At 49.6% G+C, this 57,671-nt stretch carries 48 protein-coding genes, 2 tRNA genes and 2 pseudogenes (2 of these 52 cut by a window edge); 24 read left to right on the top strand and 28 right to left on the bottom strand.

Features of this window, described 5'->3' with window-relative positions; all coding sequences use genetic code 11:
• Together OGY01_RS23040 and fos are read left to right on the top strand one after the other, a co-directional pair.
• Positions 1-1,746: the 3' portion of a diguanylate cyclase gene (locus OGY01_RS23040; protein WP_286493791.1), read on the top strand. The gene continues 39 nt to the left of window position 1, outside the view; the window shows 1,746 of its 1,785 coding nt (coding positions 40-1,785); its start codon lies beyond the left edge, outside the window; its stop codon occupies positions 1,744-1,746.
• 31 nt (positions 1,747-1,777) lie between these two features.
• On the top strand, positions 1,778-2,176 hold the full coding sequence (gene fos, locus OGY01_RS23035; protein ID WP_045442412.1) for a fosfomycin resistance glutathione transferase: 399 nt from the start codon (positions 1,778-1,780) through the stop codon (positions 2,174-2,176).
• Positions 2,177-2,198: 22 nt separating this feature from the next.
• On the opposite strand, the gene OGY01_RS23030 is transcribed toward fos, so the two are convergent.
• Both OGY01_RS23030 and OGY01_RS23025 read right to left on the bottom strand, forming a co-directional pair.
• A complete protein-coding gene (locus OGY01_RS23030) occupies positions 2,199-3,239 on the bottom strand; it encodes a hypothetical protein (RefSeq protein ID WP_286493790.1) in 1,041 nt (346 codons plus the stop codon).
• Between the two features lie 68 nt (positions 3,240-3,307).
• Positions 3,308-3,499, bottom strand: coding sequence for a hypothetical protein (locus OGY01_RS23025; protein WP_045442408.1), 192 nt, complete (start codon positions 3,497-3,499; stop codon positions 3,308-3,310).
• A gap of 223 nt (positions 3,500-3,722) precedes the next feature.
• Here OGY01_RS23025 and OGY01_RS23020 point away from each other — a divergent pair, with 223 nt between their 5' ends.
• Positions 3,723-4,106 (top strand): cupin domain-containing protein, encoded by a 384-nt coding sequence (locus OGY01_RS23020; RefSeq protein WP_048221534.1) that lies wholly within the window; start codon positions 3,723-3,725, stop codon positions 4,104-4,106.
• A gap of 221 nt (positions 4,107-4,327) precedes the next feature.
• Here the strand turns inward: OGY01_RS23020 and OGY01_RS23015 are convergent, their stop codons facing one another.
• Positions 4,328-4,633 carry a hypothetical protein gene (locus OGY01_RS23015; protein ID WP_045442396.1) on the bottom strand — a complete coding sequence of 102 codons (306 nt, stop codon included), beginning with the start codon at positions 4,631-4,633 and terminating at the stop codon, positions 4,328-4,330.
• A 204-nt stretch (positions 4,634-4,837) separates the two neighbouring features.
• On the bottom strand, positions 4,838-5,290 hold the full coding sequence (locus OGY01_RS23010; RefSeq protein ID WP_045442394.1) for an SgcJ/EcaC family oxidoreductase: 453 nt from the start codon (positions 5,288-5,290) through the stop codon (positions 4,838-4,840).
• Between the two features lie 546 nt (positions 5,291-5,836).
• Here OGY01_RS23010 and OGY01_RS23005 point away from each other — a divergent pair.
• The 3 genes and pseudogenes from OGY01_RS23005 (at position 5,837) to OGY01_RS22995 (ending at position 8,679) form a co-directional block, all read left to right on the top strand.
• On the top strand, positions 5,837-6,094 hold the full coding sequence (locus OGY01_RS23005) for a YjhX family toxin (protein WP_045442392.1): 258 nt from the start codon (positions 5,837-5,839) through the stop codon (positions 6,092-6,094).
• A 7-nt stretch (positions 6,095-6,101) separates the two neighbouring features.
• Positions 6,102-7,741 (top strand): annotated as a pseudogene (locus OGY01_RS23000) (class I SAM-dependent methyltransferase).
• A 362-nt stretch (positions 7,742-8,103) separates the two neighbouring features.
• Entirely contained in the window at positions 8,104-8,679 is a 576-nt protein-coding gene (locus tag OGY01_RS22995) for a hypothetical protein (RefSeq protein WP_286493789.1), read from the top strand.
• A 186-nt stretch (positions 8,680-8,865) separates the two neighbouring features.
• On the opposite strand, the gene OGY01_RS22990 is transcribed toward OGY01_RS22995, so the two are convergent.
• Positions 8,866-9,165 (bottom strand): hypothetical protein, encoded by a 300-nt coding sequence (locus tag OGY01_RS22990; protein ID WP_286493788.1) that lies wholly within the window; start codon positions 9,163-9,165, stop codon positions 8,866-8,868.
• Positions 9,166-9,329: 164 nt separating this feature from the next.
• On the opposite strand from OGY01_RS22990, the gene OGY01_RS22985 reads away from it, so the two are divergent.
• The 7 genes from OGY01_RS22985 (at position 9,330) to OGY01_RS22955 (ending at position 12,777) form a co-directional block, all read left to right on the top strand.
• Positions 9,330-9,674, top strand: coding sequence for a DUF1294 domain-containing protein (locus tag OGY01_RS22985; RefSeq protein ID WP_200042172.1), 345 nt, complete (start codon positions 9,330-9,332; stop codon positions 9,672-9,674).
• Between the two features lie 901 nt (positions 9,675-10,575).
• Entirely contained in the window at positions 10,576-10,983 is a 408-nt protein-coding gene (gene ndhC / locus OGY01_RS22980) for an NADH-quinone oxidoreductase subunit A (protein ID WP_286493786.1), read from the top strand.
• 132 nt (positions 10,984-11,115) lie between these two features.
• Positions 11,116-11,316, top strand: a complete 201-nt coding sequence (locus tag OGY01_RS22975; RefSeq protein ID WP_048221540.1) for a hypothetical protein — start codon at positions 11,116-11,118, stop codon at positions 11,314-11,316.
• A gap of 148 nt (positions 11,317-11,464) precedes the next feature.
• Entirely contained in the window at positions 11,465-11,782 is a 318-nt protein-coding gene (gene sugE, locus OGY01_RS22970; RefSeq protein ID WP_045442376.1) for a quaternary ammonium compound efflux SMR transporter SugE, read from the top strand.
• Between the two features lie 139 nt (positions 11,783-11,921).
• A complete protein-coding gene (locus tag OGY01_RS22965; RefSeq protein WP_200011751.1) occupies positions 11,922-12,434 on the top strand; it encodes a GNAT family N-acetyltransferase in 513 nt (170 codons plus the stop codon).
• A 177-nt stretch (positions 12,435-12,611) separates the two neighbouring features.
• Positions 12,612-12,688 (top strand) — tRNA-Val (locus tag OGY01_RS22960).
• A 12-nt stretch (positions 12,689-12,700) separates the two neighbouring features.
• Positions 12,701-12,777 (top strand) — tRNA-Val (locus OGY01_RS22955).
• A gap of 166 nt (positions 12,778-12,943) precedes the next feature.
• On the opposite strand, the gene arsC is transcribed toward OGY01_RS22955, so the two are convergent.
• The 8 genes and pseudogenes from arsC to dgcJ all read right to left on the bottom strand — a co-directional run bounded on the left by arsC (position 12,944) and on the right by dgcJ (position 30,198).
• A complete protein-coding gene (gene arsC, locus OGY01_RS22950) occupies positions 12,944-13,375 on the bottom strand; it encodes a glutaredoxin-dependent arsenate reductase (RefSeq protein ID WP_045442371.1) in 432 nt (143 codons plus the stop codon).
• A gap of 12 nt (positions 13,376-13,387) precedes the next feature.
• Positions 13,388-14,677, bottom strand: coding sequence for an arsenic transporter (locus tag OGY01_RS22945; RefSeq protein ID WP_048221544.1), 1,290 nt, complete (start codon positions 14,675-14,677; stop codon positions 13,388-13,390).
• 46 nt (positions 14,678-14,723) lie between these two features.
• The gene (gene arsA / locus OGY01_RS22940; RefSeq protein WP_286493785.1) at positions 14,724-16,475 is read right to left on the bottom strand and encodes an arsenical pump-driving ATPase; all 1,752 of its coding nucleotides are present in this window, start codon (positions 16,473-16,475) and stop codon (positions 14,724-14,726) included.
• A 17-nt stretch (positions 16,476-16,492) separates the two neighbouring features.
• A complete protein-coding gene (gene arsD / locus OGY01_RS22935; RefSeq protein WP_045442366.1) occupies positions 16,493-16,855 on the bottom strand; it encodes an arsenite efflux transporter metallochaperone ArsD in 363 nt (120 codons plus the stop codon).
• A 47-nt stretch (positions 16,856-16,902) separates the two neighbouring features.
• Complete coding sequence (gene arsR, locus OGY01_RS22930; protein WP_045449582.1) at positions 16,903-17,256, bottom strand: As(III)-sensing metalloregulatory transcriptional repressor ArsR; 354 nt, start codon at positions 17,254-17,256, stop codon at positions 16,903-16,905.
• Positions 17,257-17,417: 161 nt separating this feature from the next.
• Positions 17,418-27,158, bottom strand: a complete 9,741-nt coding sequence (locus tag OGY01_RS22925) for a retention module-containing protein (protein ID WP_286493783.1) — start codon at positions 27,156-27,158, stop codon at positions 17,418-17,420.
• A 421-nt stretch (positions 27,159-27,579) separates the two neighbouring features.
• The gene (locus OGY01_RS22920; RefSeq protein ID WP_048221547.1) at positions 27,580-28,602 is read right to left on the bottom strand and encodes a hypothetical protein; all 1,023 of its coding nucleotides are present in this window, start codon (positions 28,600-28,602) and stop codon (positions 27,580-27,582) included.
• 136 nt (positions 28,603-28,738) lie between these two features.
• Positions 28,739-30,198: pseudogene (dgcJ, locus tag OGY01_RS22915) on the bottom strand (diguanylate cyclase DgcJ).
• Between the two features lie 326 nt (positions 30,199-30,524).
• On the opposite strand from dgcJ, the gene pdeG reads away from it, so the two are divergent.
• From pdeG to OGY01_RS22900, 3 genes are all read left to right on the top strand, one after another.
• Positions 30,525-32,048: a cyclic di-3',5'-guanosine monophosphate phosphodiesterase PdeG gene (gene pdeG / locus OGY01_RS22910; RefSeq protein ID WP_045442358.1), complete on the top strand. Its 1,524-nt coding sequence runs from the start codon at positions 30,525-30,527 to the stop codon at positions 32,046-32,048.
• A 98-nt stretch (positions 32,049-32,146) separates the two neighbouring features.
• On the top strand, positions 32,147-33,754 hold the full coding sequence (locus OGY01_RS22905) for an FAD-NAD(P)-binding protein (protein WP_286493810.1): 1,608 nt from the start codon (positions 32,147-32,149) through the stop codon (positions 33,752-33,754).
• Positions 33,755-33,854: 100 nt separating this feature from the next.
• Positions 33,855-34,595: a substrate-binding domain-containing protein gene (locus tag OGY01_RS22900; RefSeq protein WP_286493782.1), complete on the top strand. Its 741-nt coding sequence runs from the start codon at positions 33,855-33,857 to the stop codon at positions 34,593-34,595.
• Here the strand turns inward: OGY01_RS22900 and OGY01_RS22895 are convergent.
• The 4 genes from OGY01_RS22895 to puuE form a co-directional block, all read right to left on the bottom strand.
• Positions 34,564-35,316 carry an ABC transporter ATP-binding protein gene (locus OGY01_RS22895; protein ID WP_286493781.1) on the bottom strand — a complete coding sequence of 251 codons (753 nt, stop codon included), beginning with the start codon at positions 35,314-35,316 and terminating at the stop codon, positions 34,564-34,566. The two genes, OGY01_RS22900 and OGY01_RS22895, sit on opposite strands and share 32 nt — an antisense overlap.
• Positions 35,313-36,317: a FecCD family ABC transporter permease gene (locus OGY01_RS22890; protein ID WP_200011723.1), complete on the bottom strand. Its 1,005-nt coding sequence runs from the start codon at positions 36,315-36,317 to the stop codon at positions 35,313-35,315. Before OGY01_RS22890 ends, OGY01_RS22895 begins: the two co-directional genes overlap by 4 nt.
• On the bottom strand, positions 36,304-37,359 hold the full coding sequence (locus OGY01_RS22885; RefSeq protein WP_286493779.1) for an ABC transporter substrate-binding protein: 1,056 nt from the start codon (positions 37,357-37,359) through the stop codon (positions 36,304-36,306). Before OGY01_RS22885 ends, OGY01_RS22890 begins: the two co-directional genes overlap by 14 nt.
• A gap of 217 nt (positions 37,360-37,576) precedes the next feature.
• Positions 37,577-38,842: a 4-aminobutyrate transaminase gene (puuE, locus tag OGY01_RS22880; protein WP_045442343.1), complete on the bottom strand. Its 1,266-nt coding sequence runs from the start codon at positions 38,840-38,842 to the stop codon at positions 37,577-37,579.
• A gap of 106 nt (positions 38,843-38,948) precedes the next feature.
• Here puuE and pdxR point away from each other — a divergent pair, with 106 nt between their 5' ends.
• A complete protein-coding gene (gene pdxR / locus OGY01_RS22875) occupies positions 38,949-40,421 on the top strand; it encodes a MocR-like pyridoxine biosynthesis transcription factor PdxR (protein ID WP_286493777.1) in 1,473 nt (490 codons plus the stop codon).
• Positions 40,422-40,474: 53 nt separating this feature from the next.
• Here pdxR and OGY01_RS22870 read toward each other — a convergent pair whose 3' ends face one another.
• The 4 genes from OGY01_RS22870 to OGY01_RS22855 all read right to left on the bottom strand — a co-directional run bounded on the left by OGY01_RS22870 (position 40,475) and on the right by OGY01_RS22855 (position 45,551).
• On the bottom strand, positions 40,475-41,662 hold the full coding sequence (locus tag OGY01_RS22870) for a c-type cytochrome (protein WP_286493775.1): 1,188 nt from the start codon (positions 41,660-41,662) through the stop codon (positions 40,475-40,477).
• 3 nt (positions 41,663-41,665) lie between these two features.
• Complete coding sequence (locus tag OGY01_RS22865; protein WP_286493773.1) at positions 41,666-43,558, bottom strand: flavin monoamine oxidase family protein; 1,893 nt, start codon at positions 43,556-43,558, stop codon at positions 41,666-41,668.
• 80 nt (positions 43,559-43,638) lie between these two features.
• On the bottom strand, positions 43,639-44,112 hold the full coding sequence (locus OGY01_RS22860) for an ester cyclase (RefSeq protein WP_353622519.1): 474 nt from the start codon (positions 44,110-44,112) through the stop codon (positions 43,639-43,641).
• Between the two features lie 11 nt (positions 44,113-44,123).
• Positions 44,124-45,551, bottom strand: a complete 1,428-nt coding sequence (locus OGY01_RS22855; protein WP_286493770.1) for an aminobutyraldehyde dehydrogenase — start codon at positions 45,549-45,551, stop codon at positions 44,124-44,126.
• Positions 45,552-45,843: 292 nt separating this feature from the next.
• Here OGY01_RS22855 and OGY01_RS22850 point away from each other — a divergent pair, with 292 nt between their 5' ends.
• Together OGY01_RS22850 and OGY01_RS22845 are read left to right on the top strand one after the other, a co-directional pair.
• Positions 45,844-46,569, top strand: a complete 726-nt coding sequence (locus tag OGY01_RS22850) for a FadR/GntR family transcriptional regulator (protein ID WP_353622518.1) — start codon at positions 45,844-45,846, stop codon at positions 46,567-46,569.
• Between the two features lie 24 nt (positions 46,570-46,593).
• Positions 46,594-47,292, top strand: coding sequence for a cache domain-containing protein (locus OGY01_RS22845; RefSeq protein WP_286493766.1), 699 nt, complete (start codon positions 46,594-46,596; stop codon positions 47,290-47,292).
• A gap of 20 nt (positions 47,293-47,312) precedes the next feature.
• Here OGY01_RS22845 and OGY01_RS22840 read toward each other — a convergent pair whose 3' ends face one another.
• A complete protein-coding gene (locus tag OGY01_RS22840) occupies positions 47,313-48,794 on the bottom strand; it encodes an APC family permease (protein ID WP_286493764.1) in 1,482 nt (493 codons plus the stop codon).
• Between the two features lie 247 nt (positions 48,795-49,041).
• Here OGY01_RS22840 and OGY01_RS22835 point away from each other — a divergent pair, with 247 nt between their 5' ends.
• Entirely contained in the window at positions 49,042-49,182 is a 141-nt protein-coding gene (locus OGY01_RS22835) for a hypothetical protein (protein ID WP_003832695.1), read from the top strand.
• 180 nt (positions 49,183-49,362) lie between these two features.
• Here OGY01_RS22835 and OGY01_RS22830 read toward each other — a convergent pair whose 3' ends face one another.
• The gene (locus OGY01_RS22830; RefSeq protein ID WP_286493763.1) at positions 49,363-49,542 is read right to left on the bottom strand and encodes a hypothetical protein; all 180 of its coding nucleotides are present in this window, start codon (positions 49,540-49,542) and stop codon (positions 49,363-49,365) included.
• A gap of 248 nt (positions 49,543-49,790) precedes the next feature.
• Between OGY01_RS22830 and OGY01_RS22825 the strand changes: the two genes are divergently transcribed.
• The 4 genes from OGY01_RS22825 to OGY01_RS22810 are packed head-to-tail and all read left to right on the top strand — an operon-like array spanning position 49,791 to position 52,896.
• Positions 49,791-50,624, top strand: coding sequence for an ABC transporter substrate-binding protein (locus OGY01_RS22825; RefSeq protein ID WP_286493761.1), 834 nt, complete (start codon positions 49,791-49,793; stop codon positions 50,622-50,624).
• Between the two features lies 1 nt (position 50,625).
• A complete protein-coding gene (locus OGY01_RS22820; RefSeq protein ID WP_286493759.1) occupies positions 50,626-51,444 on the top strand; it encodes an amino acid ABC transporter ATP-binding protein in 819 nt (272 codons plus the stop codon).
• Complete coding sequence (locus tag OGY01_RS22815) at positions 51,444-52,229, top strand: amino acid ABC transporter permease (protein WP_045442293.1); 786 nt, start codon at positions 51,444-51,446, stop codon at positions 52,227-52,229. Before OGY01_RS22820 ends, OGY01_RS22815 begins: the two co-directional genes overlap by 1 nt.
• A complete protein-coding gene (locus OGY01_RS22810) occupies positions 52,219-52,896 on the top strand; it encodes an amino acid ABC transporter permease (RefSeq protein WP_045442290.1) in 678 nt (225 codons plus the stop codon). Before OGY01_RS22815 ends, OGY01_RS22810 begins: the two co-directional genes overlap by 11 nt.
• Before the next feature lie 9 nt (positions 52,897-52,905).
• Here OGY01_RS22810 and ydhT read toward each other — a convergent pair whose 3' ends face one another.
• The 5 genes from ydhT to OGY01_RS22785 form a co-directional block, all read right to left on the bottom strand.
• Positions 52,906-53,718, bottom strand: coding sequence for a protein YdhT (gene ydhT / locus OGY01_RS22805; protein ID WP_045442287.1), 813 nt, complete (start codon positions 53,716-53,718; stop codon positions 52,906-52,908).
• A gap of 3 nt (positions 53,719-53,721) precedes the next feature.
• Positions 53,722-54,507, bottom strand: a complete 786-nt coding sequence (gene phsC, locus OGY01_RS22800; RefSeq protein ID WP_045442284.1) for a thiosulfate reductase cytochrome B subunit — start codon at positions 54,505-54,507, stop codon at positions 53,722-53,724.
• Complete coding sequence (locus OGY01_RS22795) at positions 54,504-55,172, bottom strand: 4Fe-4S dicluster domain-containing protein (protein ID WP_045442282.1); 669 nt, start codon at positions 55,170-55,172, stop codon at positions 54,504-54,506. Before OGY01_RS22795 ends, phsC begins: the two co-directional genes overlap by 4 nt.
• Positions 55,173-55,236: 64 nt before the next feature.
• Positions 55,237-55,914 carry a YdhW family putative oxidoreductase system protein gene (locus OGY01_RS22790; protein WP_200011706.1) on the bottom strand — a complete coding sequence of 226 codons (678 nt, stop codon included), beginning with the start codon at positions 55,912-55,914 and terminating at the stop codon, positions 55,237-55,239.
• A gap of 10 nt (positions 55,915-55,924) precedes the next feature.
• Positions 55,925-57,671: the 3' portion of an aldehyde ferredoxin oxidoreductase gene (locus OGY01_RS22785; RefSeq protein WP_286493808.1), read on the bottom strand. Its footprint extends 356 nt past the window's final position; 1,747 of the gene's 2,103 nt are visible here — the last part of the coding sequence; the start codon falls outside the window, past its right edge; the stop codon is at positions 55,925-55,927.

The raw sequence follows: 57,671 nt of genomic DNA, 5'->3' as shown, positions 1-57,671 counted from the left end.
ACGGTATGTCTGACCATTGTCTCCGGCGTCGTCATGCTGATGGCGTCCAACGCAGATAATACCGAACGCCAGGCGGTAGAGCAGCGGTATGTATTCGACAAACTGACCGGGGAGGTGGAAACCGACGCCTGGTCGCTGTCTGATTTGGCCCGTTTGTACGCTGTCACTAAAAACCCTGACACCCTGGACACCTATCGCCAGAAGGAAACGTCGCTAAAAGAGATTGAGCACCGGCTGGCGAACCTGAAAGACGCCGGGGCAACGGGCGAAGAATTGGCGCTATTGCATGAAGGTCTACAAATCGTTGATACATTGCAGGAAGAGCAAGCGATGGCGTTTTCCAGCGTGGCGCGCGGAGAAGATCAGCAAGCCATCGCCCTGCTCTTCAGTAAAGCCTATGAACAGGAACTGGAGCGAGCGCAGGATCGGATAGACCATTTTCGGCAGATACTCGACAATCGTGTTCGCGACACGATTCAGGAAGCTACTCAGGCATCCCGCACCCTGCGCACGCTGTCAGAAGTGATGGTTGGACTGACGGCGCTGTTATTTTTGTTTGTCCTCGGATTTATTCTAAAACGCCGCGTGCTACGCCCCGTCGTGCGCCTCAGTGACGTTGTTCACCGGCTGGCTTCACAGGATTACGCCGTTGAAACGCCCAATTTCAACCAGATTGATGAGATCGGAGATATGGCGCAGGCAATCCGAATTTTTCGCGAGAACGGTCTGGTGCGACAGCGACTGGAGAAAGAGCGTGATGCAGACTGGGCGATACGCGAATTATTGGCACGTATGACGCAGCGTTTACAAGGTTGCGAGAATTTTGCGGATGTGATCAACGTAGCGGAGCTTTTTGCACCAAACATTGCGCCCGGGATTGCTGGTCGACTCTACATCCTTGATCGGGATCCCTGGCAGATGCGCTGTGTCGCTGAATGGCTTTCACCTGAGGGCAAAGCGGATGCTTTCCACCCGGATGAATGCTGGGCAGTTCGTCGTGGGCAGAGCCATCCACCGGTACACGGTGAGCCGGATATCGCCTGCTACCATCTGCCGGAATCGTGCCAAAATCACTCGCTGTGTGTGCCGCTGATTGCCCAGGGCGAAGCGATTGGTCTGCTCTCATTCCAGAATCTAAGCGAGGAAAGCGCACCTTCCCGAGCCTATCTGGAACTGATGGCGGAGGCACTCGGCCTGGCCTTAGCCAACCAGCGTCTACGCGACGCATTGCTGGAAAAGGCGCTCTATGATCCCCTGACCGGTCTGCGCAACCGTCATCATCTGGAAGATACCCTGCGAACCCAGATGAGCCAGGCAATACGCAATCAGGAGCCACTCAGTTGCCTGATGATCGATATCGATCACTTCAAAAACATAAATGACCGTTTTGGTCACGAAGCGGGTGACGGCGTCATCAAAAGCGTCGCTGCCATTATTCAGCGCGTTGTACACGACAATGGAATGGCCTTTCGCTACGGCGGCGAAGAGTTCCTGGTCCTGCTGACCAGCATGGGTGAAGAGGCCGCGAACCAACTCGCGACGGATATTTACAACGGCGTACGCGAACTGTCACTGCGTTTTGGCGTGTCGGATATTGGCCATGTTGATGTCTCTATCGGCGTTGCCAGTTACCCGCAACACGCGCAAAGCGACAACCTGCTACGTGCCGCAGACGTGGCGCTCTATCGCGCAAAAGAGTTGGGTCGTTCGCGTATTGTGAGCTTTGGTATGCTGGAAGCAGGCTGAAATATTCTCCATCCTGAAATGAGGGTTTAACATGCTGACAGGGCTTAACCATCTCACTCTTGCTGTTAGTGATGTAGCAAGAAGTTTTGATTTTTACGTGAACGAGCTTGGTTTTGTCCCTCAGGCCAGGTGGAGTCGCGGGGCCTATCTTTCACTGGGAGAGCTATGGTTATGCCTTTCCGCCGATGTCGTTAAACCTCAGTTGGACTATACCCACTACGCATTCAGCATCCAATCCGATAAATTTGCCCCTTTCGTTGAGAAACTGCGGTCATCCGGCATTGTCGAATGGAAGTCGAACAAGAGCGAAGGCCAATCCATTTACTTTCTGGATCCGGATGGACACAAGCTGGAAGTACATATTGGTAGTTTAGAGAGTCGGCTCAACGAGTGCAAAGCACATCCTTATGAAAAAATGGAGTTTTTCTGATGCAACTCGTGCGCCAATCCATCTATGCGTTTGTCCGTTTAAATATCTTTTCCCGGAAGGCTTCCAGGTGATATTTTTGCAAAAAGCCATCAACCTCCTGAGCCCATCGTATCCCCTCACCAAGAACGGCGCGGCTATGCGTTGATGTATAAAAATAACGTGTATCGTAGAGATTTATCAGCGTCTGATTTATCGCTGCAATTCGATGCTCAGGATTATTGAGCTGTTGCTTTTCCAGCGCCCGCATAATTCGTTGCTGGTGAACAGGATCTGAGGGGAACTCTCTTTCATTTAGTTCACTCAACACTAAGAAAGACGGCGCAATTTCCTCTTTAACTGCAGCCTGCAAACGGTAATGACCATCAAGGATCACAAACGCTCCCAGCCCGCCGATATACCAGACCAGCACTGGAGGCAATGTTCCCTCGCGAGATTTTTTACGCCACCATTTAACCCTGCCGGCATCCGGGCTTACGGGATAACGCCCAAGTAGCAGATGGTTTCCCCACCACCAGTCGACCAGTCTGACTTTATCCGGCTGGACAAGATCGGGAAAATCTTCACCGTAAAGCGTCCAGCGACAGCCAAAATTACCGCTACTTTCAGGAGAGTCAAAACGCCAGTTTTTAACAGGAAGAGACTGTTGTAATGAGTATGGCGATGAACGTCGGGTCAACGCCATTGGACTGAGTAACCAACGGAGAGGTGACAGTAGTGGCGCTGGCGCATTCATTAATTGACGAGAAAAATAACGACACCATTCACTCGTCCATGCCCTTTTCCCTTTGCTTTTGATCCGTTCAATATCTTCAGACGTTACGCAAGGTAATAACGCCTGCGGGCCTGAATGTTCCGAATTAAACACCACCCAGACACCAGAATGATCTTCCAGCATTGAAGCCCAGAATAATGTCTCTCCAGAGATCTGCAACGCCATCCGACCGTAGCGGCCACTTAGCATATCCATCACCGGCCCGGCTTTATGACTCTTCTTGAGGGTAAACTCCAGGCCAAGCCAGTTATTATCGCGATCACAAAGATCCTGCCACCAATACTCCGTCATGGTCTTCTTCCCTGATAATTATGCGAATTATTTTAAGGCGTTCACCCTGCCGACGAGTTACCGGCGGCTCACCGGGCTGTCGTGCTTTGTATCGCTATCTTCCCGGATCTCAACAGCGCCATCTCTTGCTTGCAGAGCAGTACTACTGCCTGGCGACCTTTTACACGATGGGATGTGAGCGCTCTTTTCACTGTACGGCGAGACGCGCCAGATTCCAGCATCTGATAACACATCAGAGAGAGCGCATGTTTGTTTTTCATCGAGTTAACCTTGTTTAGTGAATCCGTGCAGTAGCACCACCAGGGCAATATTTTACTACTATCTGCGCTGGCATTACTAACACCACGGTCAAAACCAGCCCCCGACAGGAATCATTTACCATCCCGTCACCACGTTGTCCCCTCGAGAAATAGAACAAAAAACAACCAAAGCAGATATAATTTAAGTGCGACCATGCGCGTATTCAATCTAAGGAGGTGCGCAATGGACAAAGCAGAAGTGAAGTCATTCGGTATTCCAGACGAAATTCGCGAATTTCCACATGGACGACTGGAGCTTCTCAATATAGGAGGAGCGATCGTCGGTCGTGCAGTACTGGAACCAGGCTGGCGTTGGGCAACATCCGTTCAACCCATCGCAGGTACGAAGAGTTGTGAAGCCCCTCACTTTCAGTATCACGTTGCCGGGGTGCTACGGGTGAAGATGGATGATGGTAGTGAATTCGATTGTCTGCCCGGTAACTTGTCACGCATCCCCCCGGGTCACGATGCCTGGGTGGTTGGGGATGAATCTGTAGTCATCGTTGATTTCCAGGGAATGGTGGACTGGGCCAGGCATAAAGACATCGCCTGTAACGACTCGCCATAATGTAAAAGACACGGAGGAATTTTGTATCACCAGCGGGTGTTGAATGATGCAGCCTGTACTCAGCAATAGCCAGGCACGTTGTTTAACCCCCGGATGGTCCTTTCTGAGCCAGTGAAAGCCGCGGTGTTATAGAGTTGATTATTTTCACCGCAGCACGGTTATTACCGCCATCCGCCATACTCGCAAAATACCGCACATGTTGTTGATACGGGTTGCGAATTTTAGCGATTCATTTTTAGCCAGTACGACTCCTGGCATTTACTGCGAAAAGTTTTCTCCCGCGGTCTGATATCCCGACCCGCCGCATCAACAATCCCCCATTTGATACAGCATTCCGGGCATATGTCTGATAGCGGTTGAACCAACTCATTTTCGCAAATACAACTGATAACGACCCCTGAATCATGATGCCAGGTCATATGGGAGATCTCTACTTCCGCCAAATCATCTCGATTCCAGAGCTCTTCAATGCAAATGACATTTTTCCCATTTTTAATTGCATTTACATAGTCGGCCAGGTTGTCCATCGCTTAATTTTCCAATAGATTGATGAGCGAATGTAAGGTAATCGCTGATTAGTTTTTCTCGCAACTCTGAAACCGTAACAAATTTCTGCACGATCCCCAATAACTCTCATCACTCAATCCCTATAGCTCCCGGAAACCAGGTGCATCACCTGGATATCAGTTTCACTGCAGGGAACGGTCAATTCCCGTCCCCTGCTCCGTCTTTTACCCCTCAGGCATAGCCGAAGAATGGTGCGTAGAAATTTTCCACTCTTTACCATCCCAGGCATAGGTGAAAGTGTAACGCGCTGAAACTGTGGACTTATCCGCGAAGGTAAATGTATAAGTTCCGGTGTCTATCGCCTTATTACAGCCAAGACGAATAGTACGAGTGTCGATTTTCCCGGTCGGTTTCTTCGCAAGAAAATGTTCAAAATAATCAATGCGTTCAGCATCCGTTAAACGGGCTTTATTGGATACTGTAGGTAGCAATACCGCATCACTAAGATAGTTTTCAGAAACTGTCTTCGCGTCGCCCGTTTTCAGCGACTCGTTCCACTTATCAAACAGGGCTTCGATTTGAGCTTCATTCACCTTCACACAGTCGGGAGCTGGTGCAGCAAAAACGGGAGCTGTCAGAATAGTAAGTGAAACAGCAAGACCTGGTAATTTATTCATACTAATCATTCCATTAGCGGTTATACGACAATGAAAACGTCATTGATAACCAGGTTGAAAATCAAACTGCATGCCATTCCAGTGGAAATCATCAGCAGACACTGAGAGAGATAGATAACGTTCCCATGAAGGGGAAAGGTATTTAATACAATGAAATATTTAGAGATTTCTGGTTAACATCGCTTGTATAGCGTGGTTTAACTACCTTCATTATTATAGTTCAGCAATTGCACGCTTTCTGAGCGCCCGCGCGTTTGAACATATTCAGCAGGTTCATACACTCCACTGGCTTGAATGAACTACAGGCTCCCTTCGGGATCACACTTTTCAGACCTGGTTATTCACTTACAAAAACCAGGTGTTATCATTCACGCCGTAAATATCTATCAACTCAATCCGAGGCTTTGATGCTGGAGAATGTAATCATCCGATAATCAGCTTCCCGACCTTTTCAGGCCGGACTGATTATCAATGCGCCGAAATTGTATGCGGACACCGCTGTGTGTTTGCACGTTTTGCACATGATGATTAAACAGGTTTTCCAGTATGAATTTATCCCGTCAGGAACAACGTACCTTACACGTTCTCGCCAAAGGTGGGCGTATTGCGCACGTCCGTGATTCGTCAGGCCGCGTTACCTCTGTTGAATGCTACAGTCGCGAAGGACTTTTGCTCGCAGACTGTACGCTCGCCGTCTTCAAAAAACTCAAAACAAAAAAACTGATTAAATCCGTCAATGGTCAGCCCTACCGCATTAATACCACCGGGCTGAACAATGTTCGCGCCCAGTCCGATAACCGTTAAGGAGAGGATGATGGATATCGATAGCATTATTTTTACCGCGGGTCACATACAGCTGTCACCGGATGAAGACAAAATCCCCTGGGACGAACCCGCTTTTAGCCAGCGTATGCTGGAAAATCATTTGTCGCAGGAACATGACTGGGCAAGCCGCAGACTGACCGTAATTGAACAACAGATAGCGTGGATTGCCCGCCAGTTACCTGATGGGGCACGCATTCTTGATCTCGGCTGCGGCCCTGGTTTTTATACCCGCCTGTTAGCGGAGCGCGGTTTTAGCTGCACAGGAGTGGACTTTTCACCGGCATCCATCCAATGGGCATGCCAGCAGGCGCAAATCTCCGGTCTGAATATTGAATACATCCAACAGGATATCCGAACATACAGCCCGGATGATCCGTTCGATTTCATCATGATGACCTTTGGGGAACTGAACGTATTCAGCGCATCAGACACTTGCTCCCTCATCAGCAACTGTGGGCGATGGCTGGTACCAGGCGGCAGGATGCTCATTGAGGTTCATACCTACGATGAGGTTAAACGTCAGGGTATGGCGCCTGCGAACTGGCAGCGTTGTCCACAGGGATTGTTCCTTGCTGTTCCTCATCTGTTGTTGACCGAAAACAGTTGGGATGAAGAGGCACAAATCAGTTCAACACGGTTCTGGGCAATAGAGGCGAATGGTCGAGCTACCCGGTTCGGCAGTCAAATGAAGGCCTGGCATGGTGATGAATATACCAGCCTGCTCGCTAACGCGGGCCTTAGCATAAAACAGTGCCCGGACAGTGCAGAGTGGCCGGTCAGCGAGACGTTTGCTGGCAAGCTATTTGCTCTGCTGGCTGAAAAAGCTAACCCCTGTGAACAAAACCCGCTGAATACGCCATCGATAAAAGGAATTAATTAATGGATATTCCACGTATTTTTACCATTAGCGAAAGTAAACACCGCATTCATAACCCGTTCACACCAGAAAAGTATGCCACGCTGGGCCACATGTTACGTATGAAGCCGGGTACGAGTATTCTCGATCTCGGCAGCGGTTCTGGTGAGATGCTCTGCACCTGGGCGCGCGATTATGGTATTACCGGCGTCGGCATTGACATGAGTCCCCTCTTCACCGCGCAGGCAAAACGACGTGCAGATGAACTCGGTGTCAGCGAACGAGTCCATTTTATTCATAACGACGCGGCCGGTTACGTTGTTGATACAAAATGTGATATAGCGGCCTGCATCGGTGCCACCTGGATTGCAGGTGGCGTCGTCGGGACGATTAAATTGCTGGCAAAGAGCCTCAGGCCTGGAGGAATTATTCTCATCGGGGAACCGTACTGGCGTCATGTCCCAGCCACGGAGGAGATCGCCGAAGCCTGTGGCGTCTCGTCCATGGCTGATTTTCTCCCTCTTCCCGAACTGGTATCGTCTTTTGATGAACAAGGCTATGACGTAGTAGAAATGGTGCTGGCGGACCAGGAGGGTTGGGACAGGTATGAAGCCGCGAAGTGGATGACCATGCGCCGGTGGCTGGAAGAAAACCCAGACGATGACTTTGCGAAAGACGTTCGGGCAGAACTGACGGTAGCCCCCATACGCCATGTTAGATGGACGAGAGAGTATTTGGGTTGGGGCGTTTTTGCATTAATGCCACGTTAATTTGAAGGAGGACACTGGTATAGCTGAAAAGCTATACCAGTTGACGCAGGCAAGTGAATCGCCCTGGTTTAGCAGACACCTCAAAGTCATTTAAGATGGCGTTGGTATGCTAACCCACAGTCAACACTAACATCTGCTATTTGCTCACTGCGGACCTTCAGCTCAGGTAACTTGTTCGCTTCGTACCAATAGCAGACTTTTAGTAGTTCTAGAAATCTCTCATGCCGAGGCCTAATTTTGGGCGACTACTACACTTGAACATACAGACATTAGGGTGACAATAAAGTACGCTCATTTTGTACCGGATCATCTCAACGAAAGCATACTTTTACCCCTCTTAACAACATGGATTAAATGATGTTATGGAAAATAAATACAAACATGACCTACACGAAATTCTTTGTTTGAAAACGGTTGGTGAAGCTTTCGAAGCTTATCGCGTCGATGATTACGACAAAATGATCATTGAGTGGGCAGAAAGAGAACTACTCTCCGGCAATAGTTCTGAATCATTGTTAATTTTAGCCTCCCTCAATTTAGATAAACATCCTGATTCAGATGAAATTGAGCGCTACCTTCATGCATATATGCTTGAAAAAAACATAGTTATACCCAGCATCAGCGCGAGTGCAATTACGTGGCTAAGGATCAAAGCCTGGTTTCTAATGAATGCCGGTACTTCCAAAGAAGTAGAGTTACGGCTGCATCAAATCCCAGCGTTTCACTTATCTCCGAGCTCCCGTATCTTTAGCAACATCTGCTGGAAGTTTTACAGCATATACGACGAACTCTATGATGATTGGGGACCTGAATATCCTTCTAAGGCCTCAGCGATGAGCGAAGCAGACATTCTTGAATTTGTAAAATGCCGCGTGAAGCCCTTCTATCGCATTCTCTGCAGTTCCGATTGGGCCTGGGTTCTGGCCCGCGTAGCATAAGCAATCTCATGGCAGCAAAATGTCAGGAGCGGACGTCGATAAAATCTATCGGGCATTACGCGGAGATAATCCAACAATGGCTGGGATGGAAGCTTATTTCACGCCCGCAGTATAAATTATTCGAGCTGACTTAATGAGTCTGCTAAAAAGCAGAAGATTGGCTCGTGAGAAGAGAATCAAGAGAAGCTACTCGTCCCGCCACACTGACTGAAACTCAATGGGAACTTGCTCTTTATCGAAGCCTATAAACCAGTAAATATCACCGCCAGGACCTACCATCGGCACTTCTCCCCATCCCTGATGAAACAGTGCCCGGTGCCAGTCTGGCCTAATGAGACCACGCCGCTTGAGCCGCTCCCCATTGCATGTTGCAGCCCGAATGGAAGGGAAATGAATAAAAAAGCTAAATGGCAGTCCCTCATTTTTCGCACGTCGCAGTTGAATGGATAGCCAGCGCTGATTGCGCTGACGAAGCTTTCTTTTCAAAATGTATCCTTGCGCAAGAGGTTACCTATAGTGTCAGAGCATTAGTGTAAAAATGTATCGCCACGTTTACCAGCGCCTCGTGGGAAACAGCAGGAACTATCGGTATGGCGATGATTGCGTATAATGCGCTGCGATAAACTCTGAAAATTGCCGTGGCTAATGATATGACTCTCAATCGCTGTTGTTATTTCCTACTGATCGTCGCGGCGATCGGAAGCTTTTTTACGTCGTCTCCTTTAGTCATGTGGTTCCTGCTCGCCAACATACTGACGCTGGTAATTTACGGCGTGGACAAAATAGCAGCACGTAATGCCTGGCGCAGAGTGCCAGAATCCACTTTGCTGGTGTTTGGCGTTGTAGGTGGGTGGGCTGGCGCGATTATTGGGCAGCAACTCTTCCGCCATAAAACACAAAAACAGCCATTCAAAACATACTTCATCATCAGCGTGATATTGAGTGTCTCAGCAATGGCGGCGGTTTATCAGTTCTATCCGTTTTCACTTTCCTGAGCGTCAGCTATGAGCGCACTATCCGGTCAATTTCCATCACGGACTTTGTCGTTCTGATCATTCACATCTTATAGTTACAGGATGATGTCCGGGAGGGTGGCTATTTTTAGAATCAGATCTATTATCCACCCTGCCCTTAAATTAATTGGATTATAGATTAAGTGTTATACAGTGAAATTCCGTACCTTGCCCATAATGTGACTTTTTGTTAAAGTCAAAAAATCAACGTCAAATACTTTGCGTATTACATGGACGTTATTTATACAAATAATAAGATGATGGAGCTAAAATGAAGTATGTATTTGCCCTTATGTTAACTGTGGGATTATCCAGTTGTACCGCAAGTGATTGGGTTGATGCTGCAGGTGGCATAATGCAAGCTAAAGACCAACACGAAAAAGACACCAGAAGCAATCGCATAAAAGCCGCTAACAAGGCCGCTGGTTACTAATATTTAAACCAATAAAATAAATAATTACCGGCCTAATGGTCACGGTATTTAAGAAATAGCTATACTCGTCATACGTCAAGTTGCAGGTGTGTTGGCTTCCTGCAACTTGAATTATTTAATGTATATATCCATGTTTACCTACCATTTTGCGGTGAATAATGCGGTATTTATTGCGATAAATACTGGGCAGCAAAAAAAAGTGGTGCTATAGTGATTTGAAATTTGACATTATATCTACCTGAGGACGACCTCAGGTACGATCCATCAACCGGGACGGCCCATTCTTCTGTAGGAAGATTTTATGGACCGTTCATGTCTCTGCAGTTCAGTAACTCCATTACTTATATTACACGCCTCAAATGCTTTTGGTTCCTGCTCCCTGCCAGAATACCAGCCATATCAGGCCTGCCCGTCGGGATACCATTCAAATGACCCACTGAGGAGATCTGAATGAGCCCGGATATCACTAATCTCTCCCATCACTGGTCACTGGCGATATTTATAATCGGAGCGATCGGCCTTGGTGCATTACTACTTCTGCTAGCCCGTTTTATGGGCGGACGATCCAGCGGACATAGTAAACATGAACCTTTCGAATCCGGGGTATTGCCAGTAGGCAGTGCCCGTTTGAAACTGTCTGTAAAATTTTATTTGGTCGCACTCCTTTTTATTATTTTTGAAGCTGAAGCGTTGTTCCTGTTTGCTTATGCCATAGCGGTGAGGGAAGCAGGCTGGAGCGGTTTTATTGCGGCAAGCATATTTGTGTTGATCCTCCTCGTCGGGCTCATTTACGAATCACGGATGGGTGTTCTGAATGGCGGTCAGGGGCAGAAAAATAAGCGTCAGAAAGAGGTGTAAGCACTAAAAACCACTATATGCAAATTGAGAATGCAGGGCCGGTAACACGGTACCGGATATTTAGCGCCGGGACGACCGGTCGTGTTCAGTTAAATAAAGGGACGCCCCTTCACAGAACTATAAGGTGTTATTATGCGTAAACTCGTGTGGTTATTAACTTTGGCTGGTTTTCTTTCTGGATTTGTCATCAGCCAACTGCTTGCACAGATATCCGTCTTCCCCACTAGTGTGATGCCGTGGGTAAACGTAACGCTTTCCCTGGGAATGGGTTGTCTGGGATATCTCGCGGGCCATTTCTTCAGGTGGATCGTTTTAAAAACCGATATGAATTAACACATCCTGAAGGTATGTGCATCACGGAGCGGGAACGCAACTCACTTCGTGTATTGATAAATAGCGATGCCGGGCATTCCGGACTCTATGCAGGACGACCTGCCGCTTATTAATCTCAATGGGACGACCCGTATGTAAGGATATTACAATGGCCTGGTTATCTCTGTTTCTGGCAGGTATTTTTGAAGTGGTATGGGCATCAGCAATGAAAGAATCGCACGGGTTTACACGTCTCATACCCAGTGTTGTTACCCTGTTGTTTATGCTCCTCAGTTTTGGTCTCCTGGCCTATTCCATGAAATCCTTGCCTCTGGGAACGGCTTACACTATTTGGGTCGGCATCGGTGCAGTAGGTGCGTTTTTCGTCGGAATTACCCTATTTGGGGAAGCTGTTAACTTTACTCGTCTGCTCGCTGTCGGGCTCATCATTTCCGGTGTAGTGCTCCTCAAACTCGCCACCAAATAAACCCTGCGCCTGCCGGTCAGACAACAACGCCTTCAGGCAAAGTGATCAAGGCGAATACCGCATACCGGCAGGCCGGGAAGAGATATTTCTCTCACAATCAGATATCTTTAAACCTTTCCACTGAGACAGGTTCCGTTCCATGACATTACAAATACGCCAGGCCACGCTGGCCGATTCGGTGTTGCTCAATGAGATGGGGTTTCGCATCTATCGTGCTCACTTTCAGCATATGTGGGTGTCTGAAGCGGAGATGAACGATTTTTTAGAAAGTGAATACTCTCTGTCCACGCTTGAAAAGAGCCTGAGAGACCGTAGTGTCAGTTGGTATGTGGCCGAAACCGACCGCCCAATTGGTTTTGCGAAATTGACATGGCAAAGCACAATACCTGAGACGGAGCTTTCAGGCGTGCTGCTTAACAAGCTCTACCTTTGTCCTGCTGAGACAAGTAAACGCTACGGTCAGTTAATGTTCGAAAGAATTAAAGAGCTTGCCCGGAGTAATGGAAAAGATTTTTTATGGCTGGAAGTTCTTGAACAGAACGAACGCGCTCGCAAATTCTACGACAAACAGGGCATGCAGTTTATTAAAGCGATCGTTTTCGAAACAGCTTCGCAGCGGAGCATTCTTAAGATCATGGGAATATCTCTGTAGACTTGTGCCCTATTACCGGTTGGGATGAACGAAAAACACGCTGCAAAATCAACAAAATATAATCAACTTGCTTAATTACTCTGCAATCGCGTGAAAACATGAAGAAAAATAGCATTTCCCTCTTGCCTCATTCGGCCTCTGCCGCTAATATTCGTCCCCGTTGTCACCTACAACATTGCGTTCATAGCTCAGTTGGTTAGAGCACCACCTTGACATGGTGGGGGTCGTTGGTTCGAGTCCAATTGAACGCACCATTCCAAATTTGTGCGTCCGTAGCTCAGTTGGTTAGAGCACCACCTTGACATGGTGGGGGTCGATGGTTCGAGTCCATTCGGACGCACCACTCAGTTATATCCCTGAATTTCCTAATATTCCCAAACCAGAACACATATAAACTTGGTTATACGTTGTCCTGTTTTAAGCACAGGGAAATGTCCCCTACCCTGTATTGCCGGAAAAGATGAAAATGATGAAAGGGCTACAGGATCAGCCCTTCCATTGATTGAATTTTACTTGCTGTCGATGCGTCTTCCGCTGGCGTCAGTAACCTTCTCACCATCTTCCTTGGTAAAAGCCCCCTTCTGTGGCTGTGGAAGAATATCCAGCACGACCTCCGACGGTCGGCACAGACGCGTTCCCAGCGGTGTCACCACAATTGGACGGTTAATCAGGATCGGATACTGCAACATAAACTCGATGAGCTGTTCATCAGTAAAACGATCTTCAGCAAGCCCCAACACTTCATACGGTTCAACGTTTCTACGCAGCAGTGCCCGTACCGCAATCCCCATCTCTGCAATGAGTTTGACCAGTTCGTCACGCGATGGCGGTGTTTCAAGGTAATGGATAACGGTCGGCTCAGTACCGCTGTTACGGATCATCTCCAGGGTGTTGCGCGACGTACCGCATGCCGGATTGTGATAGATAGTAATATTGCTCATTTCAGTATCTCATTACAAAGTAAAAGAGAGGCGTAACGCCAGTGCAGCCAGCGTTACAAACAGCACAGGCAACGTCATGATAATCCCGGTGCGGAAGTAATATCCCCACGTGATTGTCATATTCTTCTGTGAGAGAACATGCAGCCAGAGCAGCGTTGCCAGGCTACCGATCGGTGTAATTTTCGGCCCCAGATCGCAACCAATAACGTTGGCATAAATCATCGCTTCTTTAATCACCCCTGTTGCGGTACTGCCATCAATAGACAGCGCGCCAACCAGCACAGTAGGCATATTGTTCATAATGGAAGACAGAAACGCTGTCAGGAAACCTGTACCCAAGGTAGCTGCCCAGAGCCCTCTGTCCGCCAGCACGTTCAGTAGCCCGGAGAGAGACTCCGTCAGCCCGGCATTACGCAAACCATAGACCACCAGATACATTCCCAGCGAGAAAATGACAATCTGCCAGGGTGCGCCGCGTAACACTTTACCCGTGTTAATGGCATGGCCCCGTTTAGCAACAGCAAACAAGATGGCTGCCCCAACTGCCGCGATTGCGCTAACCGGAATACCAAGCGGCTCAAGAATGAAAAAGCCAATCAGAAGAAGGATCAAAACTATCCAGCCCGTCCTGAATGTTGCCGGGTCCTTAATCGCCTTTGCAGGGACCTCCAGCCGGGCCAGATCGTAAGTGGGTGGAATATCCTTGCGGAAGAACAGATGCAGCATCAGCAGCGTGGCAACAATAGCAGCGATATCCACTGGCACCATGACCGACGCATATTCCGAGAATCCAAGCCCGAAGAAATCTGCCGAAACGATATTTACCAGGTTCGACACAATAAGCGGCAGACTGGCCGTATCAGCAATAAATCCGGCAGCCATAACGAATGCCAGTGTAGTGCTTTTACTAAACCCCAGAGCCAGCAGCATGGCGATAACAATAGGCGTTAAAATAAGCGCCGCGCCATCATTGGCAAACAGCGCTGCGACCGCCGCACCAAGCAGAACGATATACGTAAATAGCAAACGACCACGACCATGGCCCCAACGAGAAACGTGCAGTGCAGCCCATTCGAAAAAACCGGACTCATCGAGCAGCAGGCTGATAATAATAACAGCAATAAATGTCGCTGTTGCGTTCCAGACGATATTCCACACCACCGGAATATCACCGATTTGTACAACGCCAGAAATCAGTGCGAGTACAGCGCCGAATGTGGCGCTCCAGCCGATCCCTAATCCCTTCGGCTGCCAGATAACCAAAACAATGGTCAGGACAAAAATAGCGCCTGCCAGTAACATAAATCCTCCAGACAGGGCGACAGAGTTGCCCTGTAAATACTTTCAATTAATCCACCAGACCTCTGAGTTTTTCGATGCCGCCAGGTTCTGATGCAAGTAATGGAACCAGTGCTATACGCGTAGCATGTTGTTGCTTGACGGCCTCAATCTGCGGTATCTCCTGCCGGGCACGTTGACACAGCAGTGGCGAGCGCGTGTCTGCAATAGAGAGGCTGTTGTTGATAATCCATCCCCAGGGCTGAATCCCCGCCCGTACAAGATCGGCCTGCAAATTTGCAGCCTCCAGCACCGGAGTCGTTTCAGGCAACGTGACCAGTAGCACTTTGGTTCGCTCCGGGTCCTGAAGCTGCATCATTGGCGTTGTAAAGTGTCCTTTATTCCCCATTTTCCGGGCAATCTCGCGGTGATAAGCCCCTGTAGCGTCCAGAAGTAAAAGCGTATGTCCTGTAGGAGCCGTATCCATGACAACAAACCGCTTTGCTGCTTCGCGGATCACACGGGAAAATGCCTGGAATACCGCAATCTCTTCAGTGCAGGGAGAACGTAAATCTTCTTCCAGCAGTCGCTTCCCGGCGTCATCCAGACTCCTGCCCTTTGTCTCAAGAACATGCTGGCGATAGCGTTCGGTTTCATCGTGCGGGTTGATCCTGCTGACCTGCAGATTATTGATGCTGCCGTTGAGGGTTGTGCTGAGATGTGCGGCAGGATCTGATGTCGTGAGATGCACATCAAATCCCATGTCCGCAAGCCTGACGGCTATAGCAGCCGCCAGCGTTGTTTTACCGACGCCACCTTTCCCCATAAGCATAACCAGACCGTGCTCACTGCGGGCGATATCATTGACCATCTCAGAGAGAGACAAATTCTCAGGCTGGTACTGATTAACCTGTTCAGGTATCGATGCAGCCTCAGCACGCATAGTGAAAAGATTTTTCAGCGCGGATACGCCAACCATGTTCACCGGTTGAAGAAATAAGGTGTCTGTCGGCAGGCCAGATAAACCGGCGGGAAGATTTGCCAGAGTCTGCTGCTCCCGTTGCCATATAGCTGCGGCTAATGTGTCGCCTGCCGCTTCGGTTTCTGGCAATACGCCATTAATGACCAGATACTGGTTATTAAGACCAATCGCGGCGAGTTCCTCATGAGTACGTGAAACTTCACGTAATGTTGAACTTTGCAATCGTGCGACCAGTACCAGCCGGGTACGCTCGGGATCGGACAACGCCTCAACAGCATGAGCATATTGTTCGCGCTGTTTTTCCAGCCCGGCCATTGGCCCCAGGCAGGAAGCACCATCCGGATTACTTTCAATAAAGCTGCTCCAGGCGCCGGGAAGTTGCAGCAGGCGGATAGTATGGCCTGTCGGCGCGGTATCAAAAATAATGTGATCAAAGCGAGTCAGCAGATCCGCATCAGTCAGCAAGCCGGTGAACTCATCAAATGCCGCGATCTCCGTCGTGCATGCCCCCGAGAGCTGCTCACTGATGCTGTTAACAACATCATCAGGCAGAAGCCCTTTAATAGGATCGACGATCCTGGCCCGGTATTGCTGAGCGGCGGCCTGCGGATCGATCTCCAGAGCAGCCAATCCCGGCACAGACTTCACGGGAAGAATGGTGTTGCCGATAGTCTGATCGAATACCTGACCAACATTCGAGGCGGGGTCCGTGCTAACCAGCAAAACTCGCTTGCCCTGCTCAGCCAGACGGATAGCCGTCGCGCAGGAAATGGAGGTTTTACCCACTCCGCCCTTACCAGTAAAAAACAGATAAGGCGGGATATTCTGTAAGAAACGCATACATCCTCCTGACATACTCAACAACAGGAACTCTTACCACCACAGCAGCTTGTCGGTGCTAATCCCACCTTCTCCAGTGGAATGCCAAACCAGCGAGCCAGTTCAGCACGTTTTGGATAACGTCCTGCCATCACCGTTTCTCCATCCAGTAATAGCAATGGAAGTCCTTCAGCACCTGAAACCTCAAGGAATGTTTTTGCTTTCGCGTTCTGTACAAAACTCATGGGTTGTTGCGCGAGGTTGTAGCGCTCAACCTGAATCCCGCGTTGTTTCAGCCATTGCACATCGGCAGAGAAATCGACCAAAACCTGATCGACATCGCTTCCACAAACGCCGGTACTGCAACACATAGCCGGATCAAACACCGTTAACGTTTTCATCTTCAACACCTCACATTCGAAAAAACATATATGTTTAGGCAAATTTTTTAGATACAAACAGCTTTGCCGTTACCAGAGCAATTTGCCGATGCCAGCTTACGGGCGATAGCTTGTACGTCGTCCTGTTGGCTTAACCAGGCCTGCTCGATAACCTGCGCCGCCCACGAAGGAATATGCGGAGATAAGCGGTAATGAACCCACTTCCCCTGCTTGCGATCCAACAGTAATCCACTTTCTCGCAACATCGCCAGATGACGTGAAATCTTAGGCTGCGACTGATCCAATGCCGTACAGAGATCGCACACGCACAACTCCCCCATCTCCCGGAGTAATAGCACGATACCGAGACGGGTCTCGTCAGAAAGGTTTTTGAACAACTGTAGGGATGAAATTTGCGACATAATAACCTCCTGCCATGGGGTAAGTTTCTCTCTGCGTAGATGAAAAGTCAAAAACATATTCTTTTTATCGAATATGTTTTCAATATTCAAAGAGGCCCCTCTCTGAAAATTCATCTTGAAATGAAGCCCCCACCGCTTGTACCAGCAGCGGTGGGGATCCATTAGTGCGAGTAATTTTCAGGTTTGGCTATAAGATGATCCAGCGAATACGTAGAGGTAACATGCGAGTCACTTAACGGAATCTGTGAGGTATCACCGGCATGTCCTGGATTTGCAGGTGCTGCAGCAATTGTCCCATGATGAGTTTCGCCAACTTTCATCAACAGGGTAATGTCGGCGATTTCATGTAACTCATGCGCCAGATCGCTAAGATCCACTTTCCCATGCTCGCCGCTTTCTTTACCGGTAAAGATGCTATGACCTTTTTCATCGGGTTGACCTGCTTCACCATGATGAAAATTGAAAGCAAACGAATCATGATTATCATCAAACAGCTTGCCTAATCCACTGTCGTGCCGTGCTGCATGATGGTTTTTATCCGCAATATGAAACTCCTGCTTTCCATGATGAATGGGGGCGTCGACTATCACATCAACATGCTGTGATTGCCGTGTCACATTGCCATAGTCATCATGCGCCATCACCGAAACAATCACGTCGTTGTGTCCGCTAAGAAGACTGTCGGTCTGAACCGGAATGTCATAGCTCAGATGCCCATGAGTTTCATGCAATCTTGCATCGTATTGTTTACCGTTAATCGTCGCGCTAACGTGATCGCCTTTGTGTACATCCCCGTCTATAAAACCCGTAATGTGATTGACCGGGTTGCGCACTTCATGCCAATCGATACGGTTATCACCCGTCACTTTATTCACAATGATCGTGGCATCAGCATGAGTATCCAACACCACGTTCTGATGCCAGGCCGGTGTAACTTTGTTTCCCGCATCATCTGTTGCCCGCACACTCACCGTGAAATCATTGTCTCCTTCATGCAACCACCCTTTCTTCACTTCAACGTCATAGCCCAGGTGATTGCCGACGGTGACCACTTTAGTTTGAACAACGTGACCATTAACCAACAGCGTGACAATATCGCCATCCTTTGCATCACCATCAACCACGCCGCTGACAGAAATATGACCAGATTCTGCCGCATTGATGATGTTATCCGACGCGACGGGATCCATGCTGATGGAAGCATCAGCATGCGTATCCAGTATGACAGTCTGAGTTGTGGTCGAGGTTGCCGAATTACCAGCAGCATCCTTACCGCTAACGGTAACCGTAACGCTATTTTCACCTTCGTTGAGGACATTACTATCAACGGGGATGTCATAGGTCAGTGAACTATGATGCTTGTCAGTATGTTCAACGATAATGCCAGTATAAGTATGACCATTAACGGCGAGCGTTACCGTATCACCAGCATGAACATCACCCTGCACACTCCCCGTAATTGCCGTCTTCCCTGACATCAGTTCAGACAAATTAACTTTGCCATCGCCCGCAATCGTATTAACGTGAATACTGTTTTCCGCATGTTGGTCAATGATCAGTTTATTGGCTTCGCACAAGGTTACCGTATTTCCAACAGCATCAACTCCTGTGACCGTATAGGTAATTTCCGGGTTCTGAAGCAGTTCAGAGGTATTAACCAGTACTTTAAAGGTTAATTCACCGCTCGGACCATGTTCAATTATTGCGTTCAGATCATTGCCGTTAACATGCACAATCACGTTATTACCCGCATGCACATCGCCAGTAACTGTGCCGCTGATCTCCGTCGTCGGTTTTTGGCTGTCATCCAGATTAAGCACATTGTCATCTGAGACTTTGTTGATATGCAGCTCCACATCAGCATGATCATCGATAGCCACCGCTCTGACGGCACGCTGGCTAAAGGAATTTCCTGCATCGTCTGTGCCGGAAACAGTCACTGTAATCGTTGGCGTGTCGGTTGGATGGGCTTTTAATTCAGCCGTCAGCTCTGCTTTTAAATCTGCCGTATCGACTTTCATCGTGTAGCCAGGCTGTCCGTTCATGCCAGGCAGTTCGATGACTTTGCCAACAGTCAGATGACCATTGAGCATGATTTTCACGTCATCACCGATCCGGGCGTCACCACCAACCACACCACTAATTTCAGTCTGCTGGGAACTGAGATCTTTCGCGCTGAGGATATTGTCACCTGAAACGGTATTAATGGTGATAGTTGCCGAGGCAGTCGTATCCACACCTATAGTGCGGTCCGCGAATGCATCAATCGAGTTTTGCGCTGTATCATTCCCGGTCACTTTCGCATCAATACGGTGTTCGGCCAGCAGATCGACAGTCCTGATATCTGCTTTGTAAGTCATATCCGGCGCAATTTTGGCATGATACTTGTGGTTATTAACCGTCAGCGTGACATATTCGCCAGGATTCACATCGCCTGACACGGTACCGGTTATTTGTGTGACAGGACTCTTTGTTTCTGACAGGTTAAGGACGTTGTCATCCGTAACACTATTGATCGTTACCGTCGCCTTAACGTCGGTATCAACGGCAATCGTTTTACCATCCGTTACCGTCATTACGTTGCCATGATCGTCGTTGCCGGTCACGCTGGCGGCAATAACAGGGTCGTGACGTAAGTCGTCAATGCTTATCTCTTTGCTGAATCTCAGTACATGACTGGCATCTTCAAACACCTGCGTCGTAATTTGGTGGCCGTTAACGGTCAATGTTACGTTGCTTCCCGTATGTACATTGTCACCGGTTACGGTACCGCTAACGGTCGTCGTGCCAGACCGGGATTCCACACTATTAATAACATTGTCACCGGCTATATCATCGAGCTTAATTGTGGCGCTGACATCAGTATCAATAATCAGTGGTTTAGACACAGTAACAATCTGGCTGCCATGATCATTATGGGCCGTGACTGTCGCTGTAATATCCGGATGATTAATGAGATTTTGCGTATCAACGCTAATCTCATAACCGTACTCGCCCGGCAAGTTAGGACGTTCAGTAACATAGCCGGTATAGCTGTCTTTTCCGATATGTAAGGTCACCTCATCACCCAGGTTCACATCGCCTGAGACTGTGCCGCGGATAACCGTGTGCGGTGACTGCGAATCCGACTGGTTAATAATGTCGTTACCTGCAACCGGATTTAAGGTGATAACGGCATGTGGTTGGTCGTTATGAGGTTGCGTGGTGGTGTTGCCATTATTAACCGTGCCATTATTGCTGGTCGCTGGCCACGGAACATTAGCATGTATCTGAGCGCTTGCCGTTTCACTATTACCGTAAGGATCGGTGCTGGTTATCTCTACTCTGACATCGGCATTATTATCTAAATCGTGCGCGTTAATATAAACAGGGTTGCCGGTTGCAGCATCAATAAGGCGATCGCCGTTAAATCCAAGATGACCATCAGAATATTTCTGCACCGCCGTTTCATAGGTTTTCCCGTTGGCGAAGATTTTAACCACATCGCCTTCTTTTGCGTCACCACCAACCGTTCCCTCAATGACCCAAAAATCCCGGGAGCCGTTAAGTGTTAATGACCCCACTTTTATTTCCGCATCAGCCCGTGTATCAATATTTACAGTATGATCAGACTCAGCCAGAACGGTATTACCTGCTGCGTCGTAACCCATTACAGAAGCGTGGATCACGGGCTTACTATCACCTGAAATTAAATCTGCAGTACTGACATCAATGCTGTAGTGAAGACCACCACCTTGATCGCTAACGCAGCCAAAATAATGCTGTCCATTTACAATTAACTCAACCCGATCGCCACTATGGACATCGCCACTAACAAGACCAGTGACAGTCGTATATTCCTGATGCGCTTCGGTATTGTTAATGACGTTATCGTCAGTAACAGAGTCAATCGTAATGGTTGCATAAGCACGATCATCCCTTGATACATCGTGTGTCGCCCCGGCTGTTATGGTATTGCCTGCTGCATCGCTGGCATTAACCGTTGCAACAATATGCGGATCAGCAAGCAAATCTGCAGTACTGGCGGCAAAGGAATATCCCAGCTTGTTATCAAGATATGCCTGAGGCTTCACTTCAACATCGTACGTATGACCATTCACCGTAAGATGCACGAATTCTCCCGCGTTAATATTTCCGGTGACCAAACCATTAATGACAGTGGTCGGTGACGATTGATCCAGCTGATTAAGGACATCGTCGCCTGAAATAATATTGATAGTCACCGTAGCATCCGCGTGATCATCAATGCCAACAAGGTGTTCAGCCGCTACCACTGCACTATTTTGCGCTGCATCTGTCACGCCGATACTGGCGTATATTTTATGATCGCCAGAATGAATATCCGTGGTTTCCACCGCGATACGGTAGCCCATCTGGTTATTCCCCAGGTCTTCCACTGTCCCGTGATAAACATGGTTATTCACTGTCAATGTCAGCGGATCACCGACGTGCATTTCGCCGGTTACATTGCCGGTTACCAGGGTAAAGCGGTGATTAAGCTCCTCATCGTTTAGCGTGTTATCTGCTGTCACAGGATCCACCGTAATGGTGGCATCAACATGTGTATCGACAACAATATCCTGCTTAGCTTCAATGAGGGCCGTGTTATTGGCGTTATCAGTGACAGAAATCGAGGCTCTGAGGTGCGGATCACTCATCAAATCGTAGGTGCTGACATCAATACTGTAATGAAGGTTAGCGTCCACCCGACCGCTTAAATCAAGGCCATTGACATGCAGAGTCACCAAATCGCCTTCTTTCGCGTCGCCACTTACCGTCCCGGTAATGGTTGTGAACTCATGTCCCGACTCTGCGGCGTTGATCATATTGTCATGATTAGCGGTCACCGGGTCGATGGTAATCGTCGCCTCCGCATTCAGATCGACCACTAATTCTTTCGACGCCTCCACGAGCTGTCTGTTACCAGCCGCATCCTGACCCGTAATATGCGCTGTTATCGTATGATGTGGATCGGCAAGCATGTCTCTTGTCAGCACATCGACATTGTAGCCCAGCGCCCCATTCTGATGTGCAAGCGACGCCACAACCGTCTCATAGTTTCGCCCGTTCACCGTGACGACAACTTTGTCGCCCGCATGGACATCTTCCCCACTCACAGTTCCGGATACTTTAGTGAAATGCTCTCTCGACTCTGAATGGTTGATGATGTCATCACCCGTCACTGGATCAACAGTGATACTCACATCCGCGTGGTTATCAATATGGACAATGTGTTCGGTGGTCTGGATGACTTCGTTTTGCACGTGATCAAACGAAGTTACCGTCGCGGTAACTTTAACGCCCGAATCGATATGTCCGCGATTATCGCTGAACGCGTAGGAATCAACCGCAATACTGTAGCCCAGTTGATGGTCAGGTAACTCCACGACATGCCCGGAATAGTGATATCCGTTAATCTTGAGCACGACATCATCACCCACCTTCGCATCGCCCCCCACAATGCCAGTGAGAGTTTGTTTGGGTGTCTCCAGTTCACTGTAGTTAAGTACGTTGTCATTCGTCACTGCACCAATGGAAATTGTGGCGTGGGCCTGTCTGTCAAGAGTGACCTGGTGATGCTCGACTGAACTCGCCATGTTTCCTGCATCATCATTACCCGTTACCGTCACCTGCACATCATTTTTACCTTCACGGAGGTAATGTGTTGGCACCGCAACCTCATAACGCAGATGTCCGTTATCGACCACCACTACGCCATTAACAGTATGGCCGTTGACGCTCACAACAACAGGATCGCCCGCATGTACATCGCCACTGACTTTACCACTGATAATCATCGGCATACGGGACTCGCTGGCATTCACGATGTTATCCCCATCCACCGTATCAATGTTCAGCGCGTTGTAGGCATGGCTATCCAGAATAATAGTTTTATGCTCAACGGCAATAGCCGTGTTCCCGGCGTTATCGACGCCAGTAACCATCACCTGCACATCGTTTTTGCCTTCAACAAGCGCGCTATGCGGCACGGTGACATGATAGCCGAGATGGCCATTTACCTCTGAAACTAAGCCTGTATAACTGTTGCCATTTACGCTGATCACTACAGGATCGCCTGCTTGTGCATCACCACGAACAGTGCCGCTAATTTCCGCAGACTCATAGGCGTTGACGGTATCATCTCCCGCCACGATACCGATCGTCACCTCATTATGCGCATGACGATCAACGGTAATGATCCTATGCTCATAAGCAACCGCTTCGTTTCCCAGGTGGTCATGACTGGTCAACATGACCTTCACATTATTCTTGCCTTCGTGCAGCACACTGGTCGGTACAGGCACGCTGTAATACAGATGACCGGCAACACCCGCCACTTCACCAGCATAATCCCGGCCATTCACAGTAATAACGACCGGATCGCCTGCCTGAGCGTCACCACCGACATTGCCACTGATCAAGGTTGGCAGACGAGATTCATTCATATTAATGATGTTGTCGCCCGCAACCGTGCCAATATGCACCTCGTTAGACGCGAAGTTATCAATATGAACCGTATGTTCGGTAATGACGGTGACTTCATTGTGAGCGGAGTCATGAGAGGTGACCGAGGCGGTGAATTTAATATCTCCGTCAATCATGGCGTGATTATCACCAAATACCGCAGGATCCACAGAGATTTTATATCCCAGCGTTCCATCACCGAGATCGACAACGTTATCGATGAATTTATGCCCGTTAATATCCAGAGTCACGACATCGCCGCGACGAGCATCCCCACCGACTGTTCCGCTAATTATCTGCTTTTGCGCGTTCATTTCTGCGTGGCTTAGTGTGTTATCTTTCGTCACGCGATCAACGCTGACGGAAGCATCCGCATGGGTGTCCAGCACGACGTTTTGATGCGCCAGCGCAATCGCTTCGTTGCCCACCTTGTCATGACTGATCACGTTGACCTGGACGTCGTTATCACCTTCCTGAAGGAGACCCGGCGAAATCGCGACTTTATAATGCAGTTGCCCGTGGCCATCTTCAACGACCCGACCGGCAAAGCTCTGCCCCTGTACCTGCACCACAATCCGATCACCCGCTCTGGCATCCTTCCCGCTCACTACGCCAGTAATAAAGGTGTCATGCTGTGATTCCGCAGCGTTCACTACGTTATCGCCCGAGACCGTTCTGATAACCACAGCATTTTCGGCATGGTTATCAAGATGGACCGTGTGCTCTGTCGTCTGAGTGACAACGTTATCGGCTTTATCATGGGCGGTGACGCTGACAGTGAACCTCAAATCGGCATTTACTTCACCGCCGTTATTACCCAATGCGCCGGCATCCACCGGGATGCGGTAACCCAGCGAACCGTCGTTCAGGACGATAACGTCTCCGGTGAAATGCTGCCCACGGATATCAATATCAACTCGATCTCCCGGACGAGCATCCCCGCCTACGCTGCCATGAACCCATTGCTTCGCATCCAGCTCATCGTGGTTCAGTACATTATCTTTTGTCACTGCATCCACGCTTATCGTGGCATCGGCATGGGTGTCCAGCACCACATTATGGTGCGCTACTGCGATCGCTTCGTTGCCTGCTTTATCGTGACTGGTCACCGTAACCTGGACGTCGTTGTCACCGTCCAGAAGTACGCCCGGCGTTACTGCGATTTTATACTGTAACTGGCCTCCAGCATGGGCAAACGCTTCGCCCACGAAGTCCTTTCCGTTTACATGCACCACAACCCTGTCGCCCGCTCTGGCATCCTTCCCGCTCACTACACCGGTAACATAAGTGTCATGCTGCGATTCCGCCGCATTCACTACGTTATCGCCCGAGACCGTTCTGATATCCACGGTGTTAAAGGCGTAAGTATCCAGCGTCACATTTTTGTGCTCGACAGCTATCGCTTCGTTGCCCGCCATATCATGGCTCACCACCATGACCTGCACGTTATTGTGGCCCTCACCCAGCGCATGGCCTGGTACAGGGACGGCATAACGTAGATGACCGTTGTCATCCACCACCTTGCCGTAAAACGTCATTCCGTTAACCGTGACTATCACACGGTCCCCTGACTGCGCATCACCAGCGACATCTCCGCTAATGACTGTCGGCATACGATTTTCGATGGCATTTACTGTGTTGTCGCCAGCCACGGTACCGATGGTCAGAGAATTATCAGCCTTCGTATCAAGCGTGATTGTCTTGTACACTACTGAAATCGACGAGTTGCCAGATGAATCAACGCCGGAAACCATCACCTCTACATCATTACGACCTTCGTTTAACGTACCGTTCGGTACAGCGACGTTGTAACGCAGTGTGCCGTTTTCATCACTCACCGTACCGTAAAACGGCAATCCGTTAACACTGACCACCACAGGGTCTCCGGCCTGAGAATCTCCGGTCACAACACCACTGATAAACGTTGGCATACGGTTTTCCATCGCGTTTACCACATCATCGCCAGCAACGGTGTTAATACTTAGTTCGTTGTGGGCAAACCTGTCGAGGGTGACAATTTTGTGCTCAGTAGCAATAGCTTCATTACCAGCAGCATCATGACTGATAACCTGGACCTGGACATCGTTTTCACCTTCGCGAAGCCGGTTTGTCGGGACAACAACCTCGTAACGCAACTGACCGTTATCACTGACGACGACCCCATGGGTATCATGCCCCCCAACAGTCACCGTCACCTGATCCCCCGCTTTGGCATCGCCACCGACGAAACCAGTAATCATAACGGGCATGCGGGCTTCATTTGAATTGACGATGTTATCGTCAGCAACAGTACCAATCGTGACGGTGTTATGAATATCCAGATCGATATCAACATGATGGCGGGTTGAGGCTTGCGATGTATTACCTGCAGCATCCGTCGACGTCACAGTGGCTTGAACATGGGGATCGGAGAGCAATCCCTGAGTGGAGACGTTGATTTGATAACCCAGCTTACCATTACCCAAATCGATAACAGTGTTGGTATAGGTCTGCCCGTCTACCAATAAAATGACTTTATCGCCAATCTTTGCATCACCCGCAACAATACCGTGAATTAGCGTCTGCCGATTATGGGACTCCGCGATATTGATAACGTTATCTGGCGTAACACTGTCTATGGTGATGCTGTCATGCAAAGCGATGGTGTCAATAACTGCGACAGAGGTACTTTGCGCAGTACGGCCCGAAACGTCTGTAGCCGTTGCCTCTACGGTAATACGCCCTTCAACCATTTGGCTTAAATCAGGCCGTGCTGCCCAGTGACCGTCAGTCACAGCTACATCGATGATTAATGTGTTTTTCTGGCTATCAGTGAAAATGAGCGTGACATGATTTTGGTTGCTGGTACCGCTAACGCTGGCATGATTTATTTCATTTTTACTTACGTAGCCATCGTTACCCGCAAAATCATCAATGTGAACCACGGGAGGAAGAACATGGAGGGCACCAGCTGAATCGCTTGCTGCGACGCCGCTATCAGGTAATCTACGCTCCCATTCAGGCTCACCGATCCCCCGCGTTTTGAAACCAGCCGTCGGGTTCACTATCTGCCCGGTAAGCTCCAGTTGCACCAGAGTATGTCCACCGCCGCCACCTTCAATCTGTACTGTAGGTTCATTACCGGCGGCAGGCGCTTCAAATGATTTAGTCGGGTCTTCACCTGATGCAATCGCATTCTGTAACGATGCAACATCCTGATTGTTATAATCATCGGAGTTTACGGTGTGCAGGCCATTCTCGCCCCATTGACTGTTTCGTCCAAGATCCAGGATTCGGCCATCAGACAGCGCTACGCTAACCGCACCGCTGCTGCCGGTAATAACCTCTTCACTGCTGTAAATTCTGTCACCTTCTTTCAGGAGGCGCTGCGAGCCATCCGCTTCCATGACATAAACCTGGCCAACTATCGTTTTAATCACACCGAGTAAATTACTCACAGCTTTCTCTCCTGGAGAACATCATTATTTTTATAAAAAATAAATATATTAAATAGCCACACCCTAAATAACTTGAATTGCAGGAAGGCAGCCAACACCTAAGCGGTTTAAGTATGATGGGTATATACAAAAAATCATTCAAGTTGCATCAAGGCGGCAAGTGAGTGAATCCCGATGAGCTCACTTCGGTAAGTGATTCGGGCGAACGAACGTAGCCAACGCCGAGGCAGCTTGAAGGATGCCGTGCATAAAAATATTATACTTACCTGTGAAACAGATAGGGAGCGCGACAAATGTCCATTAATGGGCATTTGATTAATTGAAAGTTAAATTATAAACAAGTCAACATTAAAACATGCGCCGCAAAAAACACGACAATACTACAACAAATCAACCCCTGTAGGTTCTCCTGTAGTGACCGTTATATCTCGATGCTGGACTTATTTGTCATGTTATCCAGAACTGTTTTAATTACCTGTTGTTCAAAATGCTCTGCATGCAGATATCTTTTTTCTTTATAATTTTTACTTGTATCCCGATCGGGTTGATGTAAAAAACATTCTGGAGGCGTACACGAGATAATTGAGTTAATTATTCCAACTGGCTGCGGATATTCAAAAAACAGCGAGCCGGAGCAATAATTATGGGTGAGTTGCCACTCGGACAATTCGTTCAGGAAACAATCCGACTCTGGTTTTGGTATTGCGCTGGCTTTATCGTGACCTAAAACAATAAAAGCAAGATTGTACAACCCATGTGCATATGGCCAGAACATTTTATTGAGCTTAGTGACACCAAACTCCCTTACTTGTGGAACACTTTTACAATATAGATCGAGTAGTGTTCCCGCTTCGGCAACGTTTCCATCAAGAAGTGCAATCAGGTATCGAATAGCCAGGAGATCGTGAGTGGCCTGCTTAGTCGCAAGTACCCTTTTTGCCCCTTCCCTTGCATCTGTTTCAAAGTCAGTACGTTTGTACCATAAAGCCATAACTAAATTGGTAATCGCTATTGTAACAGGATGACCATTGTCACTCAGACCACACTTTTCAGGTAAAAGAAGTGACACACGATAAAACATGCCGGCGGCAAGAATATCCAGGGTCGTCCATATATTGATGCAGTGATCGCATCCGGAATCCACACCCAACGTCACGTGCCTGACCATGGCAGACTGACGCAGGGCTGAATGTAGAAGTTCCATGTCCTTTGACTGTATCGCGGTTTTGTACCCCAATAACTCTGGCTTACCTTTCATGCGAAGCATAAAAAGCCATGAACTTACCTGCTCATGAAGGGAATAACCTTCGTGGCACTCATCATGAATAGCCAGGCACTCAGCTAAATAGTCATTCATGCTCATCCAGACAAGGGCATTTTTTACAGCCTCTTTTTCGTATTCTCGCTGGTATGCACGTTGATATTTAGGGGAAATAATAGCCATAAAAAACCTGCAAATTAGTAGCGTTAGCACTACTTTACGATAAAAAAGAGAAGCGATTATGGTGAGTTATCACGTCGAAATCAGTCGCTTCCTTGCCCTTTACACAGCCTACGAAAACGGTATTTATCACCCATCACTATCGGCGTTCCGCATATTTGCTACGTTTGTGTTGATACAGTAATTCGTCCGCTTTCAACATTGCAACTTCAAGCGTATCGCCTGGCTGCATCTGGTGCGCTCCCCAGGAGAACGCCACCAGTTTATCGCGATCAATAGTGAGCAATTGTTCCTGCACGCGATCGATAACATCACGCGACTTATTCAGTGAATAATCGATAAGAACCAGGCAGAACTCATCCCCCCCAGCCGTATGCCATAATCACTTTTACGAATAGTATTTCCCAGCGCCAAACCCAGTGCCTGTATCGCTTTATCACCCATATGGTGGCCAAGCGTATCATTTATTTTTTTGAGTCCATCGCTGTCAATCGCGATGATCGTGACAGGGATGTTGCGATCAACGAGCGCGCGTATTTTTTGCTCAAGTTCAGGTGTAATAACTTTTCTGTTATACAGGCCAGTCATCACATCCGTCACGTTATCCCGCGAAAGCGATTCCTGTCTGATTAACTGCTTATGCGCATATCGGCATAATGTCCAGGTCCCCAGAACATACAAAATAAATAGCCACAGATTAGCGATGATGACGTAGATAGCATCCAGTTTGACATGGAGAGTGTAATACTGGGTGATTTTGTCCTGGTAACTGATCAAACCAAAAGATTTGAGATCCGGGTTATGAAAAATAATATTCGCACCGGTTGCATTATCCGTAACATACAGAGACAGGAATTTCCATAGCAACGGCCGGTCAACTGTTTCGAATGAAACGATAAGATCGTTAATATTGATATCTGTAATCAGAATGCCTTTCACTTTATCTCCCAGGAACACTGGAGTAAGCATGCTGATAATATTATTTTGAGTATAACCATCCTGGTAAATATGAGACACAATGCTTTCCCCTCGTATCAGGTCATCCAGAGCGTTCTCATCGATTGTAATAGTATGTGCGCTGCGCGCGATATTAATGCTGCGACCATTATTAACTAACCAGTTACTAAAGGTATAGTCACGGGTATTAACCAGTTTATTGATGTAAATATAGTTATGTGAAAGATCTATGTAGTATCTGATATTCCTGAAAGCATAGCCGGTATAGTTTGAAAAACTGTACTTTTGTGAGACCGTACTCCCTGGACTTTGAATTATGGACATCGCGCCAATATCACGCCCCCACTCTGTACACGTTTTATTCTGAGTCTGTAAGGTCCCTTCAAGGTTTTTCATAGTTTTAGACAGAAGATTAAACCCGTAGATGTTGCCCTCGTTTTCTACATGTCGACAGATCTCTGCCAGTTCACTATCGGTAAGGTTATCGGAGGATGTTCTGGAATAGAATTCCCGCGAAAGCCGACTGGCGATATTCTGATTAATTGACTCTTCATGGAATAGTGCCGATTTGCCATTTTCAGCGACATATCCCATATAATTCTGTAAATTTCGCGCTTCATGCACGGCCAGCGCGATGAACACTAAGGTGGTACAAACCACAGTCAAGATAATCGCACTAATATATTTTTGTCTCGACAAAATGGCTAACTCCTTGTTGTACCTCCAAGAAATAAGCTCAAGTATAGCATCAATCCATCCCTCGTGGCCTGCGGATAGGTACAATACAGCGTGGCGCTGTCAATCCGGCACGATGGCCGCGTGATACATAACTCAAACGATAAGAAATAGAGTAGAAATGTCGATGGGGTTATGGATATTTTTTATTCTGTCTACCATGCTTTGCCTACTCGTCAGTTAAGCGAGCCACTCATCCCCAGAGATTACGTCTTTTGGCCGAGGACACGACAATGCGCAGCATACTGCTTCCTCTAACACTCGCAGCGTGTCTTTTTGTTTTCGGCGTTTCTGTCCTGAATATTCAGCTCTGGTATTCATCCAGGGCCGATAGCCTTGCTGGCGCTAAATATGCAGAAAACAACATAAACAATATACTCGATGAGGCTACTCTGGCGACCAAAACGGCTAAGGACATCGTCGTGAAGGGTTGCGATCTGGAAGAACAATATCAGCTCGGCACAGAAGCTGCTCTGAAGCCTCACCTGCGGACCATTCTTATCATCAAAAATGGGGCAGTATGGTGTTCATCGCTGCCGGGTAATCGCGTGTTATTGACCCACATTCCCGTTGTGCCTGAAACAAACTTACTGCTGGCACCCGCCAAAAACACCGTCAACGGCCTGCCGGTACTGCTCTACCAGACACTTTTTGCAACGAGCCGTATTCTGGTCACCATCAGCGATCAGCATATTCGCGGAGCGCTGAATGTTCCGTTGAAGAGGGTTGCGTATTCACTACTCGTGGGAAATAACACCATCGGCCTGTCGGGAGATGTGGCAACAATAGACGCAAATACGCCACTAACCGGGCGAATTGACTCGGCTAAATATCATTACAGTATAATTTACAATCAACCGCCGCTGTTCAGCTTAGCCAGACTGGTCACTAAAGGTTCAGGCATACTGATATTCATCCTGCTGATATCCGGTATCGCGGCTTACGCACTGGAAAAATATTTGAACAAGAATGCGACGCCTGAAGAGACGTTACGCAAGGCAATCAGCAACGGAGAGATCGTACCTTTTTATCAACCGATCGTTAACGGCAAAACGTTGACGCTGCGCGGTGTTGAAGTATTAGCCAGATGGAAACACCCGAGAGCCGGATATATCTCCCCGGCGTCATTCATTCCAGTTGCCGAAAAATCCGGTCTGATAATTCCCCTGACTCAAAGTCTGATGACACAGGTCGTGACGCAGATGAATGTCATTGCCAGTAAGTTGCCCGAGGGATTTCATGTCGGGATTAACTTTAGTGCATCCCATATCACCTCCCCCACATTTGTTGAGGAGTGTCTGAAATACAGGGACAGTTTCAGACGAAATGATTTACATCTGGTTATTGAAGTAACCGAACGTGAACCCTTACATGTGGATGAACACCTCGTTCAGCGACTTAATGTCCTGCACGAAAATGGTTTCGTAATTGCCCTGGATGATTTCGGCACCGGCTATTCAGGACTTTCTTATCTTCATGATCTGCATATTGATTATATTAAAATTGACCAGAGTTTCGTTGGTAGAGTAAATGCTGATCCGGATTCAACCCGCATTTTGGATTGTGTGCTGGATCTGGCTCGTAAACTGTCGTTAAGCATTGTCGCCGAAGGGGTCGAAACGAAAGAGCAACTCGACTACCTGAACCAAAATAACATTACCTTCCTGCAGGGCTACTATTTCTACAAACCGGTAACCTTCACCGGACTGGTCAAAATTCTGCTGTCAAAAGCCAGAGCTAAGGTGATTGTCGAGTAAACGTATAACCGATTAACTGTAATTCTATGTCACTGATTCAACACAGGCATAGCAAACAGCATTATTCGAAAGGTTTAAATAAAAACAGGCGGAGAATGATGAAAAAGATAGCAATCGTTGGTGCGGGACCTACTGGTATTTATACGTTATTCGCGCTGCTTAAGCATCAAACACCGCTGTCAATTACCCTCTATGAACAAGCCAAAGAAGCCGGGGTTGGTATGCCCTACAGCGACGAAGAAAATTCAAGGATGATGCTGGCAAATATCGCCAGCATTGAAATTCCCCCCATTATCTCGCCCTATATCGACTGGTTACGCCAGCAAAGTGAAGCACATTTAGCGCGTTATGGCGTTGAACATGGCTCACTGCACGTCCGCCAGTTTCTGCCGCGCATTCTTCTTGGTGAATATTTCCGTGACCAGTTTTTACAACTTGTCAGCCTGGCGGAAAGACAGGGGTTTAATATCAAAGTGAATGAATCCAGCCTGGTAAACGACATCCAGGCAACAGCAGAGGGCATTGTTGTTTGCACTGAGCAGGCTGCACCTGAACTATTTGACCTCGCCGTCATAGCAACGGGGCACGTTTGGCCTGATGAGGAGACGCTAACTCGCACCTTTTTTCCCAGCCCGTGGACCGGTCTGATGGATGCAGAAATCCCGGCATGCCAGATAGGGATAATGGGCACGTCTTTGAGCGCTCTTGATGCGGCAATGGCTGTCGTGGCGCAGCATGGCAGATTTGTGTCCTATAACGGGCAGCATATTCGCTTCGAAAAAGATGACAAAAGTCGGGATCTGCACATTGTACTCATGTCCCGCTCTGGCATTTTACCGGAAGCCGATTTTTACTGCCCTATCCCCTATGAACCGCTGTGTTTTGTTACCGGGCAAGCACTGGAAAAACAGATAGCCGACGGCTCAGAAGGCCTGCTCGACCGGGTCTTTGCGCTGATAGTAAAAGAAATTGAACATACTGACCCTGTATGGAGCCAACAGATCGCTCTGTCATCGCTTAATGCGGACAGTTTTACGCAGGCCTGGTTTGCCGCACGCAAAAAACACGACCCTTTTCAGTGGGCCGAAACTAACCTTGAAGAAGTTGAGCGTAATAAGCGTGACCGACGAACTGTCGCCTGGCGCTACACTATTCTTCGCTTGCATGAGGCCGTGCAGGAGATTGTTCCCTCGCTCAATGAGAAGGACAGAAAACGCTTCAACAACGGACTTGCGCGCGTCTTTATCGATAATTATGCCGCCATCCCCTCACAGTCAATTCGCAGATTACTGGCACTGCGTGAAGCCGGGATAGTGAGTATTCTCGCCCTCGGCCCGGATTACCAGCTGGAGCAACAAGGTGCAGCAACCGTAATCTCCGCTAACGATAAGGCGTATAAATTTGACGTGTTTATCGACGCCAGAGGACAAAAACCACTAAAAACAAAAGATCTGCCATTTCCGACGTTACGAAAACAGCTTCAGTCCACAGGCGAGGAATTACCGGAAGTCGGTGAAGACTACACCTTGCAGGCACCGGATATTGTTCGTGGTCGTATTGCACTTGCCGCCATTCCCTGGCTGATGCACGATCAACCGTTCGTACAAGGTCTTACTGCCTGCGCGGAAATAGGCGACTGTATTGCGAAAGCTATTGTGCAACCGGCAGTCCGTTTTCGTCGACGTTTGCCGTTCTATGAGACATGACTAAAACACACTGCTATTACCATCAAAAGAAGCATTATCGCGAGGTGGTAAGCAGGTATAGTTGTCTCCACCATCTTCTTTATCACAGAGATCTGATCTTATGTCCGCTTCTGTTCCCCTCTTTGCTGCTGGCAGTTTACGGCCGGCATTAACCCCGCTGATAAGCCATTTCACCCGCCTGAGCGGAATAGATTTCACTGTTGAATATGGCCCGGCAGGTTTATTGCGGGAGCGAATTGAGGCCGGTGAACCGTGCGCACTTTTTGCTTCGGCAAATCGAGCACATCCCCAACAGTTACTGTCCAGTCGTAAAGCCGTATCCGTACAGACGTTTAGCCGTAATCAACTGAGTCTTACCACCGCTCGTCCCGGCGAATGGCTGGATTTGCTGCGTGACCCCACCCTGCGTATCGGTACATCAACCCCCGGATGCGATCCCTGTGGCGATTATACCTGGGCCTTTTTCGAGAAGCTGGATTTGCTTGAAGCGGGTCTTGGGCAACAACTGCGCGAACGCGCCACTGCGCTGGTTGGAGGTCGCGACAGTCTCAACGTGCCAAAAGGCGAACTGGCCAGCGCATGGGTTATTCGTCAGGGATTTGCCGATCTGTTCATTGGTTACGCGCACTATGCGAAAACGCTGTGTGGGCAGCCCGATGTCCGTTGTGTTGCAATCCCGCCAGAACACAACGTTCAGTGCGAATATCAGCTTGCCATTCTCGACGCGTCTAAGGAGGTCATGGCGTTGGTTGAATTTATTCTCACCAGCGGCGGTCAGGAATTTTTAACCGCCGCCGGATTTTTACCCCTCAGCGATGGATCGCAAGCAGGGGCGCAATAAACGGCGTCGGATGATTTTCCAGGCTGAATTTTCGCAGCGGCAATCCATAAGCCCTGTACAGATTATCTTCCGTCACAACGCTGTCTGTAGGACCGGCAAGCCATTTCCCCTGCGGTAACAGCAACAGCGTATGGGTTGCTATTTGCAGTGCATGCAGCGGATCGTGAGTGGAAAAGAGAATACAGCATCCTTGTCGATGGGCCAGATCGCTGATGAGTTGCAACACTACCTGCTGATTGGCTAAATCCAGTGCGGAACAGGGTTCATCAAGCAACAACGTCTGGCAATCGGTTACCAGTGCCCTCGCGATCATCACCAGCTGTTGCTGCCCACCGGAGAGCGAGCTAAACGAACACGCAGCAAGATGCGCAATGTTTAACTGTTCCAGCGCCTCAGCCGCCCGTTGCTTGTCCTGATGACGGGGTTGGGCAAACAGCTTCACATGTTGTACTCGCCCCATAAGCACGACATCACTCACCGTATAGGGAAATGGTAGATGGGAATGCTGAGCGACAATCCCGGTTCCACCTTCACTTTCTATACTTCCACCAAGCGCAGGCAACGTACCGGTTAACGTGTCCAGCAGAGTGCTTTTCCCCAACCCATTACGCCCCAGTACGGCCCATATATCACCTTTCTCACAACGAAATGTGAGTGGCTCAAATAACGGCGTTTGGTAACCATATGCCAGGTGATCAACATACAGAACCGCAGATTTCATCGTTTTCCCCGACGACTGGACTGAATTAACAAAAAGGCAAATAGCGGCGCACCGAGCAATGCGGTAATGATCCCCAGAGGTATTTCCGCCGACATCAAGGTACGCGCAATATCATCTACCGCAATCATAAAACCGCCCCCCAACCAGAAGGCGCAGGGAAGTAATCGACGATGATCGACACCCACCAGCAGTCGCGCCAGATGCGGAATAACCAGCCCAACCCAGGCAATGCTGCCGCTGACAGATACCTGTGCCGCGACTAAAAACGCGCAGCAGACCAGCACACTGCGTCGCAGAGGAATCACCGCCACGCCGAGCGCTTTAGCGTCTTTATCATTGAGTGATAACAGGTTTATCCGCCAGCGCAACTGGTACAAAATTGTCGCCGCGATACTGACCGGAACGGTCAGCATCAGCACTTTATGCCAGTTGGCCGTCGCAAAACTACCCAGTAGCCAGAACACAATATTAGGCAATGTTTCTTCGGTATCGGCCTGATATTGAATCAGACTCACCAGTGCCGCAAAAAAACCACTCAAAATGATACCTGACAGGATCAGAACAAGCGTATTCTCCAGTCCCTGGAGCGCGGCAATGGCGTACACCAGGATTAAGGCTGCCAGACCGAAGAAGAACGTTGAGCCCATCATCAGCCACGGATCCAGCCCGAGCAGAATAGCCAGCGTGCCGCCAAAAGCTGAACCGGAAGTTACCCCAATAATATGTGGGTCAACCAACGGGTTATGAAACACCCCTTGCAAGGTGGCGCCACACAGCCCAAGGGCTCCCCCCGCTAACAATGCCATCAGAATACGCGGAAGTCTGACAGTCCAGATGACCTGATTTGCAATGCCCTGAGTGTCGGAATAATGGCTAAGCTGATAAAACACATCGCCCAATGACAATGGATAATGTCCAAGACACAGCGAGCCCACTCCCAGCAACAGCACAGCCGTTATGAGGATCGGTTGCCAGGATAAAATGCGCTTACTTACCAGCATCAGGCTGCCAGTTCACACGATAAAAACGTTGGTAGTACTCCTGCGCCTGCGCATCAACATTCACGTTTTTATAGGCATCCGGGTAGAGTTTTTTTGCCATCCATAACTCACCAATCGCCAGTGCTTCCGGCATCGGATATCCCCAGGCTTTAGCGTATTCAGGCATCAGCCAGACACGATGGTTTTTCACCGCATCAATTCCCTGCCAGTTGGGATCGTTTTGGATCTCAGCCACCACCTGCGGATAGCGATCCTGAACAAAAATGACCTGCGGGTTCCACTGTAATACCTGCTCAAGCGAAACCTGCCGCGCCCCTTTAACACTCGCAGCCGCAACGTTTAGCCCGCCAGCGTGCTGCATCATCAGCCCGGTGTACTTCCCGGAACCATAGGTCATGAGATCGGGGTTAGCCATATAGATACGGACTTTTTGCGCTTCAGGAATATTAGCGACCGGTGCATTAAATTTTTCCCTCGCCGCAAAAACGTAGTTAATCAGCGATTCAGCCTGGGATTTGCGCCCAACCACATCAGCAATCAGCCGAATGCCCTGCTTTAACCCTTCGTTATAGACCTGTTCCTCGTCGGCCATTGTCGGGTTCATTTTGTTCTGTTGCCCGTCAATATCCTGGCGTAACGAGATAGCCACCACCGGAATACCGGCATTCTGGATCTGCTGGATCATCTCCGCTGGCGCATAGTTGGCAACGAACACCACCTGCGGATGAATCGCCAGCAAACTTTCAATATTCACGCTGGTGAGATCGCCAGGCGTTGGCAATGAGGTAATCGTTGGCATAAAGCGGGCAAACTCAGGGCCAAGCTGTTTTTTCCAGCTCGACATGACACCAACAATTGACTGTTGAGCATCCAACTGAACCAGAATATTCAGCGTCTGGTGTTGCAGCACAACCACCTTATCGACGAGGTCTGGTAACGTGACCTGACGGCCTAGCTGATCGGTGACACTGCGGTCTGCCTGCGCGGAAAACGCAAACAACAGGCTGGCACAAACCAGCACAAAAGAACGAAGAGTTAACATAGATACCATCTGGAAAGGGAAAAACGATATGCATTAAATTATATAACGATGTGACTGGCAACCCATTATCTATAAATCGAGCCATTCAAAAGATGAAGATCAATTTATGACGTGAAACAGGCAGGATCGTGTTACGTCACGCTGGACTTAACGGCGATAAAAGAAAAGCCGACGGCAATCACTACCGTCGGCCTGCGTGCGTACTGCGCGTCAGATATTACGATTTAATGGCCATTTTGATGATATCTAACGCTTTGGCGAACTGATCTTGCGGAATAGTCAGCGGATAGAGGAAGCGGATCACGTTGCCGTATTGACCGCAGGTTAACAGCAGTAACCCCTGCTCAAGCGCTTTCTTCTGCACACGTTGCGCGACGGCAGCGCTTGGCTCCTTCGTTGTTGCATCACAAAATTCAGCAGCAATCATTGAGCCTAATCCGCGTACTTCGGCCAACTCCGGACACCCTGCACGAGCATCGTTCAGGGCCGCACGCAGTTGCTCACCAAGTGCTTCTGCACGCTGGCACAGTTGTTCATCATGAATAATATCAAGCACCGCGTGGGCCGCTGCCACAGCCAACGGGTTTCCGGCATAGGTGCCGCCCAAACCACCCGGCGCTGGTGCGTCCATAATCTCGGCCTTACCGACCACACCTGACAGCGGCATACCACCAGCAAGACTTTTCGCCATGGTCATCAGGTCAGCTTTATGATCGTAGTGATCCATAGCGAACAACTCACCCGTACGGGCAAAACCACTTTGCACCTCATCGGCAATCATCACAATGCCGTGCTCATCACAGATGCGGCGGATAGATGCGACAAATTCAGGCGGAGCTACAACAAATCCCCCTTCGCCCTGCACGGGTTCGAAAATAATCGCCGCCACCTGGCTGGGGTCAATGTCAGCTTTAAACAGCCGCTCAATTGCTTTCACCGAATCTGCAGTGGAAATACCCTGTAGTTCAGAAGGATAAGGCGCATGGTAAACAGATCCAGGGAACGGACCGAATCCTTTTTTATACGGCGCGACCTTACCGGTAAGCGCCATGGTCATGTATGTGCGTCCGTGAAAACCGCCGCCAAAGGCGATAACACCCGGCCGACCTGTGTGTGCGCGGGCAATTTTAACCGCGTTTTCTACCGCCTCTGCTCCGGTAGTAAAGAATGTGGTTTTACGCGGCCCATCAACAGGCGCAACTGCATTGATTTTCTCAGCCAGAGAAACATAGCTCTCGTACGGGACTATCTGGTATGCCGTGTGAGTAAAAGCCTGAAGCTGAGCCTCGACTGCCTGCACCATACGAGGATGACGGTGTCCGGTATTCAGCACGGCAATTCCGGCAGCGAAATCAATATATTGATTGCCTTCGATATCGGTAATTGTGCTGTTTTCCGCTGACTGAGCGAAAAAATCACACATCACACCTACGCCACGCGGGGTGGCATCCAAACGACGTTGTTGCAGGTTTTTATTGTTCATTATCTACACCTTGTCCATAAACATATCCGGGTTGAATTACCCTTTAAATTTAGACGCCATCTGGTACTTTAATCGAGAGCCAAATCGTTTTATTTTAAGGATCCAAATGCGTTCACTTGCCGGAGATGTGATCAAGCAAGCATTTAGCCAGCAGACTGACGAAAAGCTTCATCGTCGTCTGTATGCCGCCATCTGCAGTTGTATTCTTGAAGGTAACCTGAAACCAGCAACCCGCATGCCCCCTTCGCGGGATCTGGCTAGTGAGCTGGCGCTATCTCGCAACACCGTATTACGGGTATATGAGCAGTTACAGGCCGAGGGGTATATTTCTGCACGCACCAGCAGCGGGACGTTTGTTACTGACAGCGTACTGGATAATCTCAACCTGCGCACCGACAGGGAACCCACCTCACCCGCGCAAGAAGACCACACCAGCTTATCAGCCCGTTGTCTTGAACTGCTGGGTTACGCCAGCGCGAGCCCCCGACAGTGGGGACCTTTTATCCCAGGCGTACCTGACGTGCAGTATTTTCCTTACCGCACGCTCAAAAAGATTCAGGACCGGCTGGCAAGACGGTTGCGCCCGGAGTTTCTTACCTACGATGCTACAGGCGGCGTAAGTGAGCTGAAAGAGGCGCTGGCCGATTACCTGCGCACCGCGCGCGGCGTCAGATGCTCTCCCGAACAGATACTGATCACCGAAGGCATTCATCAGGCGTTGGATCTGGTGACCCGCACTCTGTGTGACCCAGGTGATAACGTCTGGATTGAAGAACCTGGCTACTGGGGAATAAAAAACATTCTGCGTATCAACGCTGTTAACTTTTCGGCGATCCCCGTTGATGAACAAGGTATGGTTCCGCCAGGAGAATCAGAGGTTGCGCCGAAACTGATTTTTGTGACACCGTCACACCAATATCCCCTCGGTTCGGTAATGAGCCTCAGCCGGCGGCGGCAGCTCCTCTTTCGGGCGCGTGAAACACGAAGCTGGATAGTGGAAGATGATTACGACAGTGAGTTTCGCTTCTCGGGTCAGCCCATTCCGTCATTACAGGGACTGGAGGAAGAGAGTCCGGTCATTTACATCGGTACGTTCAGCAAAACACTTTATCCCGCACTCCGACTCGGTTATGTCGTCCTGCCCAGGGCACTCGCTACCCCACTGAAGAAAGTTCACACTGACCTCTATCGCGGTGGTCATCTTCTGATTCAGGCCGCGCTGGCTGAGTTTATTAAAGAGGGTTACTACGCGGCCCATATCCGCAAAATGCGTCAGCTCTACAGCCGCCGTCGCCATATGCTGGTTGAACTGATCACCAGGATGCTCGGTGAACATTATCTGGGCTCCTTCAACAGTAACGCCGGGCTGCATCTGATTTTACAGTTGCCAGCCGATAGCGATGACGTTGCCATTGCACGGTTGGCAAATGCCGAAGGTTTGTTGGTTCGGCCGCTGTCGCGGTATTACATCAGTGAAGAGAAACGCCGCGGTCTGTTGCTGGGATTTGCCAGCATTGAAGAACATGAGATGGCATCGGCGTTTTCCAGACTGGCCGGGATTATTAAAGCCCATAGTTGACGAACGTCGGATTTGTACGCCGGATGAGGTTTGCCCCCCCATCCGGCGTTCTGCTAGTGTGTGGCTTTTTTAAGTCCGGCCAGATCCTCCTGTGTTATCTCGCCATTACCTTCGCCCCAGCTTTTACGCACATAGTTGATAACGTCGCGCATTTCACCCTTAGTCATCATTCCCTCATACGCTGGCATTTTGAAGGAGACATTTCCCCGCGTCGTGGGTGTTTCCGCCCCCTGCGAAATCACTCTGTACAGCGGGGTCGGATCGTCAATCATGACCAGCGGGTTTTTGATCAAAGAAGGCACATTATCATCCGTTCCTTTGCCTTCCAGGCCGTGACAGGTTGAGCAATAGCGGTTATAGACAACCTTGCCCGCTTCAGGCGAATTTGACCACATAGCCGTCGGGCGCGTCGGGGCAGCCTTATCGCGCTTCAGACTCAGCAAATACTGCGCTATCGCTGCAGCGTCATCATCCGTCAGATACTGAGTACTCTGACTCACAACCTCCGCCATTGATCCTGAAACCGCGGCATGTTTGCTTTTTCCAGTCAGTAACAGCGACGTTAATTCCTGCTCTGACAAGGCGGTCCCTTTCAGTGATGGTGCGTACCAGCCGTCGATCATCGCGCCGCTCAGGTATTCATCATCGCTACTGGTGTACGCTTTTTCCTGCATCGCTATCCCCCTTGGGGTATGACACGAACCGCAGTGACCAGGCCCTTCAACCAGATAAGCCCCCCGATTGACCAGCTCAGTATTTACATCCGTTTTTTTGCTCTCAGGTGCATCGGTAAACAACCAGTTCCAGATATGCAGCGGCCATCGGGCCGAGAGGAGCCAGGGGATGGCGTTCTCTTTATTGGGTTCTGCAGATGAGGTGACATCATGCATAAAATAGGTGTACAGCGCCTGAACATCCTCACCGGAAAGCTTAGCATAAGACGGATAAGGCATCGCCGGATAAAGTGGATGACCGTCTTTGGCAATACCCTGGCGCACCGCTTTTTCAAACTCGTCGTAAGAGTAGTTGCCAATACCGTGGGTCTTGTCGGGGGTAATATTCGTCGAATAAATATCACCAACGGGCGTGGGAAACTTTTTGCCCCCCGCCATCGCCGCTCCGCCCTCAGCGGTGTGACATGCCACACAGTCAGAAATTCGCGCGATGTACTCACCGTTAGATTCAGCAGCAGAGACACCGACGCTAAATAAACAAGCGATAAGAAAGGTTACGTTACGCATAGATCACCCCATATCCTTGAGTTCGTTGACCGCACGCCATGCCTGATCGATCGCAGCATGCGCATAAGCACTCCAGTCAGAATCCGAGTTAGCAATGGCAATTCGACCGACTGGTTTACGCGCCCGGTCAATAATCTCGGGCATTTTGTCCATATCATCGAACAGCGACGTGGGGTAATACGCATAACCATGCGCCCAACGGTTAACCGTAATGGCTGAAATATCCCGTTGATTATCAAAACCCGTAGAACCAAACATCTCCTGCAACTGGGCGCGAATCATTTCTTCATGCGCCGCAAACGTGGTACCAAGTAACCATGCCCGCCCCAGGCGGAACTGTTCCCTGGCTGACAGATTACTGCCCGGATAAGTAGGCACATAGACCATATGAATAACCATTGGATCGTCCGGTGTCGCCGGATGCTGGTAACCTCCGATACTAACCGGATAGTCGAGCTTCACCCGGCTGTAAGGCGCAGCGGGAGAGTAAAACTCATGCACACCAAGCTGCTTAAACGCATTCCAGTTCTTGACCACCACGTTGGTGTACACAAGCGGTGCTTTTACGTTCAGTTTGAGGTCTGCTTTTTGCTGTTCCGGCGTTTCAGGCACAATGTATGGGATCATCATGTTATAGCCCGCCATGATGGCATTCTTACCGCGAACGCGATGCATCTTGCCATCACGTAACCAGGTTATGGCAACGCCGTCCGGCACGTTCGCCGCGTTGATCACGGTACTGTTCAGGCGCAGACGGGTTGTATTTTCCGGCTGGTCCAGCTTTTCGTAATGCAGCCTTGCGAGGACTGAATCTTCCATTGAATTGCCTGGCAGCGCGTCGGGCAGCAGGTGTCTGACCAGTAGTCGCGCCAGACCGGCATTGCCGTCCGGGAAATGATAGACATATGGCTCTTCGAGATCGGCCAGCGACTCCCCGTCCAGTGGCGGTAACCCTAATGCCTCCATACCAGGTAGTGCGCAGGCTCTGGCATCACTGCAGGAAATTCCCTCGATACCAATAGCAAAGAAATCATTGGAACGCTGCTGAAAATAGAGCAGCGCCATTTTGCTCAATCCGACTTTTGTTGCAAGGAATTCACTGTAGCTGTGGGCATCCATCCAGTCGCTTTTTTCGTCCACCGTCATGCCCTGAAGATAATCGACCGGGCGCACATGCAGGTCGATGAGCGCCTTTCGGTCACTTTCACTTAATGGAAAGTCGTTGATAAACGCTTCGATATTTCGCCCATTAAGTCTGTCCGGTGGAATATCATCGGAGACGGCCCGCCCCGGATCGCCGCTGACTATTTTGGTCTCACCAAAATTCTTTTTGTCGAAAAATACGCCGCGACTAAGTTGCCAGTCAGGGTAGAAATTCACGTCAAAACTGTCTTTCAGACGCGTAGCACTAACGCCAACTGTCTCCATCAGTTTTTGGACCACGGGGCTAAAATTGTGCGCTGGTGACTGAAATGACTCGCTGCCGCCATAGCCAAGAAGTTTTTTGCCCGTGGAATTAAATTCGTTACGTTTGGCGTGCCCGCCAAAATCATCATGGTTGTCGAGGATAAGGATCCTGCTGCTCTGCCCGGCGAGTTCACGCCAGAAGCACGCGGCAGCCAGTCCGCTAATGCCGCCGCCGACGATAACCAGATCGTACTCCTCCTCGATGGGGAGAGCGTTTAAGTCAAAACGTTTATGCTCACGGCCCAATGCATGAGCCATCTCGAACGAACCTGGATGATTACCCCGCAGACCCGTCAACGCAGGCGGATAATAACTTCCATTAATGAATTCGTTGCCATTTCCTGCCGCCCTGACCAGGTCCAGAGGAGTCAGTCCCGCAGCGATAGTGACCGCCACGCCGTTGAGAAAATCACGTCTGGTTATTGCCATTAACTTTGTCCTTTTGCCACTTGCACACTGCCCTAAAAAAATCAGAGTCTCCCCCTCTTTTTTGAGGGAGAGACAATCGACTACTTCACTGGCTTCAGTTCTTCATCCAGTTTTTTCGAATCATAATAATCACCCTGCCAGGTGATTTTTCCTGCTTTAACATGAATATAGCTGACACCTTCAAATTTGATCGGATTATTTGTTGCCGGACTTCCGGTCCATTCACCGCTGTTTTTGCCAGAAAATTCCCACCGGAAAGCGACGGTATCCTCGTCATAAACGGGCTTACCAATCATTTTCCAGGTTAAATCAGGAACCGCTTTTATAAATGCCCCGATGACCTCTTTCTCGGCGTTTTCTCTGCCGTTTACCGGCTCACCCGCCGCTGCATCGTAATAAACCACGTCATTTGCCAGGTACTGTGCAGCAAGTGGCGCATTGTGCGCATTCCATGCCGCCATATACTCTTTCACAGTACTCAGCGAGGTACTTGCCGCCATGCTCAGGCCCGAGAACATCACCAGTGAAAGCACAGCTATTTTCAATGTTTTCATCATATTACCTGCTATTCAGAAATATCGGTCATGATATGTTTCACACGGGTATATTCATCGAGAGAATAAGAAGAGAGATCTTTTCCGTAACCCGACTTTTTGAAGCCGCCGTGTGGCATTTCAGCACACAGCGGAATATGGCTGTTAATCCACACCGTGCCAAAATCAAGATCGATGCTGAAGCGTTGCGCGCGACCATGGTTGCTGGTCCAGACGCTGGCAGCCAGGCCGTATTCAACATCATTGGCCTTGTCCAGCGCCTCTTCGTCAGTTGAGAACGACTGAATGGCCATCACCGGGCCAAACACTTCGTGTTGGATGGCTTCATCATGCTGATGCAGGCCAGAGATGATGGTCGGTTCAAAGTAGAAACCCGGCCCTGCTCCTGCTCTTCCACCCGTTTCAACTTTTGCATGTGCTGGCAGACGTGCAATAAAGCCTTTTACCTGCTCAAGCTGATTTCGGCTGTTCAGCGCGCCATACAGAGCCTCCTGGTCTTCAGGAGGGCCAAATTTTATCTGCTTTGTTTTTTGGATCAGTTTTTCCAGAAACGCAGGGTAGATGGACTGTTCCACCAGAATACGCGTGGCGGCCGTGCAATCCTGACCGGCATTGAAAAAGCCCGCCGTGGTGATCGCGTCAATAGCCTTGTCTATGTTCGCATCGGCAAAAACGACGGCAGGTGCTTTTCCGCCAAGTTCCAAATGGGCTTTAGTCAGGTTTGCAGCCGCAGATGCCGCGACCTGCAAACCCGCACGGACGGAACCGGTAATAGAAACCAGTGAAGCCGTTGGGTTAGAAACCACCAGCGAACCAGTATTGGCTTTTCCCAATACCACGTTAAATGCTCCTTTCGGGAACAGTGGTGCAGCCAGTTCCGCCAGCAGCAACGTACTGACCGGGGTGGTATCACTCGGTTTTAGTACTACTGTGTTACCCGCCGCCAGCGCCGGAGCAATCTTCCACACCGCCATCATAAACGGGTAATTCCACGGTGTGACTTGCCCGACAATACCCAGCGGTTCACGACGAATAGTAGAGGTAAAACCGGTGGAATATTCTCCGGCGGCCTTTCCCTCAAGACAGCGTGCTGCACCGGCGAAAAAGCGAATTGCATCGCATGAAGCGGCTATTTCCTCTTTCTCAATAAAATGCAGCAGTTGACCAGTTTCCTGGCTTTGCGCCCTCGCCAGACGTTCTACGTTTCGTTCTATTTCATCAGCCAGCGCCAGAAGCGCTTTTTGCCGCTGCGCGGGCGTCGATTTTTTCCAGATACTAAACGCCGCTGCCGCCGCCGAGTAAGCAAGATCCACCTCAACCGCAATGCCGTTGGGAGATAATGCGTACGTTTCACCATCAACCGGACTCACCAGTTCAAAGGTTTCATCTGTGCTACCCGCGACATATTGCCCGTTAATAAAGTGCTTCAGGGTTTTCATGCGTGTCTCCTGCCAGTTAATACATAAAGAATCTTATGTAATATATATATTGTAAAACTTTTTCAAATGCGCAACATTGACACTATGATAAGCCTCGCATTTTTAACTTATATTTTACATTTACAAGTGAGAGGCAATTCATCATCAGTTAACGCTATCGGAACACACATCCGTCTGTGCAATGGCATCACGCGCGGGCATGTAAAATAACGCGACCATTCTGACCTTCCTTGCCTGACGGGCTTGTGTTAGAAATGGTCGTTGTTTCAGGGAATTGAGTGCAGAAAAGATTATGATTACTCATGCGGTCATATTTGCGCCTATCGGGCAGGTCAGTCGTTCTGACCAGATAGTGCAGCGCCTTTCGAACGCCATTATTACGGGATTACTGGAGCCAAAAGAGCAGCTCCCAAACGAAACCGATCTGGCAAAGATGATGGGTGTCTCACATATCACAATCAGAGAAGCACTAAACACGCTTCGGGCTAATAATCTTATCCATACGATTCGTGGTCGCAATGGCGGGAGTTTTGTTTGCGAAAACATCGACGGCAAAAATAGCGCCCTGCATCCGTTCAAATCGATCAGTACAGATTACCTTTCCGATTTAGGGGAAATGCATTGCGCTATTATTAGCCACAGCGCAAGACTCGCTTCCAGGCGTATGACCGGTGCCGATATCTCTAAATTTCGCGAGTTTGTCGAGGTGTTAAGAAAAGCGGATTCGCCAGAATTAATGACACAGGCCGATATGCGTTGCCTGCTGGCAATAGCAGCTAGTTCTCATTCGGCGCGGCTGGCCAATCAGGAATTGCAGGTACAGGCTGAATGGGCCTCACTGGTTGCCATACTTTATCGCTCTGGCAATATTCATGCAGAAATTATTGCGTTCTATTCGGCGCTGGCCGACGCGCTGGCTGCCCATAACGAGGTGGAATCCGTACAGTTCGCCACGCAGATTATCGACACATTTACCTATTACCTTATAGAAAAAAAGCTGAAATATAATTCGAATTAACAATCAGTGAAGGCAGGACAGACAATGACCTCTTCGACATCCTTAAGCGCATTAATCCGTAAAATTGATGATATTACTGCTTCTACCGTAGATTCTACCGTTGCGCTGGCGAGGAGTATCCATGAGGCTATTGCCGGTGTGCAAAAAGGCTCAGCGGAGGTGGTCCTCGACCCTGCTGTAAGAGCAACCGTTCAGCGGCACATTAAACGTACACTCAATGACAATCACTATTGCTCCGGTGCCGGATTCGCCAGCCATATTGAGAGCACGCCGACAACGAGAGAGTACTGGCATCTGGAATGGTGGTATAAAAAAGATAATGGTTTGAGTCAGGCAAATCTGGATTTGGATCAGGCCACACAGCAGCGGCTTGATTTCAGAACGTTCGAGTGGTTTAAACACTCCCCACCAGCCGGCGAAGCTTATATTCACGGCCCGTATGTCGATTATATTTGCAACATCTCTTACACACTGACGTCAGCTGTACCCGTCTACTTCAATGATCAGTTTCTTGGTGTCGCCGCCGTCGATCTGCTGGTCAGCCAGATTGAAGCTGAATTGCTTTCCTGCCCCCAGCCTGATTATGTGATTCTGACGAATCTGGAAAACAGAATTATTTTCTCCAGTTGGCCGCGTTATCGCGTAGGTGAATTGTTGTCGCCGACGAACACCACCCTTGTTTATCAGAGCGACTACTTTATCCTTTATCACTATCAAAACTAAGGGCCCGAAGGCCCTTGTTTTCAGTTGTCCTGCCCCATAGTTAGCTTGTTTGCGTAGGCAATAGCATCATTTTCAGGCGCAGCGGAGCGACCGAACGGACGGGTCAGGAACATATAGACCAGCCCTGAGCCCACGACAATCGCCAGACCAAACAACACCGTCCAACGATCAATGAAGTCGCTGCTGTCGGCAGGCTGCGCCAGCAGCCAGATACCACACAGCCCATAGGCTAACGCCAGCACGTTGACGAGAGTCCCCCAACCACCTATGGTCCACTCACCCGCTGGTTTCCAGCCCTTCAGACGCTGACGCAACGCGGCCAGCACCACCATCTGGAACGAAATGTAAATACCGATGACGGCAAACGCGGTAATGCGCGACAGATTATCCGGCTGAAAATAAACCCAGATACAAATGATCACCGGCAGTAAGCAGCTAACAACCATGGCATTATCCGGTACGCCGTTTTTGGAAATTTTTGCCATCCACTCGCTTCCCGGTAGCATTTTGTCACGGGAGAAGGAAAAGATGAGGCGGCTCAGCGCAGCCTGAAGGGACAGAATGCACGACAACATGGCTATAATCGCCACGACAATAAAGATTGTTGCGCCCGTTTCCCCCAGAGCCTCATTAAGGATAGCCGGGATCGGATCGGCCGTTTTACCGTTAACAATGCTGACCAGGTTTGGTGAAGCAAGCAGATAGCCCATCACAGAGATGATGGCGGAGATCGCGCCAAACACGATGCTCAAAATCATAGCTACCGGGATTTTTTTGCTTGGGTTCTTCACCTCCTCCGCGACGTTACCGCATGCCTCGAAGCCAAAGAACATAAACAAGCCCATCAGCGCGGCTGACATAAATGCGGTGGAATAACTTCCGTCCTGAGCAAGTACGCCCATCGAATCAAAGATGACCGAGAACGGTTGTGAGCGATGAAAGATCAGCAGATATATTCCCAGCGCAATAACGCTGACAATTTCACACCAGAAACCAATTTTGGCGACGCGGGCAAGATTCTTCGTCCCTGACATATTCACCGCCATCATCAAAAACAGCAGCACGACAGATGTCAGCAGCATAGTGGCGGGCGTTTGACCATAGTGGAACAGAGACTCTACAAAAGTCGAAGTGTATTCAGCGATTGACGTTATGGTGACAACCAACGCCCAAAGGTAAATCCACGCCGCGATCCATGCATACTTTTTCCCCCATAACCTTCTGGCCCAGGGATACAGTCCACCGGTAATAGGATACTGGGATGCCACTTCACCAAATACCAATGCCACCAGAAGCTGTCCGCACGCGACGATCAAAATCCACCATACCGCGGGTGGCCCAGCCAGAGTCACTGCCAGAGCAAACAGAGAATAAACAGCAGTAAGTGGCGACAGGTAGGTAAAACCCAACGCAAAGTTAGAGATAAGTCCGATCGACCGGTTGAACTGTTCTTTGCCATCTTTATGAAAAATATCGTTTTTCTTATCAGGTGTCTGTTCCATATATCTTTCTCTTTTGTGGAATAGTCGCAGGGGTGAACGATTAATGTATAAAAGATATTAAGTTATATGTATAGTGATTTTGTCACATATTTGTTAAATAAAATCGTATGATTTCCACTAATGAGAGAAGACACAGCGCACCGTTAAGCGGCATCTGAACTGAAAAAACGCAAGAATCGCTGCTGTTAAGCAACATATTTGCAATATAATAGGGCGATGTTTAACGCCAAACCTGAACAGGTGAATGATGGAAATTGATCTCGATAATCTGGTCTTTGATGGACTGGAAGAAGCGCAAGAGCGTAATGCTGAACGTCTGGAAGATGCTGACAAAAAAGCGCAGGAAATTATTGCTGATAATGACTGCGGCGACGCCTGCAAGATCTAATCTCTGAACCGGCGTAATGCCGGTTTTTTTATATTCGGTTCATCCTGCCCGCGCCAAATCAAATGGCACAATGTTTCAACCCGTTGCGCGAATACTGCAGTGTGCTGTTACGATCTGAATTGCCATCCGGCAGCGACGTTGCACACCTCATTCCAATACATCTCGCGCGTCAGGCGAAGTTCAGCGTGTTGTTTTATCACGGAACCACTCCGGATCAATATTGGCGATATCCACCCCATACAGGCTGGCGACAGGAAGAACAGACTCCACAACACGCTGAAGATTAAACTCTGCACCATATTGTGGGGTCAGTGGACGCCGTTTTATTACGTTCAGCCAAAGCTGTTTCAGCCCTTTCATCTTCTCCGCCTCCTCTGTATGTCGGATGCGTTTTATTCCAGCGCACTCTCGCCTAAAAATAAAATGCGAATTATTGCCAAGGTTTTGCACAATTTTGCATTCCACTCGCTCATTGCATTTACCCGTTATTAACACCTCCGTCACTAATATCTTTTTGTATATAGATAAGAATTTTTTCATATTTGGTGACAACCCTAAGTTATGGGAGCGTAAAAAGCACAAACCAATAACTACAGGGATTTCATAAAATGATGGCAACGAAAATTCACAGCGCTAAAAAAACTCTGCTGGCTCTCAGCGCACTGCTGGCATCGGGTGTTACCGCCACGCAGGCTCAGGCCGACCAGTTGGCAGATATTAAAGCCGCAGGTGTGGTAAAAGTCGCGACATTCGACGCTAACCCGCCGTTTGGCTCAGTCGATGCGAAAAGTCACAAAATTGTCGGATACGACGTTGATTTTGCCGAAGCGCTGGCCAAATCCCTCGGTGTTAAACTTGAACTGGTAGCGACCAATCCGGCAAACCGTATCCCGCTATTGCAATCCGGGAAGGCGGATTTAATCGTGGCGGATATCACGATTACCCCTGAACGGGCACAGGTTATCGATTTCTCCGTCCCCTACTTTGTCACCGGCCAGCAATTTCTCGTTCCGGCAAAGTCTCCGGACAAACTTGATGATTACAGCCGCGCCAGAATTGGTGCGGTGAAAGGCACCACGGGTGAGCAGGCGTTGCATCAGCGATTCCCGCAGTCGCGGGTGCTGGCCTATGACGATATTCCGCTGGCATTAACTGCACTGCGTAACGGTAATGTCCAGGCAATCACGCAGGACAGCACTATTCTGGCGGGTTTATTGAGCGGCGCGCCGGATAAAGCGGATTTCAAAATCCTGCCCGACCTGCTGAGCAAAGAAGAGATCGGCGTTGGGGTGAAAAAAGGCGAATCAGCGCTGTTAAAAGCGGTAAATGATGAGCTACTTAAACTCGAATCTGACGGTCAGGCAGCCAAAATCTATGACGTCTGGTTTGGCCCTGAAACCAAAAACCCACAGCCGCGCGCCTTTAAAATAGAAGCGAAGTAATATGCTCTCAGGTCTGTTTCCTCGTTCCGCAGCTCCCGCTGCGGATTTTACACATTTGCGCCAGGCTCGCGTTGAACTGCGCAATGTCGTTAAACAATATGACGCGCACACCGTTTTGAACGGTGTCAGTCTGTCCGTTGAGCCCGGTGAAGTGGTCACCATCCTTGGCCCCTCAGGATCAGGCAAATCCACGCTGATTCGCCTGATTAATCAGCTTGAGTCACTCAGCGGCGGCGATATCTACATTGATAACAAACCGATTGGTCAGCTTCGCGGAGCGGCATTACGTCAGTTACGCAGTCGTATTGGTTTCGTGTTCCAGCAATTCAATCTGTATGCCCATCTGACGGCACAGCAAAACATCACGCTGGCACTGGAATATGTTCACGGATGGAACAAAGCGGACGCAGAACACCGCGCGCTTGAACTGCTGGATCAGGTCGGGCTGAGAGAGAAAGCTGATGCGTATGCCGCCCAGCTTTCCGGCGGGCAGCAGCAACGTGTTGCTATCGCCCGCGCTCTGGCCTCCTCACCACAAATTATCCTTTTTGATGAACCCACCTCTGCGCTGGATCCTGAGATGATCGGAGAAGTATTACAGGTGATGAAAAATCTAGCACACAGCGGTATCACCATGATCGTCGTTACCCATGAAATGCATTTCGCCAGAGAGATTGCTGACCGGGTGGTCTTTATTGATGGCGGCGATATTCTGGAAGTGGCACCGCCAGAAGATTTTTTCACCCGTCCACAGCACCCCAGAACCCAGCGTTTCCTGAAAAAAGTGCTCGACCCGTTACATCAGGAGTCACCGTTATAATGCATGCAATGGACTGGCAGGGAGTGCTGAGCGGGCAACCTCTGCAATGGATAATTTCAGGTTTTCTGACCACGCTATGGGTCACAGTGGCAGGTATTGTACTCGCCACACTGCTGGCTATTTTGTTGCTCAGCCTGCGTCTTACGGGCAACCGCTTTGGCATCGGTGTGGTTAACGTATGGGTTTCAGTTTTTCGCAATACACCGTTACTTGTGCAACTGATGTTCTGGTATTTCGCCGCATGGAATCTGCTACCCAGGGGAGTTATTACGTTCGTCAATGCAGAGCATGGCTGGTCCATTCTGCCAGGAGACGTCTGGTGGCTAACACCTGAATTTATCTGTTCTGCCTGGGGCCTGGGGGTCTTTACTTCTGCCTTTCTGGTTGAGGAAATCGCATCAGGTTTACAGGCCGTGTCTGATGGGCAGCGAGAGGCCGCCATTGCACAGGGCTTTTCATCATGGGCCACTTTGCGTCACATACTGCTTCCTCAGGGGCTGGTGAACGCCTGGCAACCGATCGTTGGGCAATATCTCAACCTGATGAAGCTCTCTTCGCTAGCCAGTGGTATCGGTTTTGCCGAGCTGACCTACCAGGTGCGACAAGTTGAAAGCTATAACGCGCACGCGCTGGAAGCATTTGCCGTCGGTACCGCGCTCTATCTGCTGACCGGCATTGCGTTGGGTATGTTGTTAACGCGTCTTGGCCCGGCCCCTGTGTCAGCCAGGGCATTTGCCAGAAAAACGCGCGTATTCAGTCTCAGGAGTCCACAGCATGATCGCTAATATTTCGGTCATTACCGACAATCTGGACTATCTCCTGTGGGGACGCATAGCGGACGGTCAACCGGGTGGCGTTCTGCTTACACTATTGATGGCAATTGGCGCGGCAATTCTGGCCCTTCCTGCGGGAATAATACTGGCCTGCTGTGCCTGGCGTTTTCCGGGAGTGGTTCGCAAAGGACTGTTTATCTGGGCGGAGTTCATTCGCGGTATTCCGTTGATCTTTGTGATCTTCTGGATGTGGTATCTGCTGCCAATGCTGAGCGGAAGCGATCTTCCTGGTGCTGTTACCGTCACGCTGGCTCTGGCCTGGTTTACCGCAGCCTCAGTGATGCACTCAGTTTATGCCGGGATAAATGCACTCCCTGCAGGGCAATATGATGCAGCGGTGGTTCAGGGTTTTCGCCCGTTTCAGGCATTATGGCTCATCATGTTGCCGCAGGTGCTGCGGAACATTCTGCCTTCACTAACAGGGATATTTATTGGCTTGCTGAAGGATACGTCGCTGGCGTTTATCGTTAACGTTCCTGAACTGACAACGGTAGCCGGTCAGGTTAACAGTCGGGTGCAAATTTACCCGGCAGCGATTTTTATCTTCACCGGGCTGGTCTATTATCTGTTGTGTTTTGGGCTGGAGAAAATTACCCGGCGTCGGTTTGCCTTGAGATAATCCTACGGCTCAACAAGCTACAAACTGGTGATCTTCGTTGAGCCTGTATTTCACGCCCGCCCGGATATTGTTTTCCCCCTCAATGGCAACCGCAAAGCGCATTCTTTCGCCGTCATGATAGGCTAACGCCGCGCATCCGCCAGGGCCGAGAATGATCGAATCGACAACACCGGTGCTGGCAATAACAGCATTTTCGCCGCAGGCATTAATATGGATGTTGTCAGCACAATTTACTATTTTCGACTCTGCGCCAAAACTGGCGATCTGCGTCAAATCGCCGCTACTGGCAATACGACTTCTGTCACCCAGAGAACTGATACGTACACGCATGCCGGTACTTGCGATGCGCGTGCCATCACCGACACTGCTGATACGTGAGGAATTTCCCGCGATTGCTACCCTGGCACGATCCCCGGAGCTACCGATGTGCGCGTTATATCCGACGCTGCCAATACGTGCGCTGTGTCCGGCACTGGCAATCTGCGCGGCATATCCGGCACTGGCGATTTTGACGTTATCGCCCGCACAGCTAAAGTTGGTGCTATCCACGGCACTCGCCAGTTGCCTGCCGTTTTCACCTGCTGTTTGCGCACCAGCAATACTCTCCATGGCGCAAATATCCTGTTGAACAAAACTCTCCTCACCCAGCCATTTTGACCAGGCGTACTCCACAAGGCTGTTTGCCCAATCAATATACCCCTCCCGCAGGAGAGCGCGATGCACATCTGCATAGCTCCCCCCCTCGGGAAAAGCGCGTAAAAACCAACGATACATTACGGACCCAACGCGCCAGGCCCGTAAGTCACTGCGAGTAATCATCATCTCTTAATGCCGGTGATAGCCATCGACCATACATTTGAAGGTTTCGCCCGGTGTGCGCCCCGTGGTACAGAGATAAAGATGTCCAAAAATAAAAAATAGACTGACAATCGCCAGGGCAAAGTGTGCCTGTAGCAACCAGTAACGCACGCCAGGGAATACATCGCCCACCACCTGTGGGTAGAGCGATAACAGACCCGATATCAGCAACAGCGGCAACAAGCCATACATCACGCCGACATAAGCAGCCTGTTGTAATGGATTGAATTTTGAACGCGTAGATGCAGGAAACGGGTGTGACTCACCTTGCATAATGCCAAACAGATAAAACCGCGTCTGTCTTAGCGCCCTTCCGACCCAGCCCTGACGTTTGATAATATAATGATGTCCGTTCCCCCCTATCAGGTTGATCAGCACAAAACCAATCCAGCAGGCGAGCAGCAAAAAGCCGCAAACTTCATGTACGGTCAGTAAGCTTTTCATCACCGATGCGCTGACCGCAGAGAAATGGTTCACCAGACCGCTGACAAGCAGCAGCAGAAATAACAGCGCATTCGACCAGTGCCACAACCTGACGGCCTTCGAGTATAAATACACCTTTTCGCCATGCCCGGCTGATGCTTTATTGGCTGAACGGAAGCGCAGCATGGCGTGTAGCGCAAGTACCAGCCACATCCCCACCAGCATTAATCCCGCGATCACCAACCAGACAGGCCAGTAGTCCGGCGAAAACATGGGGACATACTGCGCTAGTTGTGCGTGAAACTGCTCAGCATTCTGCGACGCGTTCATACATTTTCCTTCTTAATCAAATGTTGACCGAACCGACGATACAGATGGGGTTTCCCGGCGCCTGAAAGTTGATATTCGTAATACTTGTTTTCCCGTAACCATGTCTGAATTTCCGGACTGTCTTCGCGACCAAAGATCAGCGCATGCTCCGGACAAGAGTTAACACAGATCGGTGGGAAACCTTTCGCCAGACGAGATTCGGCGCAGAAGTCGCATTTATCCGCCACTTTGGTCTGCGGGTTGAGATAACGCACCTGGTACGGACACGCACCAATACAATAGCTACATCCAATGCAGCGAGAAGCGTCTACGCGCACAATCCCATTCTCATCACGCCAGGAAGCCCCGGTCGGACATACCTCAATGCACGGCGCATCGTCACAGTGCTGACAGGACTGGCGGAAGTAGTGATACAGCGTTTCGTTGTCGTTATCCGATACCGGAATATGGGCTATCGATAAACGGCTCCCCTGAGCGGGAACATGATTCGTTTTCCTGCACGCACGAGCGCAAATATTACATCCGTTGCACAATGATTCATCATGGATCATAACGTAACGAACATCTTTGGTTGCCTTGGTACTCGCTAACAGGTTTTGACCTGGGCCGGTGAAAAAAATCACCGTCCCCATGCCAATGACAAATTTTCGTCGGGTGAAGGACATCGGGTTATCCTCTAATACTGTGACAGTGATCGTCCACACATTCCATGACATCAACCTGAAGAATTCAGGGGTTCTGATACTGCTCAACTTCAAGCCATTCGCACAAGCCGTACGCTTTGCCGTAACTCATAAAGCGCTCGCTGAACAGGTAAGGTTCCGCATTCGACGATTCCACAGTGCGTATGTCTGCGTAATCAGGATGCGTTTCCATTGCCGTGAGCGCTGCGGCGACCTGCTGAGGCTCGAAGTGATAAGGTGGCTGTTCCAGCATGGCGACCTTATAAGGGCGAGGATACGTTCGACAGTCAAAACGTACCGCTTCGGCGATCGCGCGGCAGATATCGTTTTCAACCACCTGCACACACATGCTGGCGTAGTTTTCTGCCATGGTTTGCGTCGAGTAGAAATACGTATCTTCAGCCCCCTGCACACTGGCAATATCCGCCCCGGACTCATGCTGACGCATCGTGTCCAGAAGCGCCGCCAGGTCGGTTTCTGGAACCGAGTAAGGCGGCAGCAAAAAGAGATTGCGAGCCACCAGTTGACCCGCTGCGGAGTGCTGGCGAATAAAATCCGCCACAATTGACTCCGGGGTAGCGGGCTCCAGGATCTGCGGCGCATTCCTGTGTTCTACAGGCTGATGTAACGCATGCAGCCACTGTCTCTTTTGGCTGTCGACCTCGTCAGGAAGCGCACCAGACGCTTCCTCAACAGGCACCAGAACGTTGCTCACGTTAGTCATCTCACGTTCCTTACGCCGGCAGCAGATCCTGCGCAGCCAGATCGGCTGCCACATCTTCAAGACCGAGTCGATTCAGGGTTTCGCGAGTTGGGCATCCCAGTTCCGGATCCCAGCCCATTTCCTGATAGAACATCGTAAGTGACTGGCGCATATCCTCTCTGTCCATCTTGTCCGTCCCTTCTGTGAAGACCGGAATCTTAGGATCTTTATCGAATACCCAGGAGCAGATGAGATCGTGTTCATTGCGCATATCTTTGGTTTGCATCAGTTTTACCGTATAAGCACGATGCAGGGTAAAGATACGCTCCGCAGCTAAATCCAGACTCGCCTGCGTCGTTTCATCACCAGTTACGGCCTGGAAGAACTTCGCCTCCAGATCCAGATCCCCACGATAGTTTCGACTTTTCTGAGGTGAAACCGTCATTGGCCAGACCCAGTTGCACAGCGTCACGGCGTTATGCAAGCAGACCTTAAGCAGCGTCCATTTGGCATATTTGATTTTGGCCGCATTGATGGGTGTGTAGTTTTTGGTTTCGTCGTAGGCATCTTGCGAACCGAACAGTTCGCCCGCCACTTCCCGTTGTAATTTCAGTGGCAAACCAGAACCAATGAAGTTGATATGGGTGTGCGCCATACAGTCGCGGTTAAACATACAGTTGGTAATCGCCCCCACCTGTGCCGAGGCTTCGTTGGCATGGTGAACAGGAAAGCCAAACGGCGACCACAGTTTGTTTTTGGCATATCCCCAGTACTCTTCACCCAAATTCCAGCGTTCAGCAATGGCGTAAGAGCCATCTGCGAGGTGGCTGAGTTCACCGACGCGATGCGCCAGGCGGTAGTAGAAATCTTTAATAAAGTTAGGATCGCCCGCTTCCAGCTGATCCCAGCGGATCTCCGCATACTCTTCAGCCGGGAGTACGCGCTTAAAGACGCCTTTGGAGTAGCAGTACGTAAAGTCGCGATGCAGTTGTCCGTAGTTACACCAAATGCCGTAATCATCAAACAGGTTCAGGCCAATCAGATTCCCCACCACACGTCCATCGTCTTTATCGTCAAAGTCTTTAGGGCCGTTCGGGAAAATGGTGGTGTGCACAAAGTTCGCCACACAGGTGTTACCGCCGGTACTCGGTACGCCAAAGTCTTTAACTCGCGGGACATTGAGCTGAGACATACAGCGAATTGGGCATGAATGGCACCCGCTCATTTTGACCGTGTATTTTTCAGCCGCAGGGCCGAGATCGAATACGGATTTATAGGTACGGAAGCCAACGGTATTCTGGTTGCCAGGGGGAATTTCACCCGTTTCGATAGGTCCACCTTCCGCTGCGCCCCAGAACAGTCCTTTACGCGCCGTCCAGCGTGAGTTTGGTGAGGAGTATTCTGCCCATGCCTGCGGGGTACTCGGCACAACGTGGTTATTGTTAGCACCAATAAGCTCGGTCATCATATAGTCATTCAGCCGCTTCATCTCTTTGCGATCGGCAATGTTGACCCCTTTTGTCCCTTCGACCGCAATAGCCTTCAGGTTCTTCGACCCCATCACTGCACCAGTTCCGGCACCACCACTATGGTTACGGCTGTTGATCATGCAGGAGAGCGGAACCAGGTTCTCACCCGCCTGGCCGATAGCGGTGACGCAGGTTTCCGGGCTGGTTACGCGACAGATTTCTTCGGTCGTTGCACGCGTGCCCTTGCCCCACAGAAAATCGGCTTTTTCGATGCTCACCTTGTCATCTTTAATATTGATCCAGACAGGT

It is taken from the genome of Citrobacter sp. Cm038, from assembly GCF_030333105.1.
Classification (GTDB): domain Bacteria; phylum Pseudomonadota; class Gammaproteobacteria; order Enterobacterales; family Enterobacteriaceae; genus Citrobacter; species Citrobacter murliniae.
The sequence above is the reverse complement of the archived record's forward strand: the minus strand, read 5'-3'. Positions and strand labels throughout refer to the sequence as shown.

Coding starts and splice junctions, on each gene's coding strand:
- fos (WP_045442412.1), top strand. CDS start 1,778: ATGCTGACAGGGCTTAACCATCTCACTCTTGCTGTTAGTGATGTAGCA.
- OGY01_RS23030 (WP_286493790.1), bottom strand. CDS start 3,239: ATGACGGAGTATTGGTGGCAGGATCTTTGTGATCGCGATAATAACTGG.
- OGY01_RS23025 (WP_045442408.1), bottom strand. CDS start 3,499: ATGAAAAACAAACATGCGCTCTCTCTGATGTGTTATCAGATGCTGGAA.
- OGY01_RS23020 (WP_048221534.1), top strand. CDS start 3,723: ATGGACAAAGCAGAAGTGAAGTCATTCGGTATTCCAGACGAAATTCGC.
- OGY01_RS23015 (WP_045442396.1), bottom strand. CDS start 4,633: ATGGACAACCTGGCCGACTATGTAAATGCAATTAAAAATGGGAAAAAT.
- OGY01_RS23010 (WP_045442394.1), bottom strand. CDS start 5,290: ATGAATAAATTACCAGGTCTTGCTGTTTCACTTACTATTCTGACAGCT.
- OGY01_RS23005 (WP_045442392.1), top strand. CDS start 5,837: ATGAATTTATCCCGTCAGGAACAACGTACCTTACACGTTCTCGCCAAA.
- OGY01_RS22995 (WP_286493789.1), top strand. CDS start 8,104: ATGGAAAATAAATACAAACATGACCTACACGAAATTCTTTGTTTGAAA.
- OGY01_RS22985 (WP_200042172.1), top strand. CDS start 9,330: ATGACTCTCAATCGCTGTTGTTATTTCCTACTGATCGTCGCGGCGATC.
- ndhC (WP_286493786.1), top strand. CDS start 10,576: ATGAGCCCGGATATCACTAATCTCTCCCATCACTGGTCACTGGCGATA.
- OGY01_RS22975 (WP_048221540.1), top strand. CDS start 11,116: ATGCGTAAACTCGTGTGGTTATTAACTTTGGCTGGTTTTCTTTCTGGA.
- sugE (WP_045442376.1), top strand. CDS start 11,465: ATGGCCTGGTTATCTCTGTTTCTGGCAGGTATTTTTGAAGTGGTATGG.
- OGY01_RS22965 (WP_200011751.1), top strand. CDS start 11,922: ATGACATTACAAATACGCCAGGCCACGCTGGCCGATTCGGTGTTGCTC.
- arsC (WP_045442371.1), bottom strand. CDS start 13,375: ATGAGCAATATTACTATCTATCACAATCCGGCATGCGGTACGTCGCGC.
- OGY01_RS22945 (WP_048221544.1), bottom strand. CDS start 14,677: ATGTTACTGGCAGGCGCTATTTTTGTCCTGACCATTGTTTTGGTTATC.
- arsA (WP_286493785.1), bottom strand. CDS start 16,475: ATGCGTTTCTTACAGAATATCCCGCCTTATCTGTTTTTTACTGGTAAG.
- arsD (WP_045442366.1), bottom strand. CDS start 16,855: ATGAAAACGTTAACGGTGTTTGATCCGGCTATGTGTTGCAGTACCGGC.
- arsR (WP_045449582.1), bottom strand. CDS start 17,256: ATGTCGCAAATTTCATCCCTACAGTTGTTCAAAAACCTTTCTGACGAG.
- OGY01_RS22920 (WP_048221547.1), bottom strand. CDS start 28,602: ATGGCTATTATTTCCCCTAAATATCAACGTGCATACCAGCGAGAATAC.
- pdeG (WP_045442358.1), top strand. CDS start 30,525: ATGCGCAGCATACTGCTTCCTCTAACACTCGCAGCGTGTCTTTTTGTT.
- OGY01_RS22905 (WP_286493810.1), top strand. CDS start 32,147: ATGAAAAAGATAGCAATCGTTGGTGCGGGACCTACTGGTATTTATACG.
- OGY01_RS22900 (WP_286493782.1), top strand. CDS start 33,855: ATGTCCGCTTCTGTTCCCCTCTTTGCTGCTGGCAGTTTACGGCCGGCA.
- OGY01_RS22895 (WP_286493781.1), bottom strand. CDS start 35,316: ATGAAATCTGCGGTTCTGTATGTTGATCACCTGGCATATGGTTACCAA.
- OGY01_RS22890 (WP_200011723.1), bottom strand. CDS start 36,317: ATGCTGGTAAGTAAGCGCATTTTATCCTGGCAACCGATCCTCATAACG.
- OGY01_RS22885 (WP_286493779.1), bottom strand. CDS start 37,359: ATGTTAACTCTTCGTTCTTTTGTGCTGGTTTGTGCCAGCCTGTTGTTT.
- puuE (WP_045442343.1), bottom strand. CDS start 38,842: ATGAACAATAAAAACCTGCAACAACGTCGTTTGGATGCCACCCCGCGT.
- pdxR (WP_286493777.1), top strand. CDS start 38,949: ATGCGTTCACTTGCCGGAGATGTGATCAAGCAAGCATTTAGCCAGCAG.
- OGY01_RS22870 (WP_286493775.1), bottom strand. CDS start 41,662: ATGCGTAACGTAACCTTTCTTATCGCTTGTTTATTTAGCGTCGGTGTC.
- OGY01_RS22865 (WP_286493773.1), bottom strand. CDS start 43,558: ATGGCAATAACCAGACGTGATTTTCTCAACGGCGTGGCGGTCACTATC.
- OGY01_RS22860 (WP_353622519.1), bottom strand. CDS start 44,112: ATGAAAACATTGAAAATAGCTGTGCTTTCACTGGTGATGTTCTCGGGC.
- OGY01_RS22855 (WP_286493770.1), bottom strand. CDS start 45,551: ATGAAAACCCTGAAGCACTTTATTAACGGGCAATATGTCGCGGGTAGC.
- OGY01_RS22850 (WP_353622518.1), top strand. CDS start 45,844: ATGATTACTCATGCGGTCATATTTGCGCCTATCGGGCAGGTCAGTCGT.
- OGY01_RS22845 (WP_286493766.1), top strand. CDS start 46,594: ATGACCTCTTCGACATCCTTAAGCGCATTAATCCGTAAAATTGATGAT.
- OGY01_RS22840 (WP_286493764.1), bottom strand. CDS start 48,794: ATGGAACAGACACCTGATAAGAAAAACGATATTTTTCATAAAGATGGC.
- OGY01_RS22835 (WP_003832695.1), top strand. CDS start 49,042: ATGGAAATTGATCTCGATAATCTGGTCTTTGATGGACTGGAAGAAGCG.
- OGY01_RS22830 (WP_286493763.1), bottom strand. CDS start 49,542: ATGAAAGGGCTGAAACAGCTTTGGCTGAACGTAATAAAACGGCGTCCA.
- OGY01_RS22825 (WP_286493761.1), top strand. CDS start 49,791: ATGATGGCAACGAAAATTCACAGCGCTAAAAAAACTCTGCTGGCTCTC.
- OGY01_RS22820 (WP_286493759.1), top strand. CDS start 50,626: ATGCTCTCAGGTCTGTTTCCTCGTTCCGCAGCTCCCGCTGCGGATTTT.
- OGY01_RS22815 (WP_045442293.1), top strand. CDS start 51,444: ATGCATGCAATGGACTGGCAGGGAGTGCTGAGCGGGCAACCTCTGCAA.
- OGY01_RS22810 (WP_045442290.1), top strand. CDS start 52,219: ATGATCGCTAATATTTCGGTCATTACCGACAATCTGGACTATCTCCTG.
- ydhT (WP_045442287.1), bottom strand. CDS start 53,718: ATGATGATTACTCGCAGTGACTTACGGGCCTGGCGCGTTGGGTCCGTA.
- phsC (WP_045442284.1), bottom strand. CDS start 54,507: ATGAACGCGTCGCAGAATGCTGAGCAGTTTCACGCACAACTAGCGCAG.
- OGY01_RS22795 (WP_045442282.1), bottom strand. CDS start 55,172: ATGTCCTTCACCCGACGAAAATTTGTCATTGGCATGGGGACGGTGATT.
- OGY01_RS22790 (WP_200011706.1), bottom strand. CDS start 55,914: ATGACTAACGTGAGCAACGTTCTGGTGCCTGTTGAGGAAGCGTCTGGT.